Raw genomic sequence first — 55,910 nt, 5'->3', positions numbered from 1 at the left:
CGGGCTGCAGGGTCTTGAACGGCTGCGCATTGAAGGCGCAGGCCTGGCCGGGCAGGGTGCTGCCGAAGTCGCTGTACGGGCGCAGCTGGCTGCCGTCGGGGCAGTTGGCGAACGGTTGCGGCGCACGCGGGTTGCTCAGCCAGTTGCCACCGGCAGTGGACCACCCGGCCAGGCGACCACCGGGCTTGTCGCGGAAATCGCCGCTGCGGGTATAGGCACGGTCATCGCCATCGAGGCGGTCGCGCTTGAGCAGATCCAGCCCGAACAGCACGTTCCAGCCCTGCTGTTCCAGATCACCGAAGCCGGCCAGCAGGTTGGCCTTGCGTTCGTTCAGGCCGCCCTGGGTGGCGGTACCGAAGCCGCCGCCGACTTCCACGCCCTGGAAGTTCCTGCGCAGGATGATGTTGATGACGCCGGCGATGGCGTCGGAGCCGTACACCGCCGAGGCGCCATCCTTCAGCACTTCGATGCGCTCGACCGCACTGATCGGCAGTGCGTTGAGGTCGACGAAGGTGTCCTGGGTATTGAGTGCGAAGCCGAAGTTGGACACCCGATAGCCGTTGACCAGCACCAGCGTGTTCTTCGGCGACAGGCCGCGCAGGCCGATTGATGCAGAACCGGCGGCGAAGCTGCCGGTGTACTGCTCGTCGAAGCTGTTGCCGGCATTGGCCGACAGGTTGCGCAGCACGTCGGTGAGGGTGGAACGACCGGTCTGTTCGATCTGTTCGCGGCTCACGATCTGCACGGGGTTGGGCCCGGCGGTATCGCTGCGCTTGATGTTGGAGCCGGTCACCAGCACGGTGCCGAGGGTGGTGCTGTCCTTGCCGGTGTCGGCGGTTTCAGCGGCGCCGGCAGTGCCGGCGGTGAGTCCCAGCGCGATCGCGCCGGCAAGCAGGTTCAGGGTGGTGCGGTACATGGAAGCGACAACGCCGAACGGGGGAGGAGCCGTCAGTACCGCACGCAGCCACGTGCGCCTTCCAATGACGAAAGCGCATTCAGTTATACATCACAGGTTCTTAACGAAAGTCTGTGGCCTCGGTGGGGCGGTCTGTGCTTCGGTGGGTGCGGACCGTTGGTCCGCACTCCTGCTGCGGGTCAGATCCCTTTCCAACGGAAAGGGATCCGACCCCGGTTGTCCGGCCATCAAGGCCGCAGCAGCACCTTGCCGTTGCGGCCCGAACCCGCACCGGCCTTTGCTGCCTGGGCGATGTCGTCCAGTGCGAAGATCTGCTCCACCGGCAGGGTCAGTTCGCCGCTCGCCGCGCGCTTCAGCAGTTCGCCAACCAGCCGGCGCTTGTCCTCCACCGCCATCGCCTGGCTGACCTTGCTGCCCCAGAAACCCTTCACCGTGGCTTCCTTGTAGATCAGGCCGCCGGCGGGAATGCGCATGGGTTCGCCGCTCATCACACCGAACGACACCAGGGTGCCGTGGTGGCCAAGCAGGTCGACCAGATCGCCGCTGGCGTCGCCGCCGATGGAATCCACCGCGGCCGCGGCCTGCGCTTCGCCGGTCGCCTCACGCACGCGATCCTTCCAGCCGTCCACCGAGGTGTCGAACACATGATCGATGCCCAGCGCTTTCAACTGTGCGACCGCATCGGCATTGCGCACCAGGTTGGCCACATGCACGCCACGCGCCCGCGCCAGCATCGCCAGCGATTTGCCCACCGCGCCGTTGGCGGTGTTCTGCACGATCCACTGGCCTGCTTCGACGTGCAGGAATTCCAGCAGCATCAGCGCGCTCAGCGGCATGGCGATCAGCTGCGCGGCCATTTCGTCCGGGATCGCCTCCGGCATCGGAATCACCATGCGTGCAGGTGCGATGAAGGCCTCGGCCCAGGTGCCGTGCACCGAGGCGGCGGCAACCCGCTGGCCGATCTGCAGGCCGTCGACGCCGTCGCCAAGTGCATCGACCACGCCCAGTGCTTCACTACCCCCGATCGCCGGCAGCGTCGGCTTGTAGCCGTAGAGGCCACGCACGGTCAGCAGGTCGTGATTGTGGATCGAGGCCAGCACGGTGCGGATGCGCACTTCGCCGGGGCCGGGCTCGGGCAGGGCGGCATCGGCAATGGCGAGGACGTCGGCCGGGTCGCCGAAGGTGGGGTACTGGGCAGCGCGCATGGGCGGTGTTCCGGGGAAAGTTGATGTTGTACCGAACTGGGGACGCAGGCGTTGTCGACAAGGCGTCGCAGGTGCAACACGGCATCCTGCGACTGATCGTCGCGACATGTGCTGATTACCGCATCTTGTGTTGACGGGTTGGAATATCCCCACTATGTTGTGTCCGTCACTCCCGGTCAGCCGCCGCCGCCGGACATGCAGCAAACGTCCCGCGGCCCGCCCCTGAAGGCTTGCCGTGTCGACGCGGCCGCCATCGAGCGGACCCAGATCGCCCCCACGGCCCGGATACCGGCCGCAGGCGCAGGCTGTTGCCGACGATCTGGTGTTCCCGCGCTTTGGCATCCCACCCCGACCGCCCCGTGCGCCGGTATCGCGTGCAGGGCCGCCATGGCATCGACCGCCAACGCGCGTGCGAGCCTGGAGTTTCACCACCATGACCGACAGTACCTTCCGCGTGGCCGATCTGGCCGGCGCCGGCGACGCCTTGCGCGCCGGTGGCGAGCGCGTGCCGACCTGGATCACCAAGGAGGCCGGCAACCGTCGCCTGCCGTTCGAGGCCGAGCGCCTGCAGCGCAGCATCGATGCCGTGCATGCCGAGTTCCCGCAGCTGGATGTGAGCGACTACCGCCGCGTGGTGCAGGCGATGGTCGAACGCAAACCGAGCATCAGCGCCGATGACCTGGTCGATCTGCTGATCCGCGAGGCCGAGTCGCGGGTGGACCTGGTCGCGCCGGAGTGGGAACAGTTTGCCGCGCGCATCTACCTGCGCCGCCTGTACAAGCGCGCCAGCCGCAACCGCTTCTACGACGTTGGACTGAAGTACGGTTCCTACGTGGGCCTGCAGGAAAGCCTGGCCGACCGCGGCATCTACAGCAACGACATCCTGCGCTGCTATTCCAAGGAAGAGCTGCAGCAGGCCGGCGAGATGATCGACCCGGAACGGGACCGCCTGTTCGCCTACAACGGCCTGTACCTGCTGGCCACGCGCTACCTGGCCAGCGACCGCAGCCGCGAGGTCTATGAACTGCCGCAGGAGCGCTGGCTGACCATCGCGCTGTACCTGATGCAGGAGGAAAAGCCGCGCGAGCGGCGCATGCAGCTGGTCGGTGAGGCGTACTGGGCGCTGTCGAACCTGTACATGACGGTGGCCACACCGACCCTGGCCAATGCCGGCAAGGTGGGCGGGCAGTTGTCGAGCTGCTTCATCGACACGGTGGACGACAGCCTGCAGGGCATCTATGACTCCAACACCGATATCGCCCGTGTTTCGAAACACGGCGGCGGCGTTGGTGCCTATCTGGGCTATGTGCGCAGCAGCGGCGCGCCGATCCGTGGCGTGGCCAATTCCTCCGGTGGCGTGGTGCCGTGGATCAAGCAGCTCAACAACACGGCGGTGTCGGTTGATCAGCTCGGCCAGCGCAAGGGTGCAGTGGCGGTGTACCTGGACATCTGGCACCGCGATATCGAAGCCTTCATGGACCTGCGCCTCAACAACGGCGACCAGCGCCTGCGCGCGCACGATGTGTTCACCTCGGTGTGCGTGCCCGACCTGTTCATGGAAGCGGTCGAACGTCGCGCCGACTGGTACCTGTTCGACCCGCACGAGGTGAAGCAGGCCAAGGGCTGGTACCTGCAGGACTTCTACGACGAGAAGCGTGGTTCTGGCAGCTTCCGTGACCGCTACGCCGAGCTCGTGGCCGATGAGCGCATCAGCCGCCGCACGGTGAAGGCCATCGATCTGTTCAAGCGGATCATGCTCAGCCAGCTGGAGACCGGCAACCCGTTCCTGTTCTACCGCGACGAGGTCAACCGCCGGAACCCGAACAAGCACGCGGGCATGATCTATTCCAGCAACCTGTGCACCGAGATCCTGCAGAACATGAGCCCGACGCGGATGATCCAGGAGATCGTCAGCGGCGACCAGATCGTGACTACGCGCCGCGCAGGTGACTTCGTGGTCTGCAACCTGTCCTCGATCAACCTGGGGCGTGCGATCAGTGCGCCGGATGACCTGCTGGCCACCGACGTGCTGGAGCGCCTGATCCCGATCCAGGTGCGCATGCTCGACAACGTGATCGACCTCAACGCATTGCCGGTGCCGCAGGCCACCATCACCAACCGCAAGTACCGTGCCATCGGCCTGGGCACGTTCGGCTGGCACCACCTGCTGGCGCAGCAGGCGATCCAGTGGGAATCGCCGGATGCCGAAGCGCTGGCCGACCGCCTCTACGAGCGCATCAACTTCCTGACCATCCAGGCCAGCGCGCAGCTGGCGAAGGAAAAGGGCAGCTACCCGATGTTCGCCGGCAGCGACTGGCACAACGGCCGCTACTTCAGTGACCGCGACTACAGCGGCGCGGCCTGGGACAGCCTGGCCCGCGAGGTCGCCACGCACGGCCTGCGCAACGGTTGGCTGCTGGCGGTGGCGCCGAACATGAGCACCGCGCAGATTGCCGGTTCCACCGCCTCCATCGACCCGATCTACAGCGCGTTCTACTACGAGGAAAAGAAGGATTTCCGGCGTCCGGTGGCTGCACCGGGCCTGTCGCTGGAGACCTGGCCGTACTACGAGAAGGGTGCCTACAAGGTCGACCAGTTCGCCAGCGTGCGCCAGAACGCACGCCGCCAGCGCCACGTCGACCAGTCGATCAGCTTCAACCTGTACGTGCCGAGCACCATCCGCGCCAGCACGCTGCTGGAGCTGCATCTGAGCGCCTGGCGCGAGGGCCTGAAGACCACCTACTACGTGCGCTCCAACGACATCGACATCAGCGAATGCGAGTGGTGCTCCAGCTGACCACCGGCGACCCACGGTAGTGCCGGCCGCTGGCCGGCAACCCCGCGATCCATGGTAGTGCCGGCCGCTGGCCGGCAACACGATAGAAAGAGAACGAAGGCAGAAAACCATGGCAACCCCCCTCGACCGCATCAAGATCCTCGAACCGCGCCATCCCAACCGCAGCACCGGCATCATCAACGGCCGCACCAGCGGCATCCTCAACTGGAACGACATTCCGTACCCGTCGTTCTATCGGGCCTACAAGGAGCTGTCGACCAACTTCTGGATTCCCGACGAGGTCGACATGAAGCTCGATGCCCGCCAGTACGGCGAGCTCAACGCACGCGAAAAGAACGCCTACGACTCGATCATCGGCCTGCTCGCCACGCTCGACTCACCGCAGACCCGCTTCATCTACAACGTGGCCGAGTACATTACCGACCCAGCGGCGCATGCCAATGCAGCGATCATCGGCCAGCAGGAAGTGATCCACAACGAGAGCTACAGCTACGTGCTGGCCTCGATCACCGACCTGCCGAACCAGAACCGCATCTTCGAGATCGCCCGCACCCACCCGACCATCATCAAGCGCAACGCACCGATCATGGGCGCGTATGACGACTTCATGCGCGAGAAGACCGCCGAGACCCTGCTGAAGTCGCTGATCCAGTCCTCGATCCTGGAAGGCATCAACTTCTATTCCGGTTTCGCCTACTTCTACAACATGGTGCGGCAGAACCGCATGAACGGCACCGGCAAGATCATCAGCTTCATCAACCGCGACGAGCTGGCGCATACCAAGTTCATCAGCGAGTTGATCCGCGCCATCATCGGCGAGAACCCTGAGCTGCAGACCAACGAGCTGACCGCCTACGTGCACCAATCATTCGAACACGCGATCGAGCTGGAGACGCAGTGGTCGTCGGAGGTGCTGGACGGTATCGACGGCATCGACGTGGACGAGATGGTGCGCTACGTGAAGTACCGCGCCAACAAGATGGCCGGCATGCTCGGCATCGAGCGCCTGTACAGCGACACCACCGACAACGTGATGCCGTGGATCAAGGCCTACGCCGACAACTTCACCGAAACCAAGACCGACTTCTTCGAGATGCGCAATGCAAGTTACAAGAAGACCAACGTCGACAACGGCTTCGATGACCTCTGAGCCCAGCGAAGCGCTGAGCATCCTGCTGGTGGTGGCCTCGTTGAGTGGCAACACCCGCGAGCTCGGCCGGCAGATTGCCGAGCGTTGCCGCGCAGCGGGCCATGCGGTGCACTGGCAGGAGGCCGACGACCCGCGCCAGGCGCCGCCTCTGGCCGCCGATGAGGCCGACCTGGTGCTGCTGGGCTGCTGGACCGACAACGCCGGCCGCACGCCGGCGGAGATGAAGGCGTGGGTGGCCGGTATTACGGAGCGCGGCGAGCGGCCACGGCAGCTGGCGGTGTTCGGTACCGGCGAAACGCAGTGGGGGCAGGAGTACTACTGCGGCGCCGTGCACCGGCTGATCCGCTACTTCCACAGCGACTACCCGCCGCTGGAGATCGAACAGATGCCGCATGGCGTTCGCCATGCCGCGGCCATCGAGGCCTGGACCGACGCGGTCCTGGCCCATTACTGGAGCAACACCGATGAAGATCATCGACGCCACCACGCCTGAGCAGTTCCAGCAGCTGCTGGCCGAACACCGGCGGGTGCTGGTGGATTTCCACAAGGACCAGTGCCCGGGGTGCCGGATGCTGGAGATGTCGCTGCACCGCGTGGCCAACAGCGTGGCGGGGCAGGGTACGACCCTGCTGCGCGTGCAGCTGGAAGTGCTGGGTGAAGCGTTCTTCAGGGGACTGGGGTTGCGGCAGACGCCGACGCTGTCCCTGTTCCGTGACGGCGACGAACGCACCCGCCTGGCCGGGTTCCAGTCGCCGCAGCAGATTGAAGCCGCCATTGCGCTGTATCTGTAGAGTCGAGCGATGCTCGACTGCTGTTCGCGCGGTGATGGAATGAGTCGAGCATGGCTCGACTCTACAAAGGCATCCACGCATGGCGTGGATCTACTTGGGGCAGGACCGAGCCCGGCGTTTGGCATTACCCGCCGCTGAAGGTATCCACCAGCAGCTTCACGTTCAACACCACGATCACCAGTGCGATCACCCAGGCGATGCTGCCCAGCCAGCGCGGGGCCACCAGCGCGCCCATCGTCACTTTGTCGGTCACGATCCGCACCAGCGGAATGATCGCGAACGGCAGCTGCATCGACAGCACCACCTGGCTCAGCACCAGCAGCTTTACCGCGCCCTGGTCGCCAAACAGCATGATCACCACCACCACCGGAATGATCGCCAGCGCCCGCGTGATCAACCGCCGCAGCCACGGCGGCAGGCGCAGGTGCAGGAAGCCTTCCATCACGATCTGGCCGGCCAGCGTGGCGGTCACCGTTGAATTCAGGCCCGAGGCCAACAGGGCAATCGCAAACAGTGTCGCCGCCGCGCCTACGCCGAGCATCGGCGCCAGCAGCTGGTGCGCCTGCTCGATGTCTTCCACATCAAATCGGCCATTGGCATGGAACACCGCCGCCGCCAGGATCAGTATGCTGGCGTTGATGAACAGTGCCAGGGTCAGTGCAAGGGTGCTGTCGGTCACTGCCCAGCGCAGCGCGCTGCGTCGGCCTTCATCGGTGCGCGGGTAGGCACGGGTCTGCACGATGGACGAGTGCAGATAGAGATTGTGCGGCATCACCGTGGCACCAATGATGCCGATGGCGATGTACAGCGCGTGCGGATCAGTTACCACCTGCGCGCGCGGAATGAAACCGCCCAGCACTTCCATCACCGGCGGTGCGGCCAGCGCGATCTGCACCATGAAGCAGGCGAAGATCACCATCAGCAATGCGATCACGAAGGCTTCCAGCGCACGGAAACCGCGGTTCATCAGCAGCAGCACCAGCAGCGTGTCCAAGGCGGTGATCACCGCGCCCCACAGCAACGGCAGGTCGAACAGCAGCTTCAGCGCGATCGCGGTGCCGATCACCTCGGCCAGGTCGCAGGCGATGATCGCCGCCTCGCACAGCGCCCATAACGCCAGGTTCACCGGCTTCGGGTAGCGGGCACGGCAGGCCTGGGCCAGGTCCATGCCGGTAGCGATGCCGAGCCGCGCCGACAGCGCCTGCAGGGTCACCGCCATCAGGTTGGAGATGAGGATGACCGACAGCAGCAGGTAACCGAAGCGCGAACCGCCGGCGAGGTCGGTGGCCCAGTTGCCCGGGTCCATGTAGCCGACCGAAATCATGTAGCCCGGGCCGAGGAAGGCCAGCAGGCGGAACCACCAGTGGCCCTTGTCGGGCACCGCCACCGAGGCGTTGAGCGCACCCAGGCTGGCCTGAGTGGAGGCCGAAGGGTCGCGGGGTGCCAGGGTGTTCATGGCTCCGAATATAGCTCCTGCTATAGTCATTAGCAATGTGAAACAATCGTCTTTATCGCGTTACTGGTCCAGAATTCAGGTTCAACACCGGAACAACCGGAAGGACAGGCGCAGGCGTGGGCAAGACCGACGATTCGACATCGCTGAAAAGCACCCCCTTGATCGAGGCCGAGCGCCAGGTCGAGAGCTTCCGGCAAGTGCGCGAGGCGCACCGGATGGAGCTGGTGGAGGACTATGTCGAGCTGATCTCGGACCTGCTGGCCGACGGCGGCGAGGCCCGCCAGGTCGACATCGCCACGCGCCTGGGTGTGGCCCAGCCCACCGTGGCGAAGATGCTGCGGCGGCTGGCCCGCGACGGTTGGGTGGTGCAGCGTCCATATCGTGGCGTGTTCCTGACCCCGGAAGGCGAGGCGCTGGCGCATGCCAGCCGCCAGCGGCATCAGACCGTGGAGCGTTTCCTGCTGGCGCTGGGCGTGGACGCGGATACCGCGCGGCGCGATGCCGAGGGTATCGAGCACCATGTAAGCGAGCAGACGCTGGCGTTGTTCGAAGCGTTCGTGCGCAAGGCCGAGGGCGAGGCGCCGTAACGGTAGCGCCGGGCCATGCCCGGCGGCCGTAATGTTGCGTCACGCATTTCGCCGGGCATGGCCCGGCGCTACCGCGATTGGATGCCGGCGTTGGGGCAACTGGCCTGCAGCTGCGCACACGCCCGTTTCGTCCATTCCTTCAACACGGGCTGCAGGCCTTCGTAACGCCGGCCTTGCCAACCATTGGCCAGCACCTTGCCGTCGGCATCGATCAGCACCAGATTCGGCGGTGCCAGCCCAGCCAATGCCTGCAGTGCCGGCATGCGCGCGGCACGGCGCGGGTCCAGCACCGGCCACGGCATGTCCTGCGCGTGCATGTAGCGGCGCAGCGCGGCCTCGCTCTCATCCAGGCTGACGTACACCACTTCGGTATCGGCGCCGGCCTCGCGCAATGCGTCACGCACGCTGCGCAGTGTGGGTACGAAGGCATGGCAGGGCGAGCACCAGTCGGCGCCGAAGTACAACGCCACCAGCTTCGGTGGCGATGACCACTGCATCGGCCGCAGCGAGCGCTGATCCGGCCGCATCAGCGAGGCCGAGACCTGCGCATGCAGGTCCGCAGCCATCGCCGGTGCGGCCAGCAGCACGGCACAGGCCAGCAACAACGCTCGTAGTGACTTAGAACGCATAGCGCAGGTTGACGTACCACGAGCGCGCGAAGCGCGGCCCATAGACATAGTCGCTGTCACGCAGCGCACCCACTTCCAGATCCTTCTGGCGCTGGTCGAACACGTTCTTGACGCCTGCGGCCACCGACACTTCCTGCTGCGCCTGCGCGCCCAGGTGACGGTGCCAGCGCGCACCCAGATCGGTCACCAGGAATGAACGCGTGCGGTGCAGCTCGCCCAGCCGGTTGTTCAGCACCGACATCGGGCCGGTGTGCCGCAGCGCGACGAAGGTCTCCCACGGCTCGGCCGGCATCCAGCTGAGCTGGGCCAGGCCGGTCCAGCGCGGGGTCTTCAGGTAGTCCCGGCTTTCGATCACGGTGTCGCCACCATCGCCGGTGTCGTCGAAGATGCGCTGCGGTTCGCGGAAGCGCGAGCGGTACCACGAGGCACCCGCGGTCAGGCGCCACTGTGGCGACGGCTGCCAGCCGAGGTTGGTTTCCGCGCCCAGCACGTTCGAGCCGGAAGCGTTGTAGCGCAGCTGGCTGAGCTGGCCATCATCGCCGCGCTGGATCTCGCCCAGCGCGAAGGTGTCGCGGATACGGGCGTACGAGGCGGTGGCATCCCAGCTCCAGACCGGATTGGCCGGGTCAGAACGCCAGTCGAAGCCGAACAGGGTGGTCAACGCGCGCTCTTCTTTCAGGCCGTCGGTATTTCGCACGCGCACCTGTTCGCCACCCAGCGTATCGACATGTACGTCCTCGACGAAGATTTCCGGTGCACGGAAGCCAGTGGCAACGCCCGCCCGCCACTTCAGGTTCGGCGTGGCCTGCCAGGCCAGCGCGATGCGCGGCGAGAACACCGCGCTGTCCAGTTCCGAGCTCTTGTCCGCGCGCGCACCCAGCACCAGGTCGACGTTGTCGCGCAGGCTCCACTCGTCCTGGATGAAGGCGCCCAGGTTGTGGAAGGTAGCGTCCTCCAGCACTGCCAGCCGCTGGCCGTCACCGGTGCGGTTGTCGTCGCGCAGCGCCTCGTGCTTGTACTGCACGCCGAAGGCCAGCGCGTGCGCCCCCAACCGCCAGTTCAACTGGCTGTCGATGTAGTGCAGCGGATTGTGGGTGCGGCCGTACTGGCGCCACGACCGCGAGGCCGCGCTGCCGGCCACGTTCGGGTCCAGCTGCGACGGGTCATAGCCCGGCGCAGACGGATCGGTGACCACATCGCCCAGGCCGCCATAGAAGCTGTCACGGTCGATGTCGGCGAAGGCATAGGCCAGGCGGAAATCAACGTCGGCATTGATCTCCTGATCCCACGACACGCTGCCTCGGCGGTACTTCGTATCCAGCGATTCGGCGATGTTGGCCAGGTATTCGGGCTGGTCCAGGCGGTTGCCGCCGCGGCGGGTTTCATCGGTCACCTGCAGGTCCAGGCGCAGCCGTGTGCCCGGTGTGGGCGCATACCAGGCCTGCAGTCCGCCGACCTTGAGGTTCTTGCGGGTGATCTCGGTGTAGCCGTCACCGTTGTAGTCGATGCCGCTGTTCCAGTTGCGCTGGGCAATCACCGACAGCCCGGCGTCGGCATCCTTGGCCACCAGGTCGAGGCGCACATCGGCATTCTTCTGCGGCGTGCCTTTCAGCACATCCACGCCGGCCTGCACATGGCCACCGCTGCGCGCCGGCAGCGGCGGGATCAGGTTGATCACACCGGCCACCGCGCCCGGTCCATACAGCGCCGAACCACCGCCTTTGACCACTTCGATGCGGTCGACGAACCCGGCCGGAATCTGTTCCAGGCCGTACACGCTGCCCAGCGTGGACAGCAACGGGATGCCATCGAACAACAGCTGGTTGTAGGCGCCGGGCAGGCCCAGCAGCTGTACCTCGCTGGTGTTGCAGTTCTGGCAGTTGCTTTCCACGCGCAGGCCATTGATCAGTTCGGCGGCACGCGAGAAGTCGGTGGCCGCGCGCAGCGCGATGTCTTCCTTGCGCAGCACTTCGGTGCGGATCGGGACATCGGACAGCAGGCGTTCGCTGCGGGTGGCAGTGCTGACCTTGACCTGCACACGGTCCAGCTCGGTCGGCTTTGGTGTGGCTGCCAGCACGGGCAACGGCAGGGTCAGGGCGATGGCGGCAGCCAGAGGCAGCCGGCGGGAAAGGGGTCTGGAAACGGGCATGAAGGCGTCGTCCTTGGGAGAGGAAAGGCGGCGAGGGCGACCTGGCTGACGCATATGAAAGCAGAGGGTCATAGATATAGCAATTGCTATATAAATAAGTCCGTGCAATCACGAAGCCGGAAGCAGGATCAGAACATCGCGGACGACAGTGTTATAACATTACAAATCAACGCCAGAACCCTGCCGGATGTCATGCCCGGCAGGGTGCGAGGGAAATCGAGGAACGCCGCCCCGGTCTGGCCCCGGGGCGGCGAGGGGATTACCAGGCGGCGCGCAGGCCCACCTGGGCACCGTGGTTGCGATAGCCGCTGTCGCCACGCTGCACACGCAGGTCACCCCATGCGCTCCAGCGCTGGCCCAGCTGCAGCTGGGCACCGGCCTGCACTTCGTAGCGGTTCTCCGGCGTCTTCGCGCTCAACGACTCACTGTTGAAACGCATGGCCTCATCGCGCTGGCCACGCAGCCAGTTCGCCGCCAGGAACGGCTGCACGCGGTTGCCCTGCAGCGTGCCCTGGCCAAACAGGCGTACGCCGAGGCGGCTGTTGAGGCCGCCGCCGCGGCCATCCTCGACCGTGGTGCCATTGTTTTCGACCAGGCTGTCACCGTCGTAGTCGGTCCAGGTCAGCTGCGCCTGCGGCTGCAGGTACAGCGTGCTGGCCTCACTGCTGCGAATGGCCCAGGCGTAACCGGCTTCCAGCGATGCGCTGCGGGTCCTGGAATCGTAGGTCTCGCGGGCGATGCCTTCGCCCTGCACCTCGTTGTCGAAGCGTGCTGCCTGCAGCCAACCGTCCACATACAGGCCGGCACTGCTCTGCGCATCCTGCACCCAGCCCAGGTAGACACCGGCCGACTTGCCCTTGACCTTGCCGCGGGTGCCATAGCCGCTCAGCGTCGACACCGCCTGCGTGGTCGCCTCGCCGGTGCCCAGCATCACGCCGACCTGGCCACGGCCATCGCCCCAGCGCCAGACATCGCTGCCCAGCTGCAGGGTGTTGATGTGGGTACGGGCGTCAACCTGGCCGGCCACGTTCGCCTGCAGCTGGTCACGCCCGGCGCGCACCCAGGTGCCGATGCGGGCGCGGTCGAAGCCGGGCTCGCCGCGGTCGTGGCGGCGCAGCTGGAACATCTGCACGGCCGCGGCCTGGTTGGCCAGGTACGCGCCCGGCTCCGGACGCAGCACGGGGACCGGATCGACGGGATTGACCGGGTCCACCGGATCGACCGGATCGACCGGATCGACCGGGTCAACAGGATCGACCGGATCCACCGGACCAGTGCCCTGGCACTCCGGCAGCGCCGGATTGATGTCGCACGGATTGCCGGTGTAGGCCGAGGTCAGGTACCAGTTGCCGTTGGTCGCGCCCGGAGTGCCCTTGCGCAGGAAATACTCGTACATGCCGCCGATGGCGCGGCCCTGCAGCGCGAGGTGACCATTGCTGGCACCGTCCACCTGCATCAACGGAATGCCGTTGACGGTCTGTGCACCAGCGCCGGCAATGTTGTTGACAGTGACCTGCGTGGTGCCACTGGTATTGCCGGTGACATGCACGCGGGAGCTTGCTGCGTCGTCGCCGGCCAGTACCGTGTTGAAGTGCAGGGTGCCGCCATTGCCGGTGTAGTTGCCGTTGACGGTCAGCTGCGGATAGGCCGCCGTACCCGCGGCACCGAGGAAGATATTGCTGCCTGCACCCAGGGTGAGGTTGCCGGTGTTGCTGTCGCCGGACAGCGTCCAGCGACCGCCCTGGTCGACGATGACGTCGGCCGGGCCGAGGATACGGCCGGTGAGGTCGAGGCCGTCGAGCAGGCTGATCTTTGCGGTGGCGGTATCGGCGATGGTGATGTCGCCATTGAGCTTGGAGGTGCGGGCGGTGAAATCGAGCAGGGCGTTGTCAGCGGCTTCCACGATCACGCCGTTTCCGCCGATGAGGGTGGAACCGTTCTGTACGATGATGCGTGCGAGTGCCGTACTGCTGCCCCTGCCTGCGGCACGAATAGCGCTGCCCTGCAGACCTTCCACGCGCGAGCCGTCGACCAGCGCGTACCAGTCGTCAGGGTCTGCGATGGCAGGCTGGCCGGCGGTTGATAGAGAAGCAAAAATCCCGTCCTGCCCACCAACGGCTGTCGATCCGTTGCGGAGCTCCAGCACGCCAGCCAGTGCCTGCACTCCATATCGCGTGCCGGAGAATATAGTGCTATTTGCCAGTATGGATGCACCTCCGCTGACGTTTGCGGCGGCCAGATTGCCCGCCACGCGGCTGTTGTTGATAGTCACCACCGTCAGGGGGGTTCCAGGCGGCGCCCTGAGGTTGGATCCAGTCCCAAGACCGTAGTTCCAGCTTCCACCGATGATGGAGGAGTCGGAGATGTTGACGAAAGAGTTGATGAACTGGGTTTGTCCGGTGACGGTTGCTTGATCCAGGTTCACTTGGCTGAGTGTCGATGAGACGCCATGAATCCTCGCACCAATGACGTTGAGCGTGGACTGTTCGATGACCTGTGCACTTTGTCCCTCGAAGGGGCTGCCTGCGCGCAGAGTGAAGGTCTGACCGTTGCGCACGACGATCTGGGCGCTTGATTCATCTGCCATGGACAGGCCCAGGCATGCCATTAGTGCGCTTGCCAGCACGGCCGGGTAGGAAACGCGCCGCCGCGTGGAGACGTCCATTGGATTGGCGAGTGATATTGAGATAACGCGGAACTTCGGCGTGAACTGCATCATGCGCATGGGTGTTTCTCCTTGAAGCCTATTGGGGGGGACCTGCATCCGCAGGACCGGAGGCGGCACTGTGCGGATCGGGTCTTGCCTGGGCCATGCAATTAATCTGAAACGACTGCAGCGGCACTTGCCGGATTCAAACCCCGTTCAATAACTCACCAAACTGAATGGAGCGCGTGGTCTGAATAATTCAGCGTGCGTGAGAGCGCAGTGAATGGCGCGTGCAGGATGCTCAAGCTGCGCATCTGCAATCTAAATCCGTGACAGCGGCCACAGTTCATCGGCGCCGTGGCGCTGCGTGGCGGGGGGCATGGAGTCGGGGACGGCTCAGAGCCCTTTCCTCTGGAAAGGGATCCGACCCAGGGGCCTCGATCAGCCGCGGCGGAACGCGGCGGGGGTACGGGCGCCGACGATGATCATGCGGATCATCGTGGAGATCTGTTCAACCAGCTCCGGATCCTTCTCCGGTGGCAGGTCCATGGCGGTGGCACCCATCGCGAACACCAGCCGGGTGATGGCCTTGGCCACCAGTTCCGGGGCATGCAGTACGGCGCCATCCAGTGCGGCCAGGCGCACCAGGTCGTGCTGCAGCTCTTCCTCGAAATAGTGCAGCTCGCGTTCGACCGCATGCTTGAAGTCGTCCGAGCCGACCGCGCCCTCGCGCAGCAGCACGTGCAGCAGCTTGTCGTCGGCGCGCAGCTGCTCCATGAAGGTCTCCACCGAGACCCGCACCACGCTGGTGGCGGTGGAGGTGGCGCGCTGGCGGGCCTCGCCGATGATGGTGCGCAGCGAGCGGCCGGCCGCATCGATCAGCGCCACGGCCAGTTCGTCCATGTCGCGGAACTGCCGGTAGAAGCTGTTCGGCGCGATGCCGGCCTCACGTGCCACTTCGCGCAGGCTGAGCGTGGACAGGCTGCGGTGCGGCCCGATCAGTTTCAGGGCAGCAGCCAGCAGATCCTCGCGGCTCACCGTACGGCGGGCCGGGCTGTTGGCATCTTCGGGCGTCGACAAGGCGGTGGCGGCGGCCATGGGGGTTCCGGTGGGGCGAGGCTGAATCATACCCAATCCGGTTCAATATACACATGTATACACAGGTGTATGTGCGCCCGTATAGTGCGCCCATGAGCGCTGTCGTCCGTCCGTCCCTGTTCTCTCCGTACCGCTGGGTCTCGCCGTCGCTGTTCGATTTCTGGGCGGGCCAGCTCAATCCCCTGTGGACCCTGCGCGAGCCGGTGGCCCGCCTGGTCCGGCGCGAGCCGGCCGGCGAGGGCGCGGCGACCCTGGTCCTGCGCACCAACCGGCACTGGGCCGGCATGCGCGCTGGCCAGCACGTCACCCTCGGCGTCGAGATTGAAGGACGCCTGTGGCAGCGCAGCTACAGCCCCACCGCACTGGGTCGGCGCGAGCTGGCGATCACCGTCAAGGCGGTCGATGGCGGCCGGGTCAGCCAGCATCTGGTCAACCATGCGCAGCCGGGCGAACTGTTCCGTCTCGATGCCGCCTTCGGCGAATTCCATATGCCGGCCGCGGCGCCGGTGCTGCTGCTGGCGGCCGGCAGTGGCATCACGCCGATGCGCAGCCTCCTGCGCGAGGCCTGCCAGCGCCCGCTCGCGGCGCCGGTGGACCTGTTCTACTGGGAACGCACCGCCGCCCACCTGCAGTTCCGTGATGAACTGCAGGCGCTGGCCGCAGCGCATCCGAACCTGCGCGTGCACCTGCTGACCACCCGCGAGGGTGAGGTGCCGGCCGCGCGTATCGATACCCATGATCTGCAGGTGCCCGGCGATGACACGCCGTTGGCGCAGCGCCATGTGCTGGCCTGCGGCCCGGACGGCTTCGTTGCCGCTGCGCGCGAGCGTCTGGCGCACCAGGTCGCCGGCTTCCAGGCCGAAGCGTTCACACCGCCGGCGCCGCTGCGCGATGCCAGCAGCGAAGGTGAGGTGTCGCTGACGCTTGCGCGCAGTGGCCGCCAGCTGAGCGTGCCGCGGGGCCGCTCGCTGCTGGAAAGCCTCGAAGCCCACGGCATCAAGCCCAAACACGGCTGCCGCATGGGTATCTGCAACAGCTGCAGCTGTGACCGCGTCAGTGGCGCCACCCGCCACCTGCGCACCGGCGACCTGCAGTCCGAATCGGCGCAGCCGGTGCGGATCTGCGTGAGCGCACCGACCACCGACCTGACCCTGGATCTCTGAGGACGCCTGCCATGACCCGCGCTACCGACCGTGCCCTGAGTACTGCCGAGATGCATGCCTTCGGTGAGGAACTCGACGCGATCCGCGACCGTGTGATCGGCAGCCTCGGCGCCTCCGATACCCGCTACATCCGCCGCGTGGCCGCCGCCGTGCGCTGGTTCGGCGTGGGTGGCCGTGGCCTGCTGTTCCTGGCGGCGTTCTCGCCACTGTTCTGGATGCCGCTGCTGTGGCCGGCCGCGATCACCGGCACGCTGCTGCTGGCGCTGTCGAAGATCCTGGAGAACATGGAACTGGGCCACAACGTCATGCACGGCCAGTTCGACTGGACCGGCGACCCCAAGCTCAACGGCAACACCTACGAGTGGGACATCGTTGCCACCGCCGACAACTGGCGCAAGACCCACAATTTCCGCCACCACACCTACACCAACGTGCGTGGCATGGACGATGACATCGGCTACGGCCTGCTGCGCATCTTCCCGGAACAGCGCTGGAAGCCGTTCTACCTGCTGCAGCCGATCATCGCGCCGATCTTCGCGCTGCTGTTCCAGTGGGGCGTGGCCGCGCAGGACCTGCGCCTGGGCCGTTGGCTGAAGGGCCGCATCAGTGGCCGTGCGATGTGGATGCAGACCCGCCCGGTGGCGCGAAAAATGGCCCGTCAGGTGCTGAAGGACTACGTGTTCTTCCCGCTGCTGGCCGGCCCGTTCTTCCTCACGGTGATGCTGGGCAATCTGGTGGCCAACGGCCTGCGCAACATCTGGACCTATGTGATCATCTTCTGCGGCCACTTCACCGCTGAATCGGAAACTTTCCCGAAGGAGTGCCTGCGCAATGAGTCGCGCGGTCACTGGTACCTGCGCCAGCTGCGCGGTTCGTCGAACATCAGTGGCGGTTTCCTGATCAACGTGCTGTCGGGCAACCTCAGCCACCAGATCGAGCACCACTTCTATCCGGACCTGCCGGCCAACCGCTATGCGGCCATCGCCAAGGAAGTGAAGGACATCTGCCGCCGCTACGGCCAGCACTACAACAACGGCTCGCTGCCGCGCCAGTTCGGCCAGGTGGTCTGGCGCATCCTGCGCCACGCGTTCCCGAGCAAGCCGCGCCGCCTGCCGATGTCGGACATCATGTCCGCACCGGCATCGGCCAACGCGGGCTGATCGACTCAGCCCGCTTTCGCCAGATCCGCCTGCTCGCGGTCCAGGCGTCGCAGGAACACCTGCATTTCCTTGCGTGCCTGCTGGTCGCCCTTGCTGCCGGCCACGCTCAGCCCGCGTTGCCACGCTTCGCGCGCCGCCTGCGGCTGGCCACTGGCCAGCCAGGCCTTGCCCAGCAGCTTCCACGCCGCCGAATACTGCGGATCAAGGACCACGCAACGGCCCAGATGGGTCGCTGCGCGCACCGGGTTGCCGGCATCCAGCCAGCCCTTGCCCAGGCCGAAGCGCAGCAGCGCGCCGTCCTTGCCGCTGGCGAGCATGCATTCCAGAGCCTCGATGTTCATCAGCGCACCTCCACCAGCAGCTCGGCCGGTCCCGGCTGGAAGCGGCCGCGATGGAACAGCAGTGGCGCGCCGCCGTTCTCGTGCACTTCGATGATGCGGCCGGCCAGCAGCAGGTGATCGCCCACCGGCCACTGCGCATGGCGGGTGCAGGTGAGATGCGCTACCGCACCGGCGATGCGTGGCGGGGCGTCCTCGTCGTCATCCAGCAATGCCAGGCCGTCGAAGCGGTTGCGTACCTGCGGATCGGCAAAGCGCCGGGCCAGTGCTTCCTGGTCGGCCGCCAGCACGCTGATCGCAAAGCGGGTGGCGCGCTGGAAGGTGGAAAGACTCTGCGCGTGCAACGCCAGGTTCCACAGCACCAGTGGCGGCTGCAATGACACCGGCACGAACGAATTGATGGTCAGGCCGATGGGCTTGCCCTGCGCATCGCGCGCGCAGACGATGGCCACGCCGGTAGGAAAGTGGCCGAGCAGCCGCCGCAGGGCACGCGGCGGCATCTCGACCGACGGCACCGGGGCCGGGGCGGGGAAGACCCCCGCCCACGGCCCGGCGTACGGCAGTGTCTCGCCGCTCATGAGGCCCGGGCCTGGCGGTAGCGCCGGCCGACCTCGGCCCAGTTGATGATGTTGAAGAACGCACCGATGTAGTCCGGGCGGCGGTTCTGGTAGTGCAGGTAGTAGGCGTGTTCCCAGACGTCCAGTGCGAGGATCGGGGTATTGCCGGACAGGCCGACCGTTGCACCCATCAGCGGGCTGTCCTGGTTGGCGCTGCTTTCAACCTTCAGGCGGCCGTCGCGATCGCTGGTCAGCCAGGCCCAGCCACTGCCGAAGCGGGTCTGCGCGGCCTTGGTGAAGGCCTCCTTGAAGGCATCGAAGCCACCCAGATCGCGGTCGATGGCGGCGGCCAGCTCATCATCGGGCGTGCCGCCGTTGGCGCTGAGCACGGTCCAGAACAGGCTGTGGTTGGCGTGGCCACCGCCGTTGTTGCGGACTGCGCCACGCTGCGCCTCGGGCACTGCATCGAGGTTGGCGATCAGCGCCTCGACCGGCTGCTCGGCGATGCCGGCCTGCTCGATGGCGGCATTGAGGTTGTTGACGTAGGTCTGATGGTGCTTGCTATGGTGGATCTCCATCGTGCGCGCATCGAAGTGCGGCTCGAGGGCGTCGTAGGCGTAGGGGAGCGGGGGAAGCGAGTACGACATCGAAGCAATCTCCGTGGGGAAGGCCAGAGGGGCTGGCCGTGGGGAGACTGTTATCGCACCTCAACATTGGTTGAGGTCAATAGATCAAGAGGTCAAGACGGAGGCATGGTAGTGCCGGCCGCTGGCCGGCATTCAGCGAAGGTCGGGTTGCCGGCCAGCGGCCGGCACTACCAGAACCCGCTTTCCGAACCCTCACCGGCGCGCTGATGCGCTGCCCGCGCTCGCAGGAAACTGTCAGGAGGGGGCGGGGGCCGCTGGACAGGACCGTTGGCGCCAAGGATGGCGCCATCGAGCACCATGGAGGGGCTTTTGCGTGTCCTGGCCAGCGGCCCCCGCCCCGTCCCACACGGATCAACAAAAGCGCCGGCAGGCGAACCCGCCGCCAGCGCTTTCATCAACTCAGCTCAACCAGTCCTTGCACGCGCCATCCACCTGGTCACCGCACGCCTGCTGCATCCGCTGCTGCAGCCGTGCCAGCGTCTCCGCACCCTGGTGCTTGCCGCTCCACGCCTTCAACTGCCCGGCAAGTCGCTCGAAGCGCTGGCGGGTGCGCTGGTGGTAGCCCGACGGCTGCGCTTCCAGTTCGGCGATCAGCGAGGCGGTGGCCTGCTCGATGCGTGGTGCATCGTCCGGCGCCAGCTTCAGCAGGCCTTCCACGTATAGCACGCCCCATTGCACGCGGGTGGCCGGGCCCTGCGCACCATCGTAGGCGCGCTTCAACCACTCCAGCGCGCCGGCGGCGTCGCCGCGCTGCTCGGCCAGTTCGGCCAGCTCGGGCATGTAGTAGTACGGCTGCTCGCTGCGCTTCAGCTCGGCCAGCAACAGCGCCTCGGCACCCGCGTCGTCACCTACCTCGCGCAATGCGTACACCGCGCTGCTGATCGTGGCCTGGCGTGCATGCGCATCCGTGGCGGCGGCATCGGCAGCGGCCACGCGCTGCTTGACCCGCTCGACCAGCGCCGCGGGCAGTGCGCCCCTGGGCTGCTGCTGGCGGGCCAGCGATACTTCGGTCAGCGCACGCGACAACGCGTCGTCGGCGCGGTCACCGCGCTCGGCGTCGGCACGCTCCAGTGCGACCAGCAGCTGCTGTCCGAGCGTGTTGCTGGTGGCCGGCCCGGCACTGGCCTGCTTGACCAGCTGCACGCCTGCATAGCCGAGCAACTCACGGTTGCGGCGCACTTCCGCCGGTTGTGCCAGTACGGCCTGCAGCAGCTCGCGCACTTCGGTGGGCGAGGCATCGGGCTTTTCGGCTGTAGCCAGAGCCAGCAGGGCGAAACGGCGCTGCAGGGCGGCGTCGGGTGCCGCCTTGGACAACTGGCGCAGTACATCCCGGCTCTTGCGCTCGCCGGCCAGGCGGTTGGCGTCCACTTCCCAGCCGTAGTCGCCCAGCACCTGCCAGTCTTCGGCGGCCAGCCGGTCCGGCGTTGCCAGCGCGGTGGCCAAGGTGGCGGCAACAGCACTGCGGCGGCCAGCAGCGACGGTCAGGGCCCGGGTCAGTTCGACGGCGTCATTGCCGCCAGCCACGCGGGTGATTTCGTTGCGCTGTGGGTCCAGCACGATCAGCGTGGGATAGCCGCGCACGCCGAAGCGTTCGCCCCAGGCCTGCGCACCTTCCTCGTCGCCATCCAGGTAGACGGGAACGAATTTGCTGGTCAGCGCGATGAAGGCCGGGTCCTTGAACAGGCCCGCCTTGAGCTGGTTGCACGGCGGGCACCAGACCGCACCCCAGTACAGCAGCACCGGCTTGCCGCTGTCGGCGGCTTCGGCGAAGGCATCGTCCACATCGCCCTGGCGCCAAGCGATGGCGGATGCCGGCGCGGGTGCCTCTGCGGAGTTGGCGGTGGATACCGGGGCCGGGGTGCAGGCGCTCAGCGCCGAAGCCAGCAGCAACACGAAAAGCGCGACGCGCATCGGCAGCATCTCGAAGGGCGGGGTGACAGGCCATTGTAGGAACCGCCGGGGAGCCTGCTGATTCAGTTTGCTTATGACAGGCGTGCCGCAGGGCATGACGCCCGTCGGGCATTGCCGGACGGATGCCTTCAGGCCGCTGCCCGCACCATCTGCTGGTACACCAGCCCGTTGATCTCGCCGACCTCGCCATCCAGCACAAAGCCATAGCGCAGGTAGGTAGGTACTGCGTTGAGCGAGGCGCGCACTGTCAGTACCGGCTCGCGTACCTGCGGCAGCACGGCTTCGAACAAGGCATGGCCGATGCCCTGGCCCTGGCAGGCGGGATCGACGAACAGCATTGCCAGGTGCCGGCCCTCCTTCAGTTCGACCACGCCGACCACGCGCGCATCCTGTTCGGCCACCAGGATGTGGTTGTCACCCTGCAGGCGCGCACCAAACGCATCGGCTGCTGCGACACTGCCGAAGGCGGCTATGCCGGCCGCGCTGAGAGACGGCGCCACTGCCTGGTTGAACGCGGCCAGGCACACCGCGCTGATCGCAGGCAGGTCATCGACGTGGGCAGGGCGGATCCTTGGCATGCAGTGTTCTTCCTGTGGTGGGCGGCGCATCATCGTTGCCGCAGACCTGCAGGCTAAGCTGGCGTCATGAGTGAATTCAATCCCGCCCATGCTTCGTTGTTTCCTCAACAAGGACTGAGCCTGGGCCTGATGACGCCGGTTGCGGCGCATGGACTGGCCGACCCGGACGAGGCGCGGCGCATCGCACGGCTGGCCGATGATCTTGGCTTCGCCGCGCTATGGACGCGCGACGTGCCATTGATGGTGCCGCAGGGCCCGGATGCAACAGCGAGTGCGCTGGATGACCCGTTCCTGTGGCTGGGCATGCTGGCTGCAGCGACCGAGCGCATCGTGGTCGGCAGCGCAGCCATTGTGCTGCCGCTGCGGCAGCCGTTGCAGGTGGCGAAGTCGGCGCTGAGCCTGGACCGGATCAGTGACGGGCGCTTCGTGCTGGGCCTGGGTTCGGGTGACCGCCCGGAAGAATTTGCTGCGTTCGGCGAGGATCTGGAGGGCAGGGCGGCGACGTTCCGTGAGCGTTGGTCGCTGCTGCGTGCCGCGTTGTCCCCCGACACCGACGAGCGTGCTGAGGTCCTGCAGGCGACCGGCGGCTTCGACGTGCTGCCGGCGCCGGCAACGCGCATTCCGATGCTGGTGGTGGGTACTGCGCGGCAGAGCCTGCAATGGATCGCGCGTGAAAGCGAAGGCTGGGCCACCTATCACCGCGAGGAGGTTGCGCAGGAAGGACGCATCGGCCTGTGGCAGCAGGCGCTGGTGCAGCGCGGCGGGCCGGGCAAGCCGTTCGTGCAGTCGATGCTGCTGGATCTGCAGGCGGATCCGCAGGCGCCAGCAGAGCCATTGCCGCTGGGCCTGAAGGTCGGCCGCGATGGCCTGCGCGACTATCTGCGGCGCGTGCATGCGCAGGGCGTGGCGCATGTGATGTTCAATCTGGTCGACAACGGACGACCGATGGACGCGGTGCTGCGCGAGATCGGCGAGCAGGTTATGCCGGATGTGCTCCGGTAGGTGCCCACCCTGGTGGACACGTTCCAGCAGTCGAGCACGGCTCGACTCTACATGGGGTTCGCATCTGCGTATCATTCGCATTTGATACCCCGATGCTGGAGCTCCGCGTGACCCAACGTTCCCCCATGCACCCGACTGGACGCCTGTTCGCGGTGGTCGCTTTCATCGAGGCCATGACCTGGGCCGGCCTGCTCATCGGCATGTGGATGAAATACGGCCCGATGGCCAACGTGGCGCTGGTGAAGTTGTTCGGACCCCTGCACGGCGTGGCGTTCCTGGTCTATGTGGCGGTGACGCTGTTCGCGGCAGTGCGCCTGCGTTGGCCGTGGTGGGCCAGTGCCTTGGCCCTGCTGGCGGCGATCCCGCCGCTGGTGACGCTGCCGCTGGAGTGGTGGTTCAAGCGCCGTGGTCTGCTGGGCCTGCGTGCAATGCGCTGAACCCACTGTTGCATGCCCATTCAAGAGAATGGGTATCAAATGCAAATACGAGCCGTTATCATTTAAGGATGGCATCGGGCCCTGAGCAGGACTGATGCCGGGCGGGGGCGTACAGACGCGCCCGGCCATCCTTTCCTGTTACGGCTGGTGTTTCATGCACGCACGTCCCGTCGTTCCCGGCTTGCCGGCGCTGGTGTTGGCTGCCCTGATCGGCACCATGGCGATGATGTCCTTCGTCGCCGTGATCGGCCCGGTGGTCCGCATGCTCGGCTTGTCCGAGTGGCATGCCGGCCTCTCGGTCACCGCCGCCGGTGTGTTGTGGATGCTGGCCGCGCGCCCGTGGGGCCAGCTCAGCGACCGCATCGGCCGCAAGCGCGTGCTGATGCTGGCGATGAGTGCCTACACCGTGGTCTACATCGCGCTGGCGGTGTTCATCGACGTGGCCCTGCAGGCGGTGCCGCCTGTATTGGTATCGGTGCTGGTGCTGGTCGGCGCGCGTGGCCTGATCGGCCTGTTCTACGCCGCGGTCCCTCCTACCGCTGCCGCGCTGATCGCCGACAAGGCACCGACCGGGCAGCGTGCGAAATTCCTCGCCCGCTTGGGCAGCGCCAACGCACTGGGCATGGTGCTTGGCCCGGCCGCCGCTGGCTGGCTGGCCTATACGAATCTGTCGCTGGCGCTGTATGTGGCCGCATTGTTGCCGCTGCTTGCGCTGGCATTGCTGGCGTGGCGGTTGCCGGCCACACCGCCGGTGGAGAGCGCTGCTGCGCAACGCCGCCAGCCGATGAGCCGTCTCGATCCACGCCTGCGCCTGCCACAGCTGGCGGCGTTCATCGCCATGGTCTCGGTGACCATCGCGCAGGTGACGGTCGGCTTCTTCGCAATCGACCGCCTCGGCCTGGATGCAGCGGCGGGCGCGCGCATGGCCGGCATTGCACTCACAGCGGTTGGCGTCGGCCTGATCCTGGCGCAGGCGCTGGTGATGAAGCTGGAGGTACATCCACGCCGCTGGATCGTCCTCGGCGCGCTCATTTCCGGCATCGGCTTCGCTTCGGTGGCGGGCGTGCAGCAGGCCTGGCAGTTGCCGGCGGCGTACGCGCTGGCCGCGTTCGGCATGGGCTTCGTATTCCCTTCGTTCCAGGCGCTGGCCGCCGATGCGGTGGAGGCGCACGAGCAGGGCGCCGCGGCCGGCACGGTGGCGGCCGCGCAGGGGCTGGGCATGGTGGCCGGGCCGATGCTCGGCACGCTGTTGTATCGCGGCGGGCCAAGCCTGCCTTACCTGCTGGTCGGCGCGCTGCTGCTGTTGCTGTGCGCGCTGGCCGCAGCGCATCGGATGAAGGAGACCCCATGAACGATTCCCTGATGCAGGGCGCGTGGCCGGAGGCTGCGCCAGCGCCGCAGGAGAACACCGACGACGCGTCGCTGTTCCTGCTGCAGCATGCGGGCCAGCACGTGCACGCACGCGGGTGCCGCGCCGCGCTGCCGGTCGGTGCACTGGCGACGCTGGCAGAGCGCGTTTCGGAGTTCTTTGCCCAGCAGCGCGGTGGTCCGGGCCTGTTGGTTGGCGCGGTGCCGTTCGAACCGCGTGCGGACGATGCGTTGTACCAGCCCGAGCGCCTGTTGCCTGCGCTGGCATTGCAACCGCAGTCCGCACCGCCGCTGGACGGCGCCCTGCGGGCCGAGCCTGTGCCACAGGACTATGCGTCAGCGGTTGCCGCGGCGGTGCAGGTCCTGCGTGCGCCCGAGCAGAACCTGCACAAGGTGGTGCTGGCGCGCAGCCTGTTGGCACGCACCCGCCAGGCGCTGTCGCCGGACGTGCTGCTGGCACGCCTGGGCGCGGATCCGTCCGTGGCGACCTACGCGGTGCCGTTGCCGGTGGAGCTGGGCCAGGCGCCGGCGTGGCTGGTGGGGGCAACCCCGGAACTGCTGCTGCGCAAGCGCGGTGCCGAACTGCTGTCGCATCCACTCGCCGGTTCAGCACGCCGCAGCGCCGATGCTGCCGAGGACGAGCGTGCCGCGCAGGCGCTGCTGGCCTCGACCAAGGACCATGACGAGCATCGCCATGTGGTGGACGCCATCGTCGAGGGCCTGGCACCGTACTGCAGCCACATCGATGCACAGCCTCGGCCGGTGCTGCATGCCACCGCCAGCATGTGGCACCTGGGCACCCGCATCCATGCCACCCTGAAGGATCCGCAGACGTCTGCCGCCGAACTGCTGGCACAGCTGCACCCCACGCCGGCGGTCTGCGGTACGCCGCGGCTGGCGGCACTGCAGCGCATCCGCGAACTGGAACCGGTGTCGCGCGGCTTCTACGCCGGCGCCGTGGGCTGGCTGGATGCGCAGGGTGACGGCGACTGGTACGTGGCGATCCGCTGCGCACGCCTGCAGGGCACGCAGCTGCGCCTGTATGCCGGTGCCGGCATCGTCGCCGACTCGGAACCCGAGGCCGAGGTGGCCGAAACCGCGGCGAAGTTCGCTGCCCTGTTGAACGCGCTGGGTGTCCAGGAATCCGCGCCCGTCATCGAGCCTGCCGCATGACTACCTCCACTGATTCCTCCCGCCTGCCACTGCAGCAGGTGTGGCCTGATGAACTGATGGCTCGCTATCGCGAGGCCGGCCACTGGCGGGGCGAGACCTTCCCGGCGTTCCTGCGCGAGCGCGCGGAACGCTATGCGGATGACATCGCGGTGGTCGCCGGCGATGTCCGCCTGAGCTACGCGCAGCTGTGGCACGAAGCCGGTCGCATCGGTTCCGGACTGCTGGCACTCGGCCTGCAGCCCGGTGAGCGGGTGCTGGTGCAGCTGGGCAACACCGCCGGGTTCATCACCACCGTATGCGGACTGTTCCGTGCGGGTCTGGTGCCGGTATACGCGTTGCCGGCGCATCGCATCACCGAACTGGTGCACTTCGCCAACAAGGCCGAGGCCAGTGCCTACATCACTGCCGACCTGCACGATGGCTTCGATCATCGCGGGCTGGCGCGGGCGCTGCAGGCCGAGGTGCCGGCACTGCGCCACGTGATCATCGACGGCGATGCGGCGGAGTTCACCGCGCTGGAGGCGCTGCAGGGCGATCGCAGCGAGCTGCCGGCCGACCCGGATCCGCAGTCGGTGGCGTTCCTGCAGATCTCCGGTGGCAGCACCGGCCTGTCCAAGCTGATCCCGCGCACGCACGACGACTACATCTACTCGTTCCGCGCCAGCAATGACCTCTGCGGCATCGACCGCGACAGCGTCTACCTGGTCGCGCTGCCGGCCGCGCACAACTTCCCGATGAGTTCGCCCGGCTTCTTCGGTGCGCTGTATGCCGGCGCCCGCGTGGTGCTCAGCCCCGGTCCCGGCCCGGATGCGGCCTTCCCGCTGATCGCCCGCGAACAGGTGACCTGCTGCGGACTGGTGCCGCCGCTGGCGCTGCTGTGGGCGCAGGCGGCGGCTACGAGCAAGCACGACCTGTCCAGCCTGCAGGTACTGCAGGTAGGCGGCGCCAAACTGGTACCGGAAGCCGCACGGCGAGTGATTGACGGCCTGGGCTGTACCCTGCAGCAGGTGTTCGGCATGGCCGAAGGCCTGGTCAACTACACCCGCCTGGATGATCCGGAGGAACTGATCGTAGCCTGCCAGGGCCGGCCGATCAGCCCGGACGACGAAGTGCGCGTGGTCGATGACCACGACCAGCCGGTGGCTGAGGGCGAAGTGGGCCATCTGCTGACCCGCGGCCCGTACACCATCCGTGGTTACCACAACGATGCGGTGGCCAACGCGCGCTCGTTCACCGACGATGGGTTCTACCGCACCGGCGACCGCGTGCAGCAGTTGCCCGGCGGCTATCTGGTGGTGCAGGGCCGCGCCGGTGACCACATCAACCGCGCGGGCGAGAAGATCTCCGCCGAGGAGATTGAAGATCACCTGCTGGCCCACCCCGGCGTGTTCGACGCCGCCGTGGTCTCCATTCCTGACGAGTATCTTGGTGAGCGCAGCTGCGCGTTCGTGATCCAGCAGGGGGAGCCGATCAAGGCGCCGGCACTGAAAGCCTGGATGCGTACGCGCGGCCTGGCGGCGTTCAAGGTGCCGGACCAGGTCGTGTTCGTCGACAGTTTCGATACCACCGCGGTCGGCAAGATCAGCCGCCGCGAACTGCGCGCGCAGCTGCGTGCGCGTCATCTGCAACAGACAGGAGGAACGCGCTGATGGCGCTGCCCCGCATCACCAACTATTCCTTGCCGACCGCTGCCGAACTGCCGCAGGCGCGCGGGCCCTGGCGCCCGCAACGCGATCGTGTCGCGCTGCTGGTACACGACATGCAGCGCTACTTCCTGGCCGCGTTCGATGCCGGAAACGCGCCGCTGCGGCCGGCGGTGGACAACATCGCGCGCCTGCTGGCGCATTGTCGCGCACATGGCATTCCGGTGTTCTACACCGCCCAGCATGGCGATCAGGACCGCCGTGACCGCGGCCTGCAGGCTGACCTGTGGGGGCCGGGCATGCGCAGCAGCGCCGACCATGAGCCGATCATCGAGGCACTGGCACCGCAGCCGGGCGAGCATGTGCTGGTGAAGCACCGCTACAGCGCGTTCCAGCGCAGCAACCTGGAGACGCTGATGCGGGTGCGTGGGCGGGACCAGTTGCTGGTGACCGGCGTGTACGCCCATATCGGCTGCACCGCGACCGCGGTCGAGGCCTTCCAGCGCGATATCGAGGCGTTCATCGCAGCCGATGCGGTGGCGGACTTTTCGCGTGCCGATCACGATCAGGCGCTGCACTGGATCGCACGCACCTGTGGCGTGCCGATGACCACCGATCAGCTGCTGGAGGTGCTGTGATGGCTGCCACGGGTGATGCACTGGATCTGGAGCGGATGCGTACCGACGTTGCGCGCGTGCTGGAGTGCACGCCGGCCGAGATCGGTGACGACGACAACCTGATCGACCTGGATCTGGACTCGATGCGCATGCTCGGCCTGGTCCTGGCCTGGGGCAACACCGGGTTGCCGCTGGAGTTCTCGCAGTTGGCCGAACACACCACGCTGCGCCAGTGGTGGGGTGTGGTGCAGAAGCTGCAGGCCGCGCAGAACGCATGAACGTCGCTGTGCTGGCCACGCCGGTGGCACTGACCGAGGCCCAGGCCGGACTGTGGTTCGCACAGCGGCTGGCACCGGACAATCCGTCGTTCAATACCGCACATGCGGTGTGGATCGACGGTCCGCTGGATGTGGCCGCGTTCGTCGCTGCGGCGGACCAGGCTGCGGGCGAGGCGCAGGCCTTTGCACTGCGCTTTGCCGAAGGGGCCGACGGCCAGCCGCTGCAGTGGCATGACCCGGCACATGTGCCGCTGCTTTCGCTGCGCGATCTATCCGTCGAGGCCGATCCGGCATCGGCGGCGCGCGCCCTGATGCAGGCCGACCGGCTCAGCGCGGTCGATCCGACCCGCGACCGCATAAGCCAGCAGGTGTTGTTCGATCTGGGAGGGCAGCGCTGGGTCTGGTATCTGCGTGTGCATCACCTTGCAGCCGATGGCTACGGCATGGCGCTGTTCACTGATCGCGTGTGCGCGTTGTATGCCGGTCGTATCGGTGAGTCACTGCCGGGGCTGGCGGGCGTGCTGGCTGATGATGCCGCCTACCGTGCCGATCCGCGCCGTACGCAGGCCGGCCACTGGTGGCGCGAGTACATGCAGGGCGCACCGGCAGGCGTAGGCCTGGCGGGTACCGTGGCGGCCAGCGACGATGCGCTGCGCTGGGTGCAGCCGCTGGATGCGGGGTTCCGGGAGCAGCTGCTGCAGGCATCGGTGCGCTGGTTGCAGCCGTGGCCGGATGTACTGGCCGCGCTCGCCGCCGAGTATCTGCGACGGATGAGCGCTGCCGATGAAGTGGTGCTGGGCGCGCCTTACATGGGGCGGCTTGGCAACGCGTCGGCGCGGGTGCCGGCGATGGTGATGAACGTGCTGCCGCTGCGCGTGGCGGCCGGCGAGGGCAGCGTCGAGGCCTTTACCCGCGGCCTGGGCCGGCAGCTCAGCCAGGGCCGCAAGCACGGCCGCTACCGCGGTGAGCAGTTGCGCCGGGACCTGGGCCTGGTCGGCGCGCAGCAGCGCCTGCACGGTCCGCTGGTGAATGTGCAGCCGTTCTACAAGCCACTGGCACTGAGCGGCGTGCGGGCGACGCTGGAGGTGCTGTGCACCGGTCCGGTGGATGATCTGACGCTGGGCTTCCGTGGCGATGGCCAGCACCTGCTGGACCTTGAGATCGAAGCCAATCCCGCGTTGTACAGTCGGGACGATGTGGAGGCGCACGCGACCCGGTTGCTGCATTTCGTGTCGGCGGCGCTGGAGGCCGGAGACATCGCGGCGGTGCCGCTGGCCACCGTCGCGGAAGCGCAGCAGGTGGTGCATGGTTTCAATGCCACCGCGCATGCGCTGCCACAGACTACGTTGGTTGAACTGCTGCAGCAGGGCATGGACCGTGATCCGCACGCGCCTGCGCTGGTGTTCGGCGACACTACGCTGGACTACGCAACGCTGGAAGCGCGGAGTTTCGCGCTGGCGGCACAACTGCGGGCGATGGCGGTCGGTCCGGGCAGTGTAGTGGCGGTGGCGTTGCCGCGCTCGCTGGAACTGGTAATCGCGCTGGTGGCGGTGCTGCGTGCGGGTGCCGCCTACCTGCCGCTGGACCTTGCGCATCCCGATGAGCGCCTCGCGCGTATTCTCGCCTCGGCGCAGCCGGCGTGCGTACTGGCTGCGGCAGAGGTATCGGCGCGCATGGACGGCGTGCCGGTGCTTGCCCCCGACCAATGGACCGCGCTGAGTTTCGCAGCACCGTGGGCCGATCCGGCGCCCAGCGATGCAGCCTATGTGATCTATACCTCCGGTTCGACCGGCGAGCCGAAGGGCGTCGTCATCGAGCACCGCGCCATCGTCAATCGCCTGCTGTGGATGCGCGAGCACTACGGCGTCCGTTCCGATGACCGTGTTCTGCAGAAGACCCCGGCCACGTTCGATGTCTCGGTCTGGGAATTCTTCCTGCCGCTGCTGTGCGGCGCGACGCTGGTGGTGGCGGGTCCGGACGCGCATCGTGATCCGACCGAGCTGGCGCGGCTTGTGCGTGCCCACGACATCACCACCGCACATTTCGTGCCGTCGATGCTCGACGCGTTCCTTGCCGCGCCTGCCTCCGAAGGCCTGCAGCTGCGCCGCGTGTTCACCAGTGGCGAGGCGCTGGACGCATCGCTGCGTGATCGTTTCCATGGGCGCATGCAGGCCGAACTGCACAACCTGTATGGCCCGACCGAAGCGGCCGTGGACGTGAGCTACTGGCCGGCCTCTGCGCAGGACCGCTCACGGCCGGTACCGATCGGCTTCCCGGTCTGGAACACACGCCTGTACGTGCTTGACGCGCGGATGCAGCCGCTGCCGGTGGGTGTGCCGGGGGATCTGTATCTGGGCGGCGTGCAGCTGGCGCGTGGCTATCTCGGCCGCGATGACCTGACCGCCGAACGCTTCCTGACCGATCCCTTCCTGCCAGGGGAGCGCATCTACCGCACCGGCGACTTGGGGCGTTGGCGGAGCGACGGCGCAGTCGAATACCTGGGCCGCAGCGACCACCAGGTGAAGCTGCGCGGCCTGCGCATCGAGCTGGGCGAGATCGAGGCGGCACTGCGCGAGCTGCCGGGCATGGAGCGCGTGGAAGTGCTGCTGCGCCAGGACACGCCGGGCGATGCCCGGCTGGTGGCCTATGTGCCAGCGGCGCTTGCCGATGCCGTGATGCTGCGCAGCCACCTGGCCACGCGCGTGCCGGACTACATGGTGCCGTCGGCGTTCGTTGGCGTGGATCAGTGGCCGGTGACCGCCAACGGCAAGCTCGACCGCAACGCGTTGCCGAAGCCGCCGCAGAACGAGATTGCCGGACTGGCGCCGCGCACGCCGCTGGAACAGGAGCTGGCAATGCTGTTCGCGCAAGCGCTGGGCCGCGGGGCACCGGTGGCGGTGGATGCGGACTTCTTCAGCCTCGGCGGCGACTCGCTGTCCGCGGTGCACCTGCTGCTGGCCATCGAACAACGCTGGCGCTGTGACCTCGGCCTCGGTGCCTTGTTCGCGCAGTCGACCGTGGCCGCATTGGCGACGCGCATTGGCGAACCGCCGGCGCTGGCCGACCACGCGTTGGGGCCGGTGATCTCGTTGGCTGCCACTGATGCTGACGGGCCCACTCCGTTGTTCGTGCTGCACCCGGCCGGTGGCATCGCCTGGAACTACCGAACGCTGGCGCGCGCCTTGCAGCCGGCACGCCCGGTATATGGCCTGCAGTCGCCCGCGCTGGATCCGAAGCAGCCGTTGCCGTCCAGCATCGAAGCCATGGCCAATGACTATGTGCAGCGGGTGGTCACGTTGCAACCGAAGGGACCGGTGCATCTGCTGGGCTGGTCGGTGGGCGGCATCCTCGCCCAGGCGATGGCGGTGCGTCTGCATGAAATCGGGCGTGAAGTCGGTGAACTGGTGCTGCTCGACGCCTACCCCAGCGAATGCTGGCGGGCTGAGCCGGAACCCGATGCCATCGCCGCATTGCGTGCGCTGCTGGCGATTGCAGGCCATGACCCGGAGGCGCATCCGGAGCTGGACAGCCGTGAACGCATTCTTGCCTTCCTGCGTCGCGGTGGTAGTGCGCTCGGCAGTCTGCCGGATGTAGTGCTCGATGGCGTGGTGCGTGCGGTGACCGGCACCAATCGCTTGATCCGCGAACACATCCACCAACCGTTCGACGGCACGCTGGTGCACGTGCGCGCTGGTCGGGATCATCAGACGCGGCCGCAGCTGCAGTCGGCGTTGTGGCGCACGCACGCGCGCAAGGTGCAGGCGCTGGAGCTGCCGTTCCTGCACGCCGAGCTGACCGGCCGCGATGCGGTGGCGCAGCTGGCACCGTGGTTGTCGGCGCGCCTGCGCCACTGGGATGAGCAACAGGAGATCGCAACATGCAGTTGACCGGCTTTGAAGGTCGCGTGGCACTGGTGACCGGCGCCGCCGGCGGCATCGGCGAGGCCCTGGTACGGCTGTTGGCCGAGGCCGGCTGCACGGTGGTGGCAACCGACCGCGAGGCGCCCGTGGTAATGGATGCACGTGTGCAGGCGTTTGCGCTCGACGTGACCGACAGCGCGGCGGTGGACGCCCTGGTGGATCGCGTGGAAGCCAGCATTGGGCCGATCGGTCTCGCCGCTAGCGTGGCCGGGGTTCTGCACGTGGGCGAGGTGACCGGGACTACCGATGCCGATTGGCGCCGGGTGTTCGCAGTCAATGCCGATGGTGTGTTCCATGTTGGCCGTGCGCTGGCGCGGGTGATGTCACCGCGAGGCCAGGGCGCGATCGTCACCGTCAGTTCGAATGCCGCCGGCGTGCCGCGGCACGGCATGGCCGCCTACGCCGCGTCCAAGGCTGCCGCCACGATGTTCACCCGCTGCCTCGGGCTGGAGCTGGCGCCGCTGGGCATCCGCTGCAACATCGTCGCCCCGGGTTCAACGCTGACCCCGATGCAGACCGGCATGTGGCAGGACGAGCACGGTGCCGAGCGGGTGATTGCCGGCAACCTGGAGACGTACAAGGCCGGCATCCCGCTGCGCAAGCTGGCGACCCCGGAAGACATTGCCCATTCGGTGATGTTCTTGCTCTCCGAGCAGGCCGGGCACGTGGCAATGAGCGACCTGTACGTCGACGGCGGCGCCACCCTGCGCGGCTGAGTCCTGTCGATGCCGGCCGGCAACCCATGGCCCCGGTAGTGCCGGCCGCTGGCCGGCAATCCATGGTCCCTGGTAGTGCCGGCCGCTGGCCGGCAGCCCATAGTCTCCGGTAGTGCCGGCCGCTGGCCGGCAGCCCATAGTCTCCGGTAGTGCCGGCCGCTGGCCGGCAACCTCATTCAACTTCAGACATCTCCGAACTTCCATCGAGGCAGGGCCTGACGTTCAACGCGCAATGATCGCTCCACCATGGGGCATGAGCAGCCATCGCCTCCGCCTGGGCCGTCACTCGATCATCGGCCAGGTCTACGTTCTGACAACGACCACACATCAGCGCCGCCGGCTCTTTGAAAGCGAAGCTGCAGTGGCATGTGTAATCGACCAGCTTCATTACATCGAACAGCGCGGGCTCGTACAGTCACTCGCATGGGTCGTCATGCCGGATCACGTCCACTGGATGTTCGAGCTGCGTGCAGCTCACCTTTCAGGCATTGCGCGCCGAATGAAGTCGTCGAGCGCGCTTGCCCTGAATCGCCTGGCGGGTCGTCGAAGTACGGTGTGGCAGCCTGGCTACTTCGACCACGCCGTGAGGGCCGAGGAGTCGCTGGCGCGGCAGGCGCTGTACATCCTGGGGAATCCGGTACGCGCCGGTCTTGCCCGTCAGGTTGGCGAGTATCCGCATGCGTGGTCGATATGGGCGTGATGCCGGCCAGCGGCCGGCACTACCGGTTGCGGTGAGGGCTGAGCAGGCGCTGTACATCCTGGGAATCCGGTACGCGTCGGTGTTGCTGGGCAGATTGGCAATTATCCGTATGCGTGGTCGGTCTGGTCGTGATGCCGGCCAGCGGCCGGCACTACCAGGGGTTCGAACATGGCGGTTGCCGGCCAGGGGCCGGCACTACCCGTTGCAGTCAGGGTAGCGTGAAGCGGTAAACCAGCACGCGGTTGTCGTTGTCGTACGCGCTGTCGCAGGATTGGCCCTGCATGCGGCAGTGGCGGGCGATGAAGTCGTTGTCGTTGCCGATCAGCAACAGCACGTCGTTCGGATGCTGCGGGTCCAGCGCTGGCAGTACGTCCATGGCTTCCCACTTTTCCGAGAGCAGCCCGGCATGCGGGCCGCGCTTGGTGTTCAGGTCAAGGCCGGCACGCGCCAGCTGCGGGCGGTCGAGCAGGTTCAGCAGTTCGTCGCTGCGTGCGGGCACGATGCCGTCCTTCAACACGGTGCCCGCCGGGTCGGCCAGCACCGAGGCCGTACCGGACTCATAGTTGCTTCCTGCCAGGTTGCTGGCATCGGCCACATCCACCAGCAGCACCGACTTGTAGACGATCGGGTCATCGCCGTCCTTGCCCAGACCGTTGCCATCGCGGGCCAGCAGCAGGAAGCGGTGGGCATCCAGTGCACGCAGCTCGCTCTGCGCGGCGGTGCGGTCCAGCTTGCCCTTGCCGTCGTGCGCGTAGGCGGGCAGGGCCATCACGTAATGGCCGATCGGCTGCTGTGGCGTTGGCGAGGCCGTCACGTCATAGACCAGCACGCGGGTGTTGATACGTCCGGCCGCGTTGCCCTGTGCGCTGTCCTGCAGCGTTGCACTCTGCAGGGCGACGAACAGGCGGGTGCCGTCGGGTGACAGGCCCATGCCCTCCACACCCTGGTTGTTGCGCCGGCCGGTCTGCGGTGGCGCCAGCGAACCGAACGCCAGCTTGCCTTCACGCTGCGGACGGATCGCGGACGGCGCCACGATCACGCCCTGCAGGTGCCCCTGCGCATCGAAGTAGTAGACGTTGGCGGTGTACTCGTCGCCGATATAGAAGTGGCCATCGGTGGTGAACTGCAGCGACTCCGCATCCAGCGAGACCTTGCCCGCGCCCGCGCCGCTGGCCGGCGAGGGCAGCACCACCTCGCGCTGGGTGATCGTGTGCTCACCCGGGTCGGCACCGGTGAACGGCTGCCCGTTGAAGTCCTTCAGCACCACACCCTTGTCCGGCACCATCGTCAACGTGCCGAGTGCACCGGGCTTGGCCCGGATAACGTCGATACGCAGCTGCATGCGCTCCACGCGGCCAGCGTAGTCGTAGAACAGGCCAGCCTCGGGGTCGTTGCGGCCGCGGTCGGGCAGGGTCCACAGTACGCCTTCGTAGCCGCTGGCGGTGCGCTTCCAGGTGCCAGGCTGCACTGCCAGCGACGAGAACGAGCCCAGCGTATCGCCGAGGAAGTCCACCGTGCCCGCCGGCAGCCGCCCGGCGGCGACCAGGCCTTTATCCACGTAAGTACGACCGCCCAACTGCAGGGTGCGTGGCGGTGTGCCAGCGGCCTCGTGCGGAGCGGAGTATCCGCTGGCGGAGAGGGTGGCCAGCAGCAGGGCGGTCGCGAGCATCAGTGGACTCCGGGCGGAAGATCAGAAGCGAAGGTCGATCGTACCGAACACCTGGCGCGGTGCCGAGGCATGGAACACGTACAGCTTGCCGGCCGGGTCGCTGGGTGCGAACACGCTCGAATCCAGGTTGCTGGCGTAGCGCTTGTTGGTCAGGTTGGTCACGTTGAAGGACAGGCGCATGCCCTTGGCAAAACCGACCTGGCCGAAGTCATAGCCACCGGCCAGATCGAATACGGTGAAGCCACCGAAGCCCTGGTCGTTGGTGTAGGTGTAGAAGCGCTCGCCGGTGTACTTGCCACGCAGGCTGGCGAACCAGCCGTTGTCACGCCAGGTGATCTCGGTGGCCAGCAGCTGCTTGGGCGTGTCGGTCTGGATCCTGCCCTTGATCTGTTGCTCGACACCGGCCTGCACGTAGTTGGAGGCGTAGGTCGAACGGTTCAGCGAGGCCGAGGTGTACCAGCTGAAGTGCTCGTTCGGGGTCCACAGCACGGTCAGCTCGGCACCGCGGCTGTCGACGCCGCCGACGTTGTAGAAGCGGTTGCCGCAGGTTGGACCCACCGGCTGGCGCGAATCACAGGGGTTGTACTGCAGCAGGCGGTTGTCGAAGCGCACGCTGTAGGCCGCGATCGAGGCCTGCAGGGTATCGGTGACGAAGCGGTAGCCGGCTTCGAGTGAGCGCGATTCCTCCGGCTTCAGATTGCCCTGCGCGTTCCAGGTGGCCTGGCTGACGGCCTGCGGGCCCAGCTTGAAGCCACCCTGGAACATGGCGATGTTCTCGGCGTAGCTGGCGAAGAGCTCGTGGTGCTCGGCCAGGCGGAAGTTGGCACCAACGCTGGGCAGGAAATTCTTGCTGGCCTTCAACGAACCGGTGGCGAACTGGTTATTGGAGGTCGGCGAGATCGGCGCCTTCGCGTCGCCCGGCAGTGCCTGTGCATCAGAGGTGGCGTGCGGGCTCTTGGCGCCGAACTCCAGGGTCAGGCGGTCATCGAGCAGGCGCCAGGTGTCCTTCAGGAAGAACTGATGGGTCTTCCAGCGGGTGCGCTGGGCGAACACGCCGACATCCGAGGGCAGGGTGTTCATGCCGCTCAGGTCACGCGGGCCGTCCACGGCGGTCTGGTAGCGCTCGGCGCTGCTGGTGTTGCGCTCGTACCAGACGCCGCCTTCGATGCGGTGCGCGCCCAGCTCCCAGTCGAACGACAGCGTGCCGCCATCGCGGTCGATGGTGTAGATAGTGTTGCGGAAGATGATCGGAATCTCCTGTGCGGTGCCTTTGTTCGACCAGGCGCCGCTGTTCCAGTTGTGGCCTTCGCCGCGGTCATCGTGGTGGTAGGCCAGGGCGCGCAGGCTGAAGCCATCGGCCAGGAAGAAGTCGCCGGCCAGGTAGTACAGGTTATCGTCGCGCAGGATCTGCCCGGCGGTGAAGGCACCATCGGCATCCTTGTCCGGGCCGCTGCTGTCGCACTTCTTCGCATTGAAGCTGGCGGTGTTGCAGTAGGCCTTGGCCACCGCCTTGTTCCAGTCCGGCGCGTAGCCGCCCCAGTCCCAGCCCAGGCCGCGCGACATCTCGTCCTTGGACAGGTAGAAGTAGTCCGCCTGGGTGGTGCGCGAGGTATGGACGAAACCGGTGATCTGGCCGCGGCCAAAGTTCCACACGCCCTTGGCGTTGAACTGCTTGGTGGTGGATTTGTTGTAGGCGGTCTGGTCATTCCACAGATCGGAGACGGCATTCATGCCGGAAACGTAGCCGGAGAAGCCGTTGTACTCGCCGCTGTCCACGCGCACGAAGGCGCGGCGGTTGGCATCGCTGCCGAAGGTCTGCACCACGCGGCCACCCAACTCCTGGGCTGGGCGGTCAGAGGTATACGAGATGGTGCCGCCGAGGTTGCTGGTGGACGGCGTGCCGAGGCTGCCGATGCCCACCGCCAGTTCCGCGCCGGCCATGTTCTCGCTGATCAGCGCACGGTTGATGGTCAGTCCGTTGTAGTTGTTGTACGCACCATCGCCCAGCGGCACGCCGTCCAGCGTGTAGCCGAGGCGGGTGGAGTTGAAGCCACGCAGGCTGAGCGTCATCGACTGCTCATTGGTGCCCAGTGCATCGGCCGACTGCGCGTTGACACCCGGAAGCAGGTTCAGCGTCTTCTGCAGGCTAGTGCCTGGCGGCAGGATGTCGAGGTTCTCGCGGGTGATGCGCTGCACCTGGCGCGCTTCACCGCTGCCGATCACCGAAACCGCATCGAGGTTGGTGGCGGAGGGCGTGCTGGAGGTCGGGGCAGCATCCTGCGCCCAGGCCGCGGGAGCGAGCGCGATCGACAGCGCAGCGGCCAACAAAGTCTTCGTCATGTTACGGACACTCAGGCAGGCACGAGCCACCGCACGGGCGCGGAGCTCATGGAGTTCAAAAGGGGAGACAAGCGATGCGACCGGTGGCGCTGCAGGCGCCGTGGGTCAACGTGAAAATGGTGCGCTAGACAGATGACTGTCTGGTGACACTGTCATTTGTGCTGGCAACTGGCCCGCGGCGCGGCGTCTCGTTGCACTCCAAACGGCCGGTTTACTGCATTGGTAGATGCCAACCTTGGTTGGCATGCGCAGCGTTGAATGGATGCTGCGCCACTCAGTTGTAAGAGTTTCGGCCCAGGTTGCCGTCAACAGCGTTGTTCTATCAAATCGAGTATGTGGGACAGAAGTCTGTCGAAGGAGGCAAACTCTTCATAGACGTTATCGAACGCCACTTTGTCGCGGACTTGGTACAGGCCGGTTCCAGAGTCGAAGACATAGCAGTCCATATCACTCTCTCCGAGCTCTATATAGCCGTCCATGAATCCCTGGTCGCGTGCAAGGAGATTCATTTCCACCAACGCAAGGGCTGAGCCGCCATCGGAATAGGGGCGTGGAATGCTCGAGTAAAGGAATGCTCCCTCTGCTGCCAGACCGTCGTGGCTTGAAAGGAAGTCCAGATAGGACTCCGGCAGGGCGATGCCAAGCGTAGAAAGCGCCAAGCTCTGGAGGGCTTCGATGCAGGAACGTCCAAGTGAAGGGCCAAGGTACATCTCGGCTTTGCTGAGAGCCGCGCGGAGCTTGAGAAGTCTGGCTTCTATTGAAGGCTGCATCTGCTGAGGTTGGAGCTCACGGGCGAGGGTATCAGGCAGACATTGGCGAGATTCATCACCCGACGTCAATTCAAGGCGTTCCAGACAGGTCAAGCCAGTCAATCAATGACGCGATTGGCAATCGGCGTCGATTGGGCAGCAGCGCGGCTGGGAATCGAAAAGCGCCAACCAAGGTTGGCGTCTACCAGAAGCGTGGATCAGGATTCTCGTATCCAGGAGCGCCGAACGGGGGCGGCGTCAATGCGCGATCAACCCGCGTTGCGCGGCTTGCGCGTGCGCTTTGGCTTCGCGGTATCGCCGCCGCTGGCGGCGCCATCCTGCAGCGCCTGCAGCCAGGACAGGGTGTCCACGTAGTCGATGAAGTGGCGCAGGTAACCGGGGCTGGTCGACTGCATCGTGTCGAGCATGCGCTGCACCAGCACCGCCGAGTTCAACGGGCCGCCATCGGCCGGAGCCTCGGTGCGCAGCGAGCGGCGCACCTGCAGTTCGCTGCGCAGTTCCGACCACTCGCGCTGCACCTGCTGCAGCATCGGTACCTGCGGGTAATGCGGCAGCGAACGCGATCCCGCATCGAGATCGCGCACCAGTGCGCGCAGGCCCTCCAGTGCGGGCGGCTTACTTGGCATCCGCGGCCTTGGGCTTGGGAATCGGCGCGATTTCCACGCGACGATTGCGCGCGCGGCCGTCTTCGCTGGCATTGGAGCTGACCGGCTGCTCGCTGCCGAACGCGGCGGCGAATACCGCGTCAGCCGGTACGCCATCGGCAATCAACGTGCGGGTCACGGTCAGCGAACGCTGCGCGGACAGCTCCCAGTTGTCGGCGAAACGCCGGTTGCCTTCGCGCACCGGTGCGTCATCGGTGAAGCCGCTGACCATCAGGATTTCTTCGCGCGTCCCCAGATAGGCGGCCAGCGGTGCGGCCAGGCTGCGCAGCAGCTCCTGGCCTTCCGGCTGCAGCTGGTCCGAGTTCAGCGCGAACAGCACGCTGCCGCTGATGCCGATGCGTCCATCGACCAGGGTCACGCGACCGGCGGCCAGCGGGCCCGCCAGCGCCTGTTCCAAGGTCTGCAGGCGCTTGGCTTCGGCCTGGCGCTGCTTCACTTCCTGGTCCAGTCGCTGCGACAGCTCCAGCTGCACGGCAACCACACCGACCAGTATCAGCACGAACGCGCCCAGCAGCACCGACATCAGGTCGCCGAAGGCGGCCCAGATCGGGGCGTGTGAGCCGCCGTCGACCTCCAGCTCGTCGCTCATGCGCTGCCGGCCTTGCCGCGGCGCGTGGCCAGCTGCTGCAGTTCTTCCATCACCTGCTTCTGCGACAGCAGGCTGAGGTCGACCACCTCGCGTGCCTGCGCCACGTAGTAGGCCAGCTGCTCGTCGCTGCGCGCCAGCGAGGCATCCAGTGCGCCGCCGATCTGTTCCAGACGGCCGGACAGCTCGGTGGAAGCGCTGCCGAACTGCGCAACCGCGTCGCCGAAGGCGCCAGCCAGCTGGCCAACGTCGCCCGCGCTGCCGCTGAGCGCTGCGGCAATGCCATCCAGCTTGCCGGTCTCGGCGGCGATATGGTCGGTGAAGCGGTTGCCGACGCGTTCCAGCAGCTCGGCCGAACCACCGACCAGCGCGTCCACGGCGGTGCGCTGCTCGTGCGAGGCATGGTTGATCGCATCCAGCAGGGTCTGCACGGTGGCCAGCAGCCGGCCGCGCTCTTCCAGCATCGCGTTGTCGCGCACCAGGCTCTCGGAGAGCGTGCTGCGCAGCTCGTTGATGACGTCGGCGGCGGCCTTCGGCGCAGCGGCGGCGGTCTGCAGCAGGGTGGACACTTCCGCCAGCGTGGCGCTGGCCTGGGCGCGGCCGTTCTCGCCGATCTGCTGTGCGGTGGCCGCCAGCGTGTCGCAGACCTGCTGCTGCTGCGCGGCCAGGCGTTCACCGTTGGCCTGCAGGCGCTCGGCCAGATCGGCGGAAACGTGCTGCAGGGCATCGCTCCAGCGCTGCAGGCGCTGTTCGTCGCCGGCCTGCAGCTGGGCCTGCAGCGCGGCGTGGGCCTGCTGCAGTTCGGCACTGACCGCATCCCAGCGTGCCTGGCGCTGCTGCTCGCGGCTGTCCAGGCTGGCCTGCAGTTCGGCGTGCGCGGTCGCGGCGGCGGCCTGCGCGGCCTGCCACCGCTGCGAGCGCTGCTCTTCATGATTCTGCAGCAGCGCCTGGCTGGCGCTGTGATGCTGTTCCAGTGCCTGCAGCAGCGCCTGCGCACGCGCGTCCAGATGCTCGCTGGTGGCCAGCAATGCCTGCTGCTGGCGTTCGACCAGCGCGGTATTCAACGCCTGCTGCTGTTCGGCGGCGGCGCGCCAGGCCTCGGCATTGCCGCTGGCATCGGCATGCAGGCGCTCGCCGATGCGTGTCACCAGTGCTTCGGCCTGCGTGCCCTGGCCATCGCTGAAGGCCTGCAGGTGCTGACGCAGATCACTGACCAGTGCCTGCTGTGTCTGGCTCTGTTCACTCAACGCCTTGGCCCAGCTGGCCTCGGTCGCCACGCGACTGCGCTCGAAACCGTCGCTCAGGCCGGCCAGCTGCTGCTGCACGGCCTGCTCGACGCGGGCATGCAGTGCTTCGCCGTGATGGGCCAGGCCAGCCAGGGTGGTCTCGGCCATCGGCTGCAGCGCGCCACCGATGGCGGCGGCGCTAGCTTCAGCTCCTTCGCGCAGCGACTGCTGCAGCGAGACCGCCAGGCGTTCCTGCAGGGCCTGGCTCTGGGTCAGGAACTCGGCCTGGCCGGCCAGCAGGCGCTCATTGGCGGCCGCACTGTGCTGTTCAAAGGTGCTGGTCATCGCCTGCAGGCGGTCGACCAGCGCCGGCAGCGCCGCGGACTGCGCCTGCAGCAGGCGCAGCGATTCGGCACGCTGCCAGGCCTGCGAGTACGGATGCAGGTCGCCGGAAATGGCGCGATCCAGCTGCTGCACGGCCTGCAGGCGGTCGCGGCGCAGCAGCGCCGCCAGCAGGCCGAGCATGGCCGAGCTGGCCACACCGGCGATCGAGGTGCCGAATGCCACGGCCAGGCCCTGCACCGGCGAGGCCAGCGAGCCGCGGATGGCGGCCATGTCGGTCGCGCTCTGCAGGGCCAGGCCAGTGCCGCGCAGCGTGTCCATCATGCCCAGCAGGGTGCCGAGCATGCCCAGCAGCACCAGCAGGCCAACCAGGTACGGGGTCAGTACCGGCGCGGGCAGGGCGGTGCGCTCGCCTTCCACGCGCAGGCGCACGGCGTTGCGCAGGCCCATCGGCACGCGCTCCAGCCAGGGGGCCAGGCTTTCCTTCGCGCTGGACAGGTCACTCAGTGCGCTGCGCAGGCCGTTGCTGGCCTGGCGGTAACGGTACAGCTCCACGCCGCCGGCGATGTAGCAGGCCGCGATGATCGCCGCCACCGCTGCACCCAACGGATGCACCGAAACGTAGCCAATGCCGATCCAGCACACGGCCAGCAGGCCGACAAGGAAAACAACGACATGGAAAGCAGTTCTGGACATGGTGTTCCGGTCAGTGGGAGCGCAGGGCGTCTTGCAGCCCTTCGATCGGGTGGAAGCGCAGCTGCAGCTCGGCAAGCAGCAGGGTGCGCATGTCATGGCGGAAGGCCGCGCGCCAGCCGGGCTGGCCGTGCACGCGTTCAAAACGGGCGCCGAGCACCGCCGGCGCAGTGGCCAGCAGGCTGTGCTCGCGCGGGGTGAGGGTCTGTTCCATCACCGCATCGACCTCGGCCAGCCGTGCCAGCTCGGGTGAAACCTGCACCAGCTGGTCGCGCAGGCGGCCGCGCAGGCGCCCGGTGGCGGTCTGGATGGCCTGCTGCAGTACCCGGTAGCGCTGGCGCAGCGAGGCGAAGTTGGGTGCGGCGGTGGCTTCGGCCAGGTCCAGCAGGCGCTCGGCCTCGGCATCCTCACTGATCGAGGCCAGCAGGCTGGCATGGGCCTGGGCGCAGTCGTCCAGCACATCCCCGGCCGCTTCGGTGGCCTCACCCGGCTCGGGCAGGCGTCCGCCGAGCGCCCCGGACAGGGCCACGGCACGGCTCCAGTCCACCCATTGGCCGAGGCGATCGGTCAGGGCGGGACTGCTGGCCGGCATCGCGCCGTCGCTGAGACGGGCGAGCAGGCGGAGGAATTCCGGTCCACCCAGGACCGGCTGCGCTGCGTTCGCCATCAAGGGGTGAGGGGCCAAAAACCGTTGATTTTACAACCAGATGACCCGGCCTGGATGAAGGCGGGGCCGGGGGAGGGGACCCGCAGGCGCGACAAGGCTTAGAATGACCGGCTGCACCCATCCCGTTCGACCCTTGGAGTACCCAATGACTGTTGCGCAGTTCTACCCGATCGGCACCCCCGGACAGCCCTGGGGCGACGCGGAACGCGCACAGTGGCGGGCCCGCCAGCAGCGCCAGCGCAGCTACCACGACGACGTGGTGGCCGCCCTTGAACGCCTGGACGACAGCTTCGATGTGATCCAGTACGGTCAGCTGGACTATGCACCTGACCATTACCCGCTGTTCGCCGTGGTCAACCACGACTGGAACCCGGCGCTGCCGACCGCGCTGATCACCGGTGGCGTGCATGGCTACGAGACCAGCGGCGTGCACGGCGCGCTGCAGTTCCTGGAACAGCAGGCCGAGCGTTACCTGGGCCGGCTGAACCTGATCGTGGCGCCGTGCGTCAGCCCGTGGGGCTACGAGCGCATCCAGCGCTGGAACCCGGATGCCATCGACCCCAACCGCAGCTTCCGTGACGGCGGCCAGATCGAGGAAGCCGCCGCGCTGATGCGCTGGGTGGCCGAGCGCAAGCCGAACCTGCTGGTGCACCTGGACCTGCACGAGACCACCGACAGCGACCTGCACGAGTTCGATCCGGCGCGCTGCGCCCGCGACGGCAAGCCGTTCGAGCGCGACACCATTCCGGATGGTTTCTACGTGATCGGCAACAGCGAAGATCCGCAGGCCGAGTTCCAGAAGGCCCTGATCGCCGCAGTGGCGCCCATCACCCACATCGCCCCGGCAGACGCCGAAGGCAACCTGGTCGGCCTGCCGCTGCAGTCGCCGGGCGTGGTCTGGGGCGAGTCGCGTTCGATCGGCGCCTGCGCCGGCTTCACCGACGCGCGCTTTGCCACCACCACCGAGGTCTACCCGGACAGCCCGCGCACCAACCCGCAGGAATGCAATGATGCGCAGGTGGCGGCGGTGTGCGCAGGCCTGGATTTCGCCCTGACGAAGTAAGGCACGTGGGTGTGCAAGCGGACCCGGCAGGTTCCTGCACGATGCGCCGGGTCATAGGATCGATTGTCGGGTTACGATCGGGCGATGACCACGATCAAGATTCTGCCCCGGCCATCACTCGTATCGGTCTTGGTGGCGACGACCGCACTCGGTGGATGCAAGCTGTCGGCGCTCGATCTGACGCCGCCGCGGGTGATCCAGCTGTCCTGCAGCAGCACAAGCGCCACGCCCCAGACGCCGATGGTGTTGATCCTGGACTCCGGCCAGGCGTCGGTGGTCTGGGTCAACCGTCCGAGCGCGCGCGCGGGCAGGCTGGAGGTGGAGGCAAACGTGTATCGGCTGGATTTTCCGCCGGTCGCTGGCGCGGGCAGGCTGCAGGCGGTGATCAACCGCTACGACGGTAGAATGGCGTTGAGCGGGCCCGGCACAGATGTGGCCGGCGCTGGCCAGCCGCAGATGTCCTGTGAGGTACAGCCTGTGCAGCCCAAGGTATGAACATGCCCGATACATCGTCTGATCTGATTGCCGTGCTTACCGGCGACCTGGTCAAGTCCACGGAGATGGACGCGGCCACCATTGATGACGTCCGTGAAGTGATTTCCGTTGCCGTGGCCCAGGCCATGGAGTGGCCTTTGCCGGGCATTGTCGGCCCCGAGTTCTACCGGGGCGATGCCTGGCAGCTGGCGGTCACCCAGCCGCACGGTTTCCTGAGGTTGGCGACCTGGATCAAGGCCAAGCTTGCCGCATCGGAGTCGCGGGCGCGCACCCGGATCGCGATTGGACTGGGTACGGTAGAGGCATTGGACCGGAAGGCGGTGTCGCGTTCGCTGGGTGAGGCATTCGTGCTGTCCGGTCGGTTGCTTGAATCCATGGGGCGCACGCAGGACATGGACGTAGCCCTGCCAGTACAACGGGAGGATCTGTACTGGTTACCGGCAGTGGTGTCTGCCTGCGATGTTATTGTCGCGCGCTGGACACGCAGTCAGGCTGAGGTGGCGTCGTTGTTTCTGATCCCCGATGCCCCCTCGCAGTTGGAAGCTGCCAATGCGTTGAACCGGCACCGACAATCGGTGAACCGGGTCTATCACGATGCTGGCGTCTTTGCCTTGCTGGCGCTGATCACCGCGGCTGAACGTGCACTGATGCAGCCGTACGGGAGCGTTCACGGTTCTGGAAAAGCAACTAAATAGCGTTGCTTTGGCTTAAGCAACTAAATTTCGTTGCTTCTGGCGGCGACTTGGCTATCGCGAAGCGAGCCACAGGAAGGACTCACAGGCAGAAAGGACATGCTTGAAACGCTGCTCGTACTGTTGACCGCTCACCTTGTCGCCGATTTCGTGCTTCAGACCACGAAGATGATCGCGCGCAAGCAGGAACTGCATGGCCTGCTGCTGCACGTAGCAGTGGTGCTGCTCGTCATCGCCGCGCTGACCGGTTCAATCAACCCATGGGTCTATCTCATCATCGGTTTCAGCCATGCGGTGATGGACTGGATCAAGGTGCATTGGCTCCCCGATGGCGTGCACGCATTCGTCATTGACCAGTTGGTGCATATCGCCTTCATCGTGTTGATCGCGTTGATGTTCCCTCACGTTGCCCGCGATGGCTGGTACGGGATGATCCCGACCCAGGTCCAACTGTTGATGTATCAGGGCATGTCGATCGCGAGCGGCTTGATCCTGGTGGTCAACGTCGGCGGCGTCCTGGTGGAGAAGCTGCTTGCGCCGTTCACGGCAGGACTCAATATGGGAAGCGCAGAATCGGCGCCTACGACCGCAGCCGTGCAGAGCGACGATCACAAGGGCATGCAGACCGCAGGGCGCTATATCGGGCGGCTGGAAAGAGGCTTGATCTTCATGTTCCTGCTGCTGGGCCAACCGGAGGGCGTGGGGTTGATGCTGGCCGCCAAATCGGTGCTGCGCTTCGCCGACCGGCAGGCGCGGGCACACACCGAATATGTGATCATCGGTACCATGCTCAGCTTCGGTTGGGCCATCGCCGCAACCATGTTGACCAAGCTCGCCATCTCGCATTGGCGCTAGCGGCTGCGGCGTTGTGGCACCGGGCCATGCCCGGCGGGTCGGGCGCGAGCTAACCCAGCAGGATCACGCCCCACACCGTGCCGACCATCAGCAGTGCGGTGGTCTGGGCGGCGCTGCCCATGTCCTTGGCGTTCTTGGACAGTGGGTGGTGGTCAAGCGAGATGCGGTCGACCACCGCTTCGATGGCCGAGTTCAGCAGTTCCACCAGCAGGCTGATGAAGCAGACGGCCAGCACCACGGCGCGTTCGACCGGACTGATGTCCAGCAGGAACGCAGTGGCGATCAGCAGCGCATGCAGCAGCAACAGCTGCCGGAATGCGGCTTCGCCACGGAAGGTGGCGATGAAGCCGTCGCGCGAATGGATCAGCGTGTAGAAGATGCGGCGAAGGCCGGTCTTGCCATGCGGGTACTTGCCGCTGTCCTTGGGGGAGGGTGGCTGCATGCCGGTCCTGCCATGAAGTGATCTCACGACAGGATGTGCAGGCGGGCGTCGGGAAAGCGTCGGACGCCCGTTGGATTTTCCTTCAGCCGGCCTGGCGCTGCGGCTGGATGGCCTGGTCGAGGGCATCCAGATCGTCGGTCGGCGAGGCCAGCCATGCCGGGTACGCCTCGGTCTCGACGAAGGCGGAGGATCGCAGCACATCATCGAATGCCGGATTGTCCTTCTCCGCATGGCGCAGCAGTCCGGACATCAGCCCGCAGATGCGGACGGCCGCCTGGAAGGCACCCTGCAATGAACCGGCCGGCTCGGTGACCGTGTTGAGGAAGGCTGCATAGGCCGGGCCATCGAAGATGAAATCCTCGCGGTTCTTGAACGCTTCGCCGCTGAGGTTGGTTTCGCCGGAGACGTGCCGGGAGAATCCCCAGGACCAGATGTCGAGGAAGCGCAGGTCATCCAGCATCCGGCGCGCATCGTCATTCAGTGGAACGGCGCCGGACAGGGCGTGCTCCAGCGTGGCCGCTGCGAACGGCTCGGTGCCCTGGTGGGCCAGGAAATCGCTCAGGCAGCGCAGTGCAGCGGGATGATGCGGGTCCAGTTGCAGCGCACGGTAGATCACGCGGGCGCCTTCCACGTGACGGCCCTGGGCGATGAAGATGTTGAGCGCGTGGTGGGCGAGCTGGTCGGCGTTGAGGTCGGCAATCCGGGTCATCGGGTCTGGCTGGCATGGACGAACGGTGGGCACCACTCTGACAGATCACTCATTCGGCCGGGCTGCGTGAATCGCGGATCGAATAGATCACCGAGAAGATCTTCCAGCCCTGTTCGGTGCGGATCAGCTGCCACATTTCCTTGCCCCAGTTGGTCTTCACTCCATCGTCGTGGAAGCTGTAGTCAAACGACACCGAGGCCACATCGCCATCCGTTTCGATCTTCGTGTTGGAGAATGTCTCCTCCTTCGGTTTCGGCGACGCAACGACGCCGTCGATCAGCGCGATGAAGTTGTTGGCGGGAATCTGCCGTGCCTTGATCGCATCGGGCTTGGCCTTGCGGATGTCCTGCAGGCGCACATCCTCGGAGACAAACTGCCAGCCGATGTCTTCCGCCTTGTCCGAGAAGAACAGGCTCATGTAGGTCGGCTTGTCCTTGTTGATCAACGAGGTGCGGAAGGATTCGACAACCTGTTCGATGGCTTTTCCATCGGCTGGACTGTGGGCTGGACTGTTGTTGCCGGCATGGCCTGGCGACGCTGACAGCAGAAGCGCGAGGAGGGCGAGTGGTGCTCTTGATGTCTGCATCTGCAGCTTCCGGGGACAAGGGGATGCTGCCGGGACGTTTCGTTACATCAGCGCCCCGGCGCATCCCCTCATTCAACGATGCAGCGCGTCGATGATCAACCCAGTAGCAATCTCCACCAGCAGGTACTCGCTATCGGACTGCCGGACCCAACGCTGGTCGCGGCCCGGCTCGCGCAGGTGGTAGCGCGCATAGTCATCCACCCAGTAACGGCGGTCCACTTCCGCCCATGGCAGGCGCTCACCGCGACGCCAGGCCTTCTTCTGCCAGCCCGGCGGCGGTGCATCACGGTTGTGCGGGCCACCGGCGTGCGGCGGTGGCCCGTTGCCGCGCGCATGGTGCGGCGGATCGGCGAAGGCCGGTGCCGCGGCCAGCGCGGCAGCCGTGGTCAAAGCAATGGCGAACAAGCGTGCGGTGTTCATCGCAACCTCCGGGCCTTGCCGCTGCATGCGGCGTCGTGCCGTGGAGTATGGATCAAGGAATGTGAACGGACTTTTGAGCTGTCACCGTAGCAGCAGGGCGCATTCCACGGCGTTGCAGCTGGCGGCTCGGGCACGACGCCGCCGCCTCCGGCATGGCCGCCTCAAGCGCGCTCGCGCGCCTCATACCAGTTGCGTGACCGGTTCACGATCTTCACCACCGAAAGCATCACGGGTACTTCAATCAGCACCCCCACCACCGTGGCCAGCGCCGCACCGGAGTGGACACCGAAAAGGCCCACGGCCGTCGCCACCGCCAGTTCGAAGAAGTTGCTGGCGCCGATCAGTGCCGACGGCCCGGCCACACAATGCGCCACACCCAGGCGCCGGTTGAGCAGGTAGGCCAGGCCGGAGGTGAAATAGACCTGGATCAGGATCGGGACCGCGATCAACGCGATCACCAGCGGCTGCTGCACGATCTGCTGGCCCTGGAACCCGAACAGCAGCACCAGCGTCAGCAGCAGCGCCGACAGTGACAGTGGCCCCAGCTGGCGCAGCGCCGTCTGCAGCCCGGATTCGCCATGGCGCGACAGGATCCAGCGCCGCAGCAATGCGGCCACCAGTACCGGAACCACGATGTACAGGCCGACCGACAGCAGCAACGTATCCCACGGTACGGTGATGGCCGACAGCCCCAGCAGCAGCGCCACCACCGGCGCATAGGCCACCACCATGATCGCGTCGTTCAGTGCCACCTGGCTCAGCGTGAAGTTGGCATCGCCGCGGCACAGGTTGCTCCATACGAACACCATGGCCGTGCAGGGCGCGGCCGCCAGCAGGATCAGGCCGGCGATGTAGCTGTCGATCTGGCCGGCGGGCAGCCAGTCCGCAAAGACGTGGCGCAGGAAGAGCCAGCCCAGCAGCGCCATCGAGAATGGCTTCACCGCCCAGTTGATGAACAGCGTCACCCCGATGCCTTTCCAGTGCTGGCCCAGCTGGCGCATCGCACCGAAATCCACCCGCAGCAGCATCGGGATTATCATCAGCCAGATCAGCACCGCCACCGGCAGGTTGACTTTGGCCACTTCAGTCGCCGCCAGGGAGGCGAAAGCACCTGGCAGGAAGTGCCCGAGCAGCGTGCCGACGATGATGCACAGCGCGACCCAGAGCGTCAGGTGGCGCTCGAACAGGCCCATGGGTGCCGCTGTGCTCATGGCGTGCGCGCTGCCGGCAGCAGATGGCCGATCTGGTCCAGGGCCTGCTGCAGCATTCCGCGGCCCTGCCACACGTGCCCGGGCAGCGCCAGCAGGGCCTGCACGCGTGCCTTCACGATGGCATGCGCGTGGGCGAAGGCGGCAGCCTTGTCGGCATCGCTGCCCCCTACCGCGGCCGGGTCCGGCAGACCCCAATGGCTGCGGATGAAATCACCGAACACCACCGGGCAGGCTTCCGCTGCCGCCGCACCGCAAACGGTGATTACCAGATCCATGGGGGCGGCATCAGCGAACTCATCCCAGGATTTGCTGCGCAGTCCCGCGACCGGCATGCCTTCGGCGCGAAGCTGTGCAAGCGCGAACGGATTGACCTGGCCGGTCGGGTGGCTGCCGGCACTGAAGGCCGTGAATCGGTCGCCGCCCCATGCGCGCAGGGTGGCTTCGGCCAGCACGCTGCGCGCGCTGTTGCCGGTGCAGAGAAACAGGATGGAGCGGGACATGGTGGCGTTTCCGAATCAGCAGCTGCAGGGATTGCGCGACGGCGCGCACTGTTCGCTGGGCGAACCGGCGCAGCAGTTGTGCGTGAGGTACTCGATCAGGCCGGTCATTGCGCTGAAATTCGCGCGGTAGCAGACGTGGCGGCCCTGGCTCTCGCTCTCGACCAGGCCGGCCTGTACCAGCTCCTTCAGGTGGAAGCTGAGGGTGGCGGGAGGAACCTGGAGCGTTGCGGCGATGTCGCCGGCCATGCGACCGGCCGGGCCGGCTTCGACCAGCAGGCGGAAGGCTGCCAGGCGGGTGGCGTGGCCGAGCGCGGTGAGCGCAGCGATTGCATTTGACGTTTCCATATTTCTAGAATAGTAGAATGAATAAGCCGATCACAAGTCCTTCGCTGCCCCATCTGAGGGAGGCTTCGCTTCCCCAGCCAGATCACCAGCGATTGGCGGCCGAACGCCAGGGACCGCCACGCATCCTGCTGCTGTATGGCTCACTGCGTCCGCAATCGTTCAGCCGCAAGCTGGCACTGGAGGCCGAACGCCTGCTGCAGCATCTGGGCTGCGAAACGCGCGTGTTCGATCCACATGCCTTGCCGCTGCTGGACAGCGTGGACAAGGGGCATCCGGAAGTGCAGCGACTGCGCGAGTGGTCGCACTGGTCGGAAGGGCAGGTGTGGGTCAGCCCGGAGCGGCACGGCACGGTGACCGGCGTGTTCAAGAACCAGATCGACTGGCTGCCACTGGAAGACGGCAGCGTGCGGCCGACCCAGGGCCGGACGCTGGCGGTGATGCAGGTCTGCGGCGGCTCGCAGTCGTTCAACACGGTCAATACGCTGCGGGTGCTGGGCCGCTGGATGCGCATGCTGACCATTCCCAACCAGTCGTCGGTGGCCAAAGCCTGGCAGGAGTTCGACGAAGACGGGCGGATGAAGCCTTCGCCCTACTACGATCGTGTGGTGGATGTGGTCGAAGAACTGGTGAAGTTCACGCTGCTCACCCGCGGCCGCGCCGACTACCTCGTGGACCGTTACAGCGAGCGCAAGGGCGATGCGCTGGCGGCGGAGCTGGCGCGGGCGGCGGGAGCGACCGGCGTCTGAGGGAGATGCCGAATCGCGCACGATTCCAGTTCAGGTAGCCGGCGCGGGCCGCAGGGCTTCCAGTACCTGGCAGTCGGCCACGCGCCCGCCGGGGCAGTTGCCGATCATCCGCTGCAGTTCGCCCTGCAGCGCCTGCAGGTCGGCAATCCTGCGCGCGATGTCGGCAATGTGCGCCTTCACCGCGTCATCCACCGAACTGCATTGGTGCTCGCGTTGTTCGCCAAAGGCGATCAGTTCGCGGATCTGCTCGATGGCGAACCCCAGCTCGCGCGCACGGCGCACGAATGCCAGCCGCCGTTGGTCCTGTGCGTCGTAGCAGCGGTAGTTGCCCTGCGAACGCAGCGGCGGCTGCAGCAGGCCGATCTTTTCGTAATAGCGGATGGTCTCTGCCTTGGTGCCGGTCTGGCGGGCCAACTGGCCGATGGTGAGTGGGGCTGTCATGGGCTTGACCTTGTAGGGGCTACAAGGTTGATAAAGGCAGCTCCCTTTCATTTCAAGCCCGGGCGCGCCCGGCGGAGCGCCTCCATGGACCAGTGCTGCGGCCACAAACGCCAGGAGCTGGCATCGATAGCGCTGCACAGCGCCCAGCGGCGGGTGCTGGTGGCGGTGCTGGCAATCAACCTGGCGATGTTCTTCATCGAGTTCGGCGCGGGCCTTGCCGCGCGATCCAGCGCCCTGCAGGCCGACGCGGTCGACATGCTGGGGGATGCCATCGTCTATGGCCTGAGCCTGTGGGCGGTAAACCGGGGCGCGCGCTGGGAGGCGGGCGCGGCGCTGGCCAAGGGTCTGCTGATCCTGGCCTTCTTCGTGTTCATCGTGTTCGAAGTGGCCGGCAAGCTGGTCAATGGGGTGCCACCGTCCAGCACGCTGATGCTGGTGTTCGGTGGCATTGCCCTGGTGGCGAACCTCACCTGCCTGGCGCTGCTGTGGCGTTTCCGCGGGTTGAACATCAACATGAAGAGCACGTTCGAGTGCTCGCGCAATGACGTGGCCGCGAACCTGGGCGTGCTGGTGGCCGCAGGTGGCGTGGCCATGACCGGGCGCGGATGGCCGGATATTGTCGTCGGCGCAGTGATCGCCCTGTTGTTCCTGAGGTCGGCAGTGGGCGTGATCGCCGAAGCGTGGCCGGCATGGCGGGCAGCACGCCGCCAGTGACTCAGTTGCGGTGATGCCTGCCCGTGCAGATCGCCACCTGTTGGCTGCGCTGATCGATCAGCACCACTGCGTCCTGCAGCGCATGGGCGCCCACCACCGCTTCGGGATAGCGGTCGGACACCCGTACATGCAGCCCCTGCAGCGCCAGGCCACCGATCAGCACGGGAACATCCAGCCGTGCACGTCCGCCATCGACCTCGCCGTGGCTGAGGGTCAGTCGATCCCCGGTGGTCACTGCGGTACCGGCGACCTGCCGGAAGAGCGCAGTGGGCAGCACCATTGCGACGTTGGCGCCGGTGTCCAGCTGCGCCTCTGTGGTCACTGTTCCAATCGTCAACGGGATGCGGAAGGCGCGTGAGTAGGCGAGCGCGTCCGGTTGCGCGGGCAGGAGGCTGATGTCGCGGCGGAACTGCAGGCGCCGTTGCGGGTAATCGATGATCAGCACGCCATCAGCGAAGAATCCGCGTGCAAGGATGCCGTCGAACACTGCGTCTTTGGATTGCCGTGCGTTGTAGTCGCGGGTGAGCGCGGTCACGTCGCTGTGGCGCAGCCCGCCGAGCGCGAGGGCGTTGATGCGCACCGTATCGGCCCAGGCTGTCTGCACGCCGTCGGAGTGGCGGGTGCTGGCGTCCGCGGGTAGCGCCAGTTTCCGCACCAGACGGCTGTCCGCGCGGGCCATGCCGCTGGCGCCGGTATCGATGGCGAAGCGGTACGGGCCGCTGCCGTTGACCTGCACCTGCACATGGATACGCCCGTCGACGACGTCAAAGGGAACGTCGATGATGCGCTCGCCCGGGCGGGCGGGGAGGGTACAGGTGCTATCCGCCACGGGTAAGGCGAGGGTGGCCACGGGAAGCGTCAGCTGAGTGAGGATGGCGATGGCAGTGCTGCGCCAACGGCGAGTGCCGAGTGCGGTACGGCGATGCGGGGGAATGCGCCTCATGATCCTGTTCCATGGGTGTCCAGGATCTTCTGATGCGTGAGGGGTGCAGGCGGTTGCAGGTGTTTCCTGCCCGCAGGCTGCTCCGAAAGCTGTCGCGGTAATCGGCTGGATCTGGAATCCGCGCGGGTGGAAATGTGACGGATGTCGCGGGCCTTGACTTGAACATGTCACCGTCTTCAACGATAAAGGCGGCATGTGGCACTGCCGCATTCCGGACCAGGGACGATCCGAAGCATGACGTGATGGGGCTCTACCCCCGCGTTCTCGTTCCCGCCGGCGCTGTGTTCGTCCAGGAAGGAGAACAGGGATGTTGGAACGACTGAAGACCCTCTCGCGTGCCGTGCTGGCGATGATTGCCCTCGGCTGCTTCGCCTCTGCAGTGGCACAGGCGCAGGAAAGCAAGATTACCTGGCGCATTTCGCAGCCCGGCGGCGATGCGACGCAATACAAGACCCAACAGGCGGCGGTGGCTGCCATCAAGAACCTGCCCGCGCCCAGCCGGTTCCCACCGGAATTCCAGTTCGGCTGGCAGTACGTCGACAAGATCAAGTCCAAAGTCGTGGACTTGAACGGAAATACGTCGATCACCTACTGGATGGGTAAATCTCAGCCAGCAGATCCTGAGTGGACTTACCATGGCGCAGGAAATGGTGGCTTCCAGTCCGAAGAGGATGTGCTGGAAGCGCTCATTGCAGACTTGCAAGACATCAATCCCCACTGTCCTGGGGAAACCGCTGTGCCGGAAGGAGGCTGGGTCCCAACTGCTCCAGAGATGGATGGGATTTCGGAGTTCAGGGAGTACCGCGTCACCGGAATGCTGGGCAGCAACACGGCGGAGTCTCCGTGCGTACCCTTCGACGCAGGAACGACAGGGCTCGCTCGCATGCGACGCTTGAACTGCCCCATTCCGTTCACGCAATGGTCCAACAAGCACAACGCCTGCGTCAGCGAGGAATTCGTTGCGACCATCACCTCCAAATCGCAGAAATGCGACAAGGACAGTTCTGGGACGAATTGTCCTTCGACAGAAGAGGGCGAGGCGGCGAACAAGGCACCTTGCGACGGCACCGTAGGCAATCCGTGTGATGTCAAAACCGGCGAGAAGTACGAAATCGCGCAGGACTTCGATCTTGGCTGGATCGCACTGACGCGTTTCTATCACTCCGGCATTTCCACGTCCTCCGGTGGCTTCGGCTATGGCTGGACCCATTCGCTGGGCGCCCACCTGGCACTGGATGGCGTTGACAGTGTGGGCATCATTGAAAGCACCGGTTTCCAGCGTGCATTCAAGAAGATCGGCCCAGCCTATGAGGCGGACGACGACAGTGGCGATCGTCTCGTCCAGAACGGCAACTGGACACTGTATTCGGCGGATTCCATCTCGACCTTCGGCGCGGACGGGCGCCTGGCCGCCAATCGCTTCCCGGATGGCACGTCGCTGACCTATATCTACGATGACAGCGACCGCCTTGCGGCCGTCACCCACAGCAGTGGCCGCACGCTGGAGTTCGTCTACCAGTCCAACGACTATGAGGCGTTGATCAGTTCGGTACTGGTCGAGGGCATTGCGCTCGCCACTTATACCTACACGCCGCAGAACCAGGTCGCCACGGTGACCTATGCGGGTGGCGGTGTGCGCACGTATCACTACGAGAACCAGGCTTTCCCCCAGCACCTGACCGGCATCACCGCCGAGGACGGCCGGCGCTACAGCACCTTTACCTATGATTCCGACGGTCGTGTCATTTCCAGTCAGCACGCCGGCGGTGCCGATGGCGTGACACTGGCCTACAGCCCCAATGGCGGTGCGGTGGTGACCGACGCGCTGGGGCGGCAGACCGACTACACCCTTACACCCGGAGGCGATAGCGCTCCGTCGCGCAAGGTGACCGGCCTGACGGATTCGCAGGGAACCGTCAGCCGAACCTACTACGACCAGAGTGTCGACTTCCGCCGGCGTCTGAATACCTACACCGATCGCCGCGGCATCCAGACCAAGCACGCCTATGCGCAGGGCACCGATCCGGTGAGCGGTCGTGCCGTCAGCATCCATACCGTGACCGAAGCGGTCGGCTTGCCCGAGCAGCGGGTGATGACCACGGCGCGCGACGTCGAAACCAATGCGGTACTGACCACCCGGATCGGTAGCCGCGAAACCCGCACGGCCTTCAATTCCCGACGCCAGCCGACGGCCAACACGGTGACCGACACCGCTTCCGGTCAGACGCGCATCACCAGCTACACGTACTGCGAAGCCGCTGATGTGGCAGCGGCAGGCAGCTGCCCGGTGGAGGGGCTGCTGAAGAGTGTGGATGGCCCGCGCACGGATGTGGCCGATGCCGTTACCTATGCCTATTATCCGGCGGATGATGCAGGGTGCGCGACCGGAGGTGCCTGCAGCTATCGCAAGGGCGACCTGCGCAGCGTGACCAATGCGCTGGGCCAGACGGTCGATACCTTGGCCTACGACGCGTTCGGGCGGCCGTTGTCGGTCAAGGACGCCAACGGCGTGGTCACCGATTACACGTACCATGCTCGCGGCTGGCCGACCTCGATCACCGTACGCGGCGCGACCACTGCCGAGGATCGGGTCACCCAGCTGAGCTATTGGCCGACGGGCCAGGTGCAGAAGATCACCGAGCCGGATGGCAGCAGCGTGTCCTACGTCTACGATGCTGCGCTGCGCTTGACCGACATCGAGGACAACGCGGGCAACACGATTCACTACACGCTGGACAATGCTGGTAACCGCCTCAAGGAAGACACGCTGGATACCGGCGGCACCCTGCGCCGTACCCTGGCACGGACGTTCAACACACTCGGCCAGCTGACCGCGCTGAAGGACGCAGGCAATCACGCTACCGGCTTTGCCTACGATGCCAACGGCAACCTGCAGACGGTGACCGACGCACTGCAGCGCGTGACCAGCCAGCAGTACGACCCGCTGAACCGCCTGGCCCAGACCCTGCAGGACGTGGGCGGCGTCGCGGCGGAGATCCGCAGCCAGTACAACGCGCTGGACCAGGTCACCCAGGTCACTGATCCGAAGGGCCTGCACACCACCTACGCCTACAACGGCTTCGGTGATCTGACCGGACAGGTCAGCCCGGACAGTGGCGCCAGCAGCTACACCGTGGACGCGGCAGGCAATCGCAAG

52 protein-coding genes (2 of these 52 running past the window's edge) are annotated in these 55,910 nt (G+C 66.4%); 24 read left to right on the top strand and 28 right to left on the bottom strand.

From position 1 onward, the window contains the following. On the bottom strand, positions 1 to 916 hold the start of the coding sequence (locus tag ACZK3J_RS13420) for a TonB-dependent receptor (RefSeq protein WP_478475938.1). Its footprint begins 1,709 nt before the window's first position; the window shows 916 of its 2,625 coding nt (coding positions 1–916); the start codon lies at positions 914 to 916; its stop codon lies beyond the left edge, outside the window. Between the two features lie 227 nt (positions 917 to 1,143). After that, positions 1,144 to 2,121, bottom strand: coding sequence for a zinc-binding dehydrogenase (locus ACZK3J_RS13415; protein ID WP_478475937.1), 978 nt, complete (start codon positions 2,119 to 2,121; stop codon positions 1,144 to 1,146). 433 nt (positions 2,122 to 2,554) lie between these two features. Here ACZK3J_RS13415 and ACZK3J_RS13410 point away from each other — a divergent pair, with 433 nt between their 5' ends. The 4 genes from ACZK3J_RS13410 (at position 2,555) to ACZK3J_RS13395 (ending at position 6,859) form a co-directional block, all read left to right on the top strand. Next, positions 2,555 to 4,918 carry a ribonucleoside-diphosphate reductase subunit alpha gene (locus ACZK3J_RS13410; protein ID WP_153855542.1) on the top strand — a complete coding sequence of 788 codons (2,364 nt, stop codon included), beginning with the start codon at positions 2,555 to 2,557 and terminating at the stop codon, positions 4,916 to 4,918. A gap of 109 nt (positions 4,919 to 5,027) precedes the next feature. Further along, positions 5,028 to 6,068 (top strand): ribonucleotide-diphosphate reductase subunit beta, encoded by a 1,041-nt coding sequence (locus ACZK3J_RS13405; protein ID WP_024957408.1) that lies wholly within the window; start codon positions 5,028 to 5,030, stop codon positions 6,066 to 6,068. Continuing rightward, on the top strand, positions 6,058 to 6,561 hold the full coding sequence (locus tag ACZK3J_RS13400) for a flavodoxin (RefSeq protein WP_478475936.1): 504 nt from the start codon (positions 6,058 to 6,060) through the stop codon (positions 6,559 to 6,561). Before ACZK3J_RS13405 ends, ACZK3J_RS13400 begins: the two co-directional genes overlap by 11 nt. After that, the gene (locus tag ACZK3J_RS13395; protein ID WP_478475935.1) at positions 6,533 to 6,859 is read left to right on the top strand and encodes a thioredoxin family protein; all 327 of its coding nucleotides are present in this window, start codon (positions 6,533 to 6,535) and stop codon (positions 6,857 to 6,859) included. The genes ACZK3J_RS13400 and ACZK3J_RS13395 overlap by 29 nt, the downstream gene beginning before the upstream one ends. A gap of 124 nt (positions 6,860 to 6,983) precedes the next feature. Here the strand turns inward: ACZK3J_RS13395 and ACZK3J_RS13390 are convergent, their stop codons facing one another. Beyond that, positions 6,984 to 8,315 carry an Nramp family divalent metal transporter gene (locus tag ACZK3J_RS13390; RefSeq protein ID WP_478475934.1) on the bottom strand — a complete coding sequence of 444 codons (1,332 nt, stop codon included), beginning with the start codon at positions 8,313 to 8,315 and terminating at the stop codon, positions 6,984 to 6,986. A gap of 116 nt (positions 8,316 to 8,431) precedes the next feature. Between ACZK3J_RS13390 and mntR the strand changes: the two genes are divergently transcribed. Beyond that, positions 8,432 to 8,902: a manganese-binding transcriptional regulator MntR gene (mntR, locus tag ACZK3J_RS13385; RefSeq protein WP_014647435.1), complete on the top strand. Its 471-nt coding sequence runs from the start codon at positions 8,432 to 8,434 to the stop codon at positions 8,900 to 8,902. Positions 8,903 to 8,970: 68 nt separating this feature from the next. On the opposite strand, the gene ACZK3J_RS13380 is transcribed toward mntR, so the two are convergent. The 4 genes from ACZK3J_RS13380 to fabR form a co-directional block, all read right to left on the bottom strand. Further along, complete coding sequence (locus ACZK3J_RS13380) at positions 8,971 to 9,531, bottom strand: thioredoxin-like domain-containing protein (protein WP_478475933.1); 561 nt, start codon at positions 9,529 to 9,531, stop codon at positions 8,971 to 8,973. Next, the gene (locus tag ACZK3J_RS13375; protein WP_478475932.1) at positions 9,521 to 11,680 is read right to left on the bottom strand and encodes a TonB-dependent receptor plug domain-containing protein; all 2,160 of its coding nucleotides are present in this window, start codon (positions 11,678 to 11,680) and stop codon (positions 9,521 to 9,523) included. Before ACZK3J_RS13375 ends, ACZK3J_RS13380 begins: the two co-directional genes overlap by 11 nt. A 259-nt stretch (positions 11,681 to 11,939) precedes the next feature. Further along, a complete protein-coding gene (locus ACZK3J_RS13370; RefSeq protein ID WP_478475931.1) occupies positions 11,940 to 14,405 on the bottom strand; it encodes an autotransporter family protein in 2,466 nt (821 codons plus the stop codon). 363 nt (positions 14,406 to 14,768) lie between these two features. Further along, on the bottom strand, positions 14,769 to 15,425 hold the full coding sequence (fabR, locus tag ACZK3J_RS13365; RefSeq protein ID WP_005409961.1) for an HTH-type transcriptional repressor FabR: 657 nt from the start codon (positions 15,423 to 15,425) through the stop codon (positions 14,769 to 14,771). Between the two features lie 92 nt (positions 15,426 to 15,517). Here fabR and ACZK3J_RS13360 point away from each other — a divergent pair, with 92 nt between their 5' ends. Both ACZK3J_RS13360 and ACZK3J_RS13355 read left to right on the top strand, forming a co-directional pair. Continuing rightward, the gene (locus ACZK3J_RS13360; RefSeq protein WP_478475930.1) at positions 15,518 to 16,588 is read left to right on the top strand and encodes a ferredoxin reductase; all 1,071 of its coding nucleotides are present in this window, start codon (positions 15,518 to 15,520) and stop codon (positions 16,586 to 16,588) included. Positions 16,589 to 16,599: 11 nt separating this feature from the next. Beyond that, complete coding sequence (locus ACZK3J_RS13355; protein WP_024957648.1) at positions 16,600 to 17,748, top strand: fatty acid desaturase family protein; 1,149 nt, start codon at positions 16,600 to 16,602, stop codon at positions 17,746 to 17,748. Positions 17,749 to 17,753: 5 nt separating this feature from the next. On the opposite strand, the gene ACZK3J_RS13350 is transcribed toward ACZK3J_RS13355, so the two are convergent. The 5 genes from ACZK3J_RS13350 to ACZK3J_RS13330 all read right to left on the bottom strand — a co-directional run bounded on the left by ACZK3J_RS13350 (position 17,754) and on the right by ACZK3J_RS13330 (position 21,779). After that, on the bottom strand, positions 17,754 to 18,089 hold the full coding sequence (locus ACZK3J_RS13350; RefSeq protein WP_032129997.1) for a tetratricopeptide repeat protein: 336 nt from the start codon (positions 18,087 to 18,089) through the stop codon (positions 17,754 to 17,756). After that, the gene (locus tag ACZK3J_RS13345) at positions 18,089 to 18,664 is read right to left on the bottom strand and encodes a flavin reductase family protein (RefSeq protein ID WP_033833194.1); all 576 of its coding nucleotides are present in this window, start codon (positions 18,662 to 18,664) and stop codon (positions 18,089 to 18,091) included. The genes ACZK3J_RS13350 and ACZK3J_RS13345 overlap by 1 nt, the downstream gene beginning before the upstream one ends. Next, positions 18,661 to 19,290, bottom strand: a complete 630-nt coding sequence (locus ACZK3J_RS13340) for a superoxide dismutase (RefSeq protein WP_049462787.1) — start codon at positions 19,288 to 19,290, stop codon at positions 18,661 to 18,663. Before ACZK3J_RS13340 ends, ACZK3J_RS13345 begins: the two co-directional genes overlap by 4 nt. Positions 19,291 to 19,689: 399 nt before the next feature. Next, on the bottom strand, positions 19,690 to 21,210 hold the full coding sequence (locus tag ACZK3J_RS13335; protein ID WP_478475929.1) for a thioredoxin family protein: 1,521 nt from the start codon (positions 21,208 to 21,210) through the stop codon (positions 19,690 to 19,692). Between the two features lie 119 nt (positions 21,211 to 21,329). Beyond that, the gene (locus ACZK3J_RS13330) at positions 21,330 to 21,779 is read right to left on the bottom strand and encodes a GNAT family N-acetyltransferase (RefSeq protein ID WP_121503489.1); all 450 of its coding nucleotides are present in this window, start codon (positions 21,777 to 21,779) and stop codon (positions 21,330 to 21,332) included. A 66-nt stretch (positions 21,780 to 21,845) separates the two neighbouring features. On the opposite strand from ACZK3J_RS13330, the gene ACZK3J_RS13325 reads away from it, so the two are divergent. The 10 genes from ACZK3J_RS13325 to ACZK3J_RS13280 all read left to right on the top strand — a co-directional run bounded on the left by ACZK3J_RS13325 (position 21,846) and on the right by ACZK3J_RS13280 (position 33,633). Further along, complete coding sequence (locus ACZK3J_RS13325; RefSeq protein ID WP_257471237.1) at positions 21,846 to 22,781, top strand: TIGR03571 family LLM class oxidoreductase; 936 nt, start codon at positions 21,846 to 21,848, stop codon at positions 22,779 to 22,781. Positions 22,782 to 22,906: 125 nt separating this feature from the next. Beyond that, a complete protein-coding gene (locus ACZK3J_RS13320; protein ID WP_277778547.1) occupies positions 22,907 to 23,218 on the top strand; it encodes a DUF3817 domain-containing protein in 312 nt (103 codons plus the stop codon). 154 nt (positions 23,219 to 23,372) lie between these two features. Beyond that, a complete protein-coding gene (locus ACZK3J_RS13315) occupies positions 23,373 to 24,569 on the top strand; it encodes an MFS transporter (RefSeq protein WP_049401316.1) in 1,197 nt (398 codons plus the stop codon). Next, entirely contained in the window at positions 24,566 to 25,759 is a 1,194-nt protein-coding gene (locus ACZK3J_RS13310) for an isochorismate synthase (RefSeq protein ID WP_478475928.1), read from the top strand. The genes ACZK3J_RS13315 and ACZK3J_RS13310 overlap by 4 nt, the downstream gene beginning before the upstream one ends. Then, a complete protein-coding gene (locus ACZK3J_RS13305) occupies positions 25,756 to 27,408 on the top strand; it encodes a (2,3-dihydroxybenzoyl)adenylate synthase (protein ID WP_277778487.1) in 1,653 nt (550 codons plus the stop codon). The genes ACZK3J_RS13310 and ACZK3J_RS13305 overlap by 4 nt, the downstream gene beginning before the upstream one ends. Further along, positions 27,408 to 28,040 (top strand): isochorismatase family protein, encoded by a 633-nt coding sequence (locus tag ACZK3J_RS13300; RefSeq protein ID WP_277778486.1) that lies wholly within the window; start codon positions 27,408 to 27,410, stop codon positions 28,038 to 28,040. The genes ACZK3J_RS13305 and ACZK3J_RS13300 overlap by 1 nt, the downstream gene beginning before the upstream one ends. Further along, entirely contained in the window at positions 28,040 to 28,297 is a 258-nt protein-coding gene (locus ACZK3J_RS13295) for a phosphopantetheine-binding protein (protein WP_049401311.1), read from the top strand. Before ACZK3J_RS13300 ends, ACZK3J_RS13295 begins: the two co-directional genes overlap by 1 nt. Next, a complete protein-coding gene (locus tag ACZK3J_RS13290; RefSeq protein WP_478475927.1) occupies positions 28,294 to 32,184 on the top strand; it encodes an amino acid adenylation domain-containing protein in 3,891 nt (1,296 codons plus the stop codon). Before ACZK3J_RS13295 ends, ACZK3J_RS13290 begins: the two co-directional genes overlap by 4 nt. Beyond that, positions 32,175 to 32,933 carry a 2,3-dihydro-2,3-dihydroxybenzoate dehydrogenase gene (locus tag ACZK3J_RS13285; protein ID WP_478475926.1) on the top strand — a complete coding sequence of 253 codons (759 nt, stop codon included), beginning with the start codon at positions 32,175 to 32,177 and terminating at the stop codon, positions 32,931 to 32,933. Before ACZK3J_RS13290 ends, ACZK3J_RS13285 begins: the two co-directional genes overlap by 10 nt. 253 nt (positions 32,934 to 33,186) lie before the next feature. Then, complete coding sequence (locus tag ACZK3J_RS13280; protein ID WP_049462776.1) at positions 33,187 to 33,633, top strand: REP-associated tyrosine transposase; 447 nt, start codon at positions 33,187 to 33,189, stop codon at positions 33,631 to 33,633. Positions 33,634 to 33,841: 208 nt separating this feature from the next. Here the strand turns inward: ACZK3J_RS13280 and ACZK3J_RS13275 are convergent, their stop codons facing one another. The 7 genes from ACZK3J_RS13275 to ACZK3J_RS13245 form a co-directional block, all read right to left on the bottom strand. Beyond that, positions 33,842 to 35,302 carry an esterase-like activity of phytase family protein gene (locus ACZK3J_RS13275; protein WP_134951615.1) on the bottom strand — a complete coding sequence of 487 codons (1,461 nt, stop codon included), beginning with the start codon at positions 35,300 to 35,302 and terminating at the stop codon, positions 33,842 to 33,844. A gap of 21 nt (positions 35,303 to 35,323) precedes the next feature. After that, positions 35,324 to 37,642, bottom strand: a complete 2,319-nt coding sequence (locus ACZK3J_RS13270; protein ID WP_478475925.1) for a TonB-dependent receptor — start codon at positions 37,640 to 37,642, stop codon at positions 35,324 to 35,326. Positions 37,643 to 37,947: 305 nt separating this feature from the next. After that, positions 37,948 to 38,505: a YrhA family protein gene (locus tag ACZK3J_RS13265; protein WP_277778482.1), complete on the bottom strand. Its 558-nt coding sequence runs from the start codon at positions 38,503 to 38,505 to the stop codon at positions 37,948 to 37,950. 155 nt (positions 38,506 to 38,660) lie between these two features. Further along, entirely contained in the window at positions 38,661 to 39,110 is a 450-nt protein-coding gene (locus ACZK3J_RS13260) for a DUF2894 domain-containing protein (RefSeq protein ID WP_223224633.1), read from the bottom strand. Next, positions 39,028 to 39,666, bottom strand: a complete 639-nt coding sequence (locus ACZK3J_RS13255; protein WP_046986176.1) for an OmpA family protein — start codon at positions 39,664 to 39,666, stop codon at positions 39,028 to 39,030. The genes ACZK3J_RS13260 and ACZK3J_RS13255 overlap by 83 nt, the downstream gene beginning before the upstream one ends. Next, the gene (locus tag ACZK3J_RS13250; RefSeq protein ID WP_478475924.1) at positions 39,663 to 41,927 is read right to left on the bottom strand and encodes a DUF802 domain-containing protein; all 2,265 of its coding nucleotides are present in this window, start codon (positions 41,925 to 41,927) and stop codon (positions 39,663 to 39,665) included. Before ACZK3J_RS13250 ends, ACZK3J_RS13255 begins: the two co-directional genes overlap by 4 nt. 10 nt (positions 41,928 to 41,937) lie before the next feature. After that, positions 41,938 to 42,591: a DUF3348 family protein gene (locus ACZK3J_RS13245; RefSeq protein WP_478475923.1), complete on the bottom strand. Its 654-nt coding sequence runs from the start codon at positions 42,589 to 42,591 to the stop codon at positions 41,938 to 41,940. Positions 42,592 to 42,736: 145 nt separating this feature from the next. Between ACZK3J_RS13245 and ACZK3J_RS13240 the strand changes: the two genes are divergently transcribed. The 4 genes from ACZK3J_RS13240 (at position 42,737) to ACZK3J_RS13225 (ending at position 45,696) form a co-directional block, all read left to right on the top strand. After that, entirely contained in the window at positions 42,737 to 43,654 is a 918-nt protein-coding gene (locus ACZK3J_RS13240) for a M14 family metallopeptidase (protein ID WP_032129976.1), read from the top strand. A gap of 84 nt (positions 43,655 to 43,738) precedes the next feature. After that, positions 43,739 to 44,149: a hypothetical protein gene (locus tag ACZK3J_RS13235; RefSeq protein WP_049462769.1), complete on the top strand. Its 411-nt coding sequence runs from the start codon at positions 43,739 to 43,741 to the stop codon at positions 44,147 to 44,149. 2 nt (positions 44,150 to 44,151) lie between these two features. Further along, entirely contained in the window at positions 44,152 to 44,844 is a 693-nt protein-coding gene (locus tag ACZK3J_RS13230; protein WP_032129974.1) for a hypothetical protein, read from the top strand. A gap of 96 nt (positions 44,845 to 44,940) precedes the next feature. Beyond that, positions 44,941 to 45,696 carry a DUF3307 domain-containing protein gene (locus ACZK3J_RS13225; protein ID WP_134951469.1) on the top strand — a complete coding sequence of 252 codons (756 nt, stop codon included), beginning with the start codon at positions 44,941 to 44,943 and terminating at the stop codon, positions 45,694 to 45,696. A 49-nt stretch (positions 45,697 to 45,745) separates the two neighbouring features. Here ACZK3J_RS13225 and ACZK3J_RS13220 read toward each other — a convergent pair whose 3' ends face one another. From ACZK3J_RS13220 to ACZK3J_RS13190, 7 genes are all read right to left on the bottom strand, one after another. Then, positions 45,746 to 46,138, bottom strand: a complete 393-nt coding sequence (locus ACZK3J_RS13220; protein ID WP_049462768.1) for a diacylglycerol kinase — start codon at positions 46,136 to 46,138, stop codon at positions 45,746 to 45,748. An 82-nt stretch (positions 46,139 to 46,220) separates the two neighbouring features. Then, a complete protein-coding gene (locus tag ACZK3J_RS13215) occupies positions 46,221 to 46,847 on the bottom strand; it encodes a hypothetical protein (RefSeq protein ID WP_478475922.1) in 627 nt (208 codons plus the stop codon). Between the two features lie 49 nt (positions 46,848 to 46,896). Further along, positions 46,897 to 47,433, bottom strand: coding sequence for a nuclear transport factor 2 family protein (locus ACZK3J_RS13210; protein WP_049462766.1), 537 nt, complete (start codon positions 47,431 to 47,433; stop codon positions 46,897 to 46,899). A 72-nt stretch (positions 47,434 to 47,505) separates the two neighbouring features. After that, the gene (locus ACZK3J_RS13205) at positions 47,506 to 47,853 is read right to left on the bottom strand and encodes an RcnB family protein (protein ID WP_049423027.1); all 348 of its coding nucleotides are present in this window, start codon (positions 47,851 to 47,853) and stop codon (positions 47,506 to 47,508) included. Positions 47,854 to 48,014: 161 nt separating this feature from the next. After that, positions 48,015 to 49,046 carry an ACR3 family arsenite efflux transporter gene (gene arsB, locus ACZK3J_RS13200; RefSeq protein ID WP_049462765.1) on the bottom strand — a complete coding sequence of 344 codons (1,032 nt, stop codon included), beginning with the start codon at positions 49,044 to 49,046 and terminating at the stop codon, positions 48,015 to 48,017. Between the two features lie 14 nt (positions 49,047 to 49,060). After that, on the bottom strand, positions 49,061 to 49,564 hold the full coding sequence (locus tag ACZK3J_RS13195; protein ID WP_257470769.1) for an arsenate reductase ArsC: 504 nt from the start codon (positions 49,562 to 49,564) through the stop codon (positions 49,061 to 49,063). Positions 49,565 to 49,579: 15 nt separating this feature from the next. After that, positions 49,580 to 49,909, bottom strand: a complete 330-nt coding sequence (locus ACZK3J_RS13190) for an ArsR/SmtB family transcription factor (RefSeq protein WP_257470770.1) — start codon at positions 49,907 to 49,909, stop codon at positions 49,580 to 49,582. Between the two features lie 17 nt (positions 49,910 to 49,926). Between ACZK3J_RS13190 and arsH the strand changes: the two genes are divergently transcribed. Beyond that, entirely contained in the window at positions 49,927 to 50,655 is a 729-nt protein-coding gene (gene arsH / locus ACZK3J_RS13185) for an arsenical resistance protein ArsH (RefSeq protein ID WP_121503470.1), read from the top strand. A gap of 30 nt (positions 50,656 to 50,685) precedes the next feature. Here the strand turns inward: arsH and ACZK3J_RS13180 are convergent, their stop codons facing one another. Then, complete coding sequence (locus ACZK3J_RS13180; RefSeq protein ID WP_414577109.1) at positions 50,686 to 51,096, bottom strand: MerR family transcriptional regulator; 411 nt, start codon at positions 51,094 to 51,096, stop codon at positions 50,686 to 50,688. A gap of 84 nt (positions 51,097 to 51,180) precedes the next feature. On the opposite strand from ACZK3J_RS13180, the gene ACZK3J_RS13175 reads away from it, so the two are divergent. Beyond that, positions 51,181 to 51,810 (top strand): cation efflux transmembrane domain-containing protein, encoded by a 630-nt coding sequence (locus tag ACZK3J_RS13175; protein WP_257470772.1) that lies wholly within the window; start codon positions 51,181 to 51,183, stop codon positions 51,808 to 51,810. A 1-nt stretch (position 51,811) separates the two neighbouring features. Here ACZK3J_RS13175 and ACZK3J_RS13170 read toward each other — a convergent pair whose 3' ends face one another. Next, on the bottom strand, positions 51,812 to 52,753 hold the full coding sequence (locus ACZK3J_RS13170; protein ID WP_478475921.1) for an aspartyl protease family protein: 942 nt from the start codon (positions 52,751 to 52,753) through the stop codon (positions 51,812 to 51,814). Between the two features lie 307 nt (positions 52,754 to 53,060). Here ACZK3J_RS13170 and ACZK3J_RS13165 point away from each other — a divergent pair, with 307 nt between their 5' ends. Next, positions 53,061 to 55,910, top strand: the 5' portion of a protein-coding gene (locus ACZK3J_RS13165) for an RHS repeat-associated core domain-containing protein (protein ID WP_478475920.1). It continues 1,938 nt past the right edge of the window; the window shows 2,850 of its 4,788 coding nt (coding positions 1–2,850); its start codon is at positions 53,061 to 53,063; its stop codon lies beyond the right edge, outside the window.

The sequence above is a fragment of the Stenotrophomonas sp. 86428_Sma genome (assembly GCF_056481585.1).
This window is presented reverse-complemented; position numbering and strand designations above follow the sequence as displayed.

Coding starts and splice junctions, on each gene's coding strand:
- ACZK3J_RS13415 (WP_478475937.1), bottom strand. CDS start 2,121: ATGCGCGCTGCCCAGTACCCCACCTTCGGCGACCCGGCCGACGTCCTC.
- ACZK3J_RS13410 (WP_153855542.1), top strand. CDS start 2,555: ATGACCGACAGTACCTTCCGCGTGGCCGATCTGGCCGGCGCCGGCGAC.
- ACZK3J_RS13405 (WP_024957408.1), top strand. CDS start 5,028: ATGGCAACCCCCCTCGACCGCATCAAGATCCTCGAACCGCGCCATCCC.
- ACZK3J_RS13400 (WP_478475936.1), top strand. CDS start 6,058: ATGACCTCTGAGCCCAGCGAAGCGCTGAGCATCCTGCTGGTGGTGGCC.
- ACZK3J_RS13395 (WP_478475935.1), top strand. CDS start 6,533: ATGAAGATCATCGACGCCACCACGCCTGAGCAGTTCCAGCAGCTGCTG.
- ACZK3J_RS13390 (WP_478475934.1), bottom strand. CDS start 8,315: ATGAACACCCTGGCACCCCGCGACCCTTCGGCCTCCACTCAGGCCAGC.
- ACZK3J_RS13380 (WP_478475933.1), bottom strand. CDS start 9,531: ATGCGTTCTAAGTCACTACGAGCGTTGTTGCTGGCCTGTGCCGTGCTG.
- ACZK3J_RS13375 (WP_478475932.1), bottom strand. CDS start 11,680: ATGCCCGTTTCCAGACCCCTTTCCCGCCGGCTGCCTCTGGCTGCCGCC.
- ACZK3J_RS13370 (WP_478475931.1), bottom strand. CDS start 14,405: ATGCGCATGATGCAGTTCACGCCGAAGTTCCGCGTTATCTCAATATCA.
- fabR (WP_005409961.1), bottom strand. CDS start 15,425: ATGGCCGCCGCCACCGCCTTGTCGACGCCCGAAGATGCCAACAGCCCG.
- ACZK3J_RS13360 (WP_478475930.1), top strand. CDS start 15,518: ATGAGCGCTGTCGTCCGTCCGTCCCTGTTCTCTCCGTACCGCTGGGTC.
- ACZK3J_RS13355 (WP_024957648.1), top strand. CDS start 16,600: ATGACCCGCGCTACCGACCGTGCCCTGAGTACTGCCGAGATGCATGCC.
- ACZK3J_RS13350 (WP_032129997.1), bottom strand. CDS start 18,089: ATGAACATCGAGGCTCTGGAATGCATGCTCGCCAGCGGCAAGGACGGC.
- ACZK3J_RS13345 (WP_033833194.1), bottom strand. CDS start 18,664: ATGAGCGGCGAGACACTGCCGTACGCCGGGCCGTGGGCGGGGGTCTTC.
- ACZK3J_RS13340 (WP_049462787.1), bottom strand. CDS start 19,290: ATGTCGTACTCGCTTCCCCCGCTCCCCTACGCCTACGACGCCCTCGAG.
- ACZK3J_RS13335 (WP_478475929.1), bottom strand. CDS start 21,210: ATGCTGCCGATGCGCGTCGCGCTTTTCGTGTTGCTGCTGGCTTCGGCG.
- ACZK3J_RS13330 (WP_121503489.1), bottom strand. CDS start 21,779: ATGCCAAGGATCCGCCCTGCCCACGTCGATGACCTGCCTGCGATCAGC.
- ACZK3J_RS13325 (WP_257471237.1), top strand. CDS start 21,846: ATGAGTGAATTCAATCCCGCCCATGCTTCGTTGTTTCCTCAACAAGGA.
- ACZK3J_RS13320 (WP_277778547.1), top strand. CDS start 22,907: ATGCACCCGACTGGACGCCTGTTCGCGGTGGTCGCTTTCATCGAGGCC.
- ACZK3J_RS13315 (WP_049401316.1), top strand. CDS start 23,373: ATGCACGCACGTCCCGTCGTTCCCGGCTTGCCGGCGCTGGTGTTGGCT.
- ACZK3J_RS13310 (WP_478475928.1), top strand. CDS start 24,566: ATGAACGATTCCCTGATGCAGGGCGCGTGGCCGGAGGCTGCGCCAGCG.
- ACZK3J_RS13305 (WP_277778487.1), top strand. CDS start 25,756: ATGACTACCTCCACTGATTCCTCCCGCCTGCCACTGCAGCAGGTGTGG.
- ACZK3J_RS13300 (WP_277778486.1), top strand. CDS start 27,408: ATGGCGCTGCCCCGCATCACCAACTATTCCTTGCCGACCGCTGCCGAA.
- ACZK3J_RS13295 (WP_049401311.1), top strand. CDS start 28,040: ATGGCTGCCACGGGTGATGCACTGGATCTGGAGCGGATGCGTACCGAC.
- ACZK3J_RS13290 (WP_478475927.1), top strand. CDS start 28,294: ATGAACGTCGCTGTGCTGGCCACGCCGGTGGCACTGACCGAGGCCCAG.
- ACZK3J_RS13285 (WP_478475926.1), top strand. CDS start 32,175: ATGCAGTTGACCGGCTTTGAAGGTCGCGTGGCACTGGTGACCGGCGCC.
- ACZK3J_RS13280 (WP_049462776.1), top strand. CDS start 33,187: ATGAGCAGCCATCGCCTCCGCCTGGGCCGTCACTCGATCATCGGCCAG.
- ACZK3J_RS13275 (WP_134951615.1), bottom strand. CDS start 35,302: ATGCTCGCGACCGCCCTGCTGCTGGCCACCCTCTCCGCCAGCGGATAC.
- ACZK3J_RS13270 (WP_478475925.1), bottom strand. CDS start 37,642: ATGACGAAGACTTTGTTGGCCGCTGCGCTGTCGATCGCGCTCGCTCCC.
- ACZK3J_RS13260 (WP_223224633.1), bottom strand. CDS start 39,110: ATGCCAGCGAAGACGGCCGCGCGCGCAATCGTCGCGTGGAAATCGCGC.
- ACZK3J_RS13255 (WP_046986176.1), bottom strand. CDS start 39,666: ATGAGCGACGAGCTGGAGGTCGACGGCGGCTCACACGCCCCGATCTGG.
- ACZK3J_RS13250 (WP_478475924.1), bottom strand. CDS start 41,927: ATGTCCAGAACTGCTTTCCATGTCGTTGTTTTCCTTGTCGGCCTGCTG.
- ACZK3J_RS13245 (WP_478475923.1), bottom strand. CDS start 42,591: ATGGCGAACGCAGCGCAGCCGGTCCTGGGTGGACCGGAATTCCTCCGC.
- ACZK3J_RS13240 (WP_032129976.1), top strand. CDS start 42,737: ATGACTGTTGCGCAGTTCTACCCGATCGGCACCCCCGGACAGCCCTGG.
- ACZK3J_RS13235 (WP_049462769.1), top strand. CDS start 43,739: ATGACCACGATCAAGATTCTGCCCCGGCCATCACTCGTATCGGTCTTG.
- ACZK3J_RS13230 (WP_032129974.1), top strand. CDS start 44,152: ATGCCCGATACATCGTCTGATCTGATTGCCGTGCTTACCGGCGACCTG.
- ACZK3J_RS13225 (WP_134951469.1), top strand. CDS start 44,941: ATGCTTGAAACGCTGCTCGTACTGTTGACCGCTCACCTTGTCGCCGAT.
- ACZK3J_RS13220 (WP_049462768.1), bottom strand. CDS start 46,138: ATGCAGCCACCCTCCCCCAAGGACAGCGGCAAGTACCCGCATGGCAAG.
- ACZK3J_RS13215 (WP_478475922.1), bottom strand. CDS start 46,847: ATGACCCGGATTGCCGACCTCAACGCCGACCAGCTCGCCCACCACGCG.
- ACZK3J_RS13210 (WP_049462766.1), bottom strand. CDS start 47,433: ATGCAGACATCAAGAGCACCACTCGCCCTCCTCGCGCTTCTGCTGTCA.
- ACZK3J_RS13205 (WP_049423027.1), bottom strand. CDS start 47,853: ATGAACACCGCACGCTTGTTCGCCATTGCTTTGACCACGGCTGCCGCG.
- arsB (WP_049462765.1), bottom strand. CDS start 49,046: ATGGGCCTGTTCGAGCGCCACCTGACGCTCTGGGTCGCGCTGTGCATC.
- ACZK3J_RS13195 (WP_257470769.1), bottom strand. CDS start 49,564: ATGTCCCGCTCCATCCTGTTTCTCTGCACCGGCAACAGCGCGCGCAGC.
- ACZK3J_RS13190 (WP_257470770.1), bottom strand. CDS start 49,909: ATGGAAACGTCAAATGCAATCGCTGCGCTCACCGCGCTCGGCCACGCC.
- arsH (WP_121503470.1), top strand. CDS start 49,927: ATGAATAAGCCGATCACAAGTCCTTCGCTGCCCCATCTGAGGGAGGCT.
- ACZK3J_RS13180 (WP_414577109.1), bottom strand. CDS start 51,096: ATGACAGCCCCACTCACCATCGGCCAGTTGGCCCGCCAGACCGGCACC.
- ACZK3J_RS13175 (WP_257470772.1), top strand. CDS start 51,181: ATGGACCAGTGCTGCGGCCACAAACGCCAGGAGCTGGCATCGATAGCG.
- ACZK3J_RS13170 (WP_478475921.1), bottom strand. CDS start 52,753: ATGAGGCGCATTCCCCCGCATCGCCGTACCGCACTCGGCACTCGCCGT.